This window comes from Acidovorax sp. GW823-FHT01C06 (genome assembly GCF_058798375.1).
Genome location: NZ_JBXAKN010000003.1, coordinates 225956 through 281966, shown reverse-complemented (window position 1 = coordinate 281966; position 56011 = coordinate 225956). Strand labels below are relative to the sequence as shown.

At 68.1% G+C, this 56011-nt stretch carries 49 protein-coding genes and 1 pseudogene (2 of these 50 cut by a window edge); 24 read left to right on the top strand and 26 right to left on the bottom strand.

Features of this window, described 5'->3' with window-relative positions; genetic code table 11:
* Together AC1RCS_RS09435 and AC1RCS_RS09430 are read left to right on the top strand one after the other, a co-directional pair.
* Positions 1-108: pseudogene (locus tag AC1RCS_RS09435) on the top strand (family 2A encapsulin nanocompartment cargo protein cysteine desulfurase); it begins 1950 nt to the left of the window's first position.
* A gap of 196 nt (positions 109-304) precedes the next feature.
* On the top strand, positions 305-856 hold the full coding sequence (locus AC1RCS_RS09430; protein WP_218294693.1) for an NADPH-dependent FMN reductase: 552 nt from the start codon (positions 305-307) through the stop codon (positions 854-856).
* A gap of 168 nt (positions 857-1024) precedes the next feature.
* Here AC1RCS_RS09430 and AC1RCS_RS09425 read toward each other — a convergent pair whose 3' ends face one another.
* Entirely contained in the window at positions 1025-1669 is a 645-nt protein-coding gene (locus AC1RCS_RS09425) for an FMN-dependent NADH-azoreductase (RefSeq protein WP_218294694.1), read from the bottom strand.
* Positions 1670-1930: 261 nt separating this feature from the next.
* Between AC1RCS_RS09425 and AC1RCS_RS09420 the strand changes: the two genes are divergently transcribed.
* Together AC1RCS_RS09420 and AC1RCS_RS09415 are read left to right on the top strand one after the other, a co-directional pair.
* Positions 1931-2878: a LysR family transcriptional regulator gene (locus AC1RCS_RS09420; RefSeq protein WP_492244868.1), complete on the top strand. Its 948-nt coding sequence runs from the start codon at positions 1931-1933 to the stop codon at positions 2876-2878.
* A gap of 170 nt (positions 2879-3048) precedes the next feature.
* Positions 3049-3918 (top strand): HDOD domain-containing protein, encoded by an 870-nt coding sequence (locus tag AC1RCS_RS09415; RefSeq protein ID WP_218294696.1) that lies wholly within the window; start codon positions 3049-3051, stop codon positions 3916-3918.
* Positions 3919-3951: 33 nt separating this feature from the next.
* On the opposite strand, the gene AC1RCS_RS09410 is transcribed toward AC1RCS_RS09415, so the two are convergent.
* The 3 genes from AC1RCS_RS09410 to AC1RCS_RS09400 are packed head-to-tail and all read right to left on the bottom strand — an operon-like array spanning position 3952 to position 6664.
* Positions 3952-5094, bottom strand: coding sequence for an ankyrin repeat domain-containing protein (locus AC1RCS_RS09410; RefSeq protein ID WP_492244867.1), 1143 nt, complete (start codon positions 5092-5094; stop codon positions 3952-3954).
* Positions 5091-5711 (bottom strand): sigma-70 family RNA polymerase sigma factor, encoded by a 621-nt coding sequence (locus tag AC1RCS_RS09405; protein ID WP_492266989.1) that lies wholly within the window; start codon positions 5709-5711, stop codon positions 5091-5093. Before AC1RCS_RS09405 ends, AC1RCS_RS09410 begins: the two co-directional genes overlap by 4 nt.
* Positions 5712-5749: 38 nt before the next feature.
* Positions 5750-6664 carry a hypothetical protein gene (locus AC1RCS_RS09400; protein ID WP_492244866.1) on the bottom strand — a complete coding sequence of 305 codons (915 nt, stop codon included), beginning with the start codon at positions 6662-6664 and terminating at the stop codon, positions 5750-5752.
* Between the two features lie 216 nt (positions 6665-6880).
* Here AC1RCS_RS09400 and AC1RCS_RS09395 point away from each other — a divergent pair, with 216 nt between their 5' ends.
* The 7 genes from AC1RCS_RS09395 (at position 6881) to AC1RCS_RS09365 (ending at position 13129) form a co-directional block, all read left to right on the top strand.
* The gene (locus AC1RCS_RS09395; protein ID WP_218294700.1) at positions 6881-7522 is read left to right on the top strand and encodes a peroxiredoxin; all 642 of its coding nucleotides are present in this window, start codon (positions 6881-6883) and stop codon (positions 7520-7522) included.
* A 66-nt stretch (positions 7523-7588) separates the two neighbouring features.
* Positions 7589-8173 carry an RBBP9/YdeN family alpha/beta hydrolase gene (locus AC1RCS_RS09390; RefSeq protein ID WP_218294701.1) on the top strand — a complete coding sequence of 195 codons (585 nt, stop codon included), beginning with the start codon at positions 7589-7591 and terminating at the stop codon, positions 8171-8173.
* 229 nt (positions 8174-8402) lie between these two features.
* A complete protein-coding gene (locus tag AC1RCS_RS09385) occupies positions 8403-9407 on the top strand; it encodes a sulfate ABC transporter substrate-binding protein (RefSeq protein ID WP_218294702.1) in 1005 nt (334 codons plus the stop codon).
* 157 nt (positions 9408-9564) lie between these two features.
* On the top strand, positions 9565-10416 hold the full coding sequence (gene cysT / locus AC1RCS_RS09380; protein WP_218294703.1) for a sulfate ABC transporter permease subunit CysT: 852 nt from the start codon (positions 9565-9567) through the stop codon (positions 10414-10416).
* A complete protein-coding gene (gene cysW / locus AC1RCS_RS09375) occupies positions 10413-11321 on the top strand; it encodes a sulfate ABC transporter permease subunit CysW (RefSeq protein ID WP_492244999.1) in 909 nt (302 codons plus the stop codon). The genes cysT and cysW overlap by 4 nt, the downstream gene beginning before the upstream one ends.
* A gap of 12 nt (positions 11322-11333) precedes the next feature.
* Positions 11334-12458: a sulfate/molybdate ABC transporter ATP-binding protein gene (locus tag AC1RCS_RS09370; protein ID WP_218341063.1), complete on the top strand. Its 1125-nt coding sequence runs from the start codon at positions 11334-11336 to the stop codon at positions 12456-12458.
* A gap of 143 nt (positions 12459-12601) precedes the next feature.
* On the top strand, positions 12602-13129 hold the full coding sequence (locus tag AC1RCS_RS09365; protein WP_218294705.1) for a disulfide bond formation protein B: 528 nt from the start codon (positions 12602-12604) through the stop codon (positions 13127-13129).
* Between the two features lie 80 nt (positions 13130-13209).
* Here AC1RCS_RS09365 and AC1RCS_RS09360 read toward each other — a convergent pair whose 3' ends face one another.
* Together AC1RCS_RS09360 and trhO are read right to left on the bottom strand one after the other, a co-directional pair.
* The gene (locus AC1RCS_RS09360) at positions 13210-13830 is read right to left on the bottom strand and encodes a glutathione S-transferase (protein ID WP_492244998.1); all 621 of its coding nucleotides are present in this window, start codon (positions 13828-13830) and stop codon (positions 13210-13212) included.
* 53 nt (positions 13831-13883) lie between these two features.
* Positions 13884-14888: an oxygen-dependent tRNA uridine(34) hydroxylase TrhO gene (gene trhO / locus AC1RCS_RS09355; protein ID WP_492244865.1), complete on the bottom strand. Its 1005-nt coding sequence runs from the start codon at positions 14886-14888 to the stop codon at positions 13884-13886.
* A gap of 92 nt (positions 14889-14980) precedes the next feature.
* Here trhO and AC1RCS_RS09350 point away from each other — a divergent pair, with 92 nt between their 5' ends.
* Complete coding sequence (locus AC1RCS_RS09350) at positions 14981-16612, top strand: HD domain-containing phosphohydrolase (protein ID WP_492244864.1); 1632 nt, start codon at positions 14981-14983, stop codon at positions 16610-16612.
* A gap of 175 nt (positions 16613-16787) precedes the next feature.
* On the opposite strand, the gene AC1RCS_RS09345 is transcribed toward AC1RCS_RS09350, so the two are convergent.
* A complete protein-coding gene (locus AC1RCS_RS09345; RefSeq protein ID WP_492244863.1) occupies positions 16788-17519 on the bottom strand; it encodes a Crp/Fnr family transcriptional regulator in 732 nt (243 codons plus the stop codon).
* Between the two features lie 261 nt (positions 17520-17780).
* Here AC1RCS_RS09345 and AC1RCS_RS09340 point away from each other — a divergent pair, with 261 nt between their 5' ends.
* Genes AC1RCS_RS09340 through AC1RCS_RS09325 form a run of 4 tightly spaced genes read left to right on the top strand, consistent with a single transcriptional unit; the run spans position 17781 to position 21603 of the window.
* Positions 17781-18344, top strand: a complete 564-nt coding sequence (locus AC1RCS_RS09340; RefSeq protein ID WP_492244862.1) for an ester cyclase — start codon at positions 17781-17783, stop codon at positions 18342-18344.
* Complete coding sequence (locus tag AC1RCS_RS09335) at positions 18341-19126, top strand: SDR family NAD(P)-dependent oxidoreductase (protein ID WP_492244861.1); 786 nt, start codon at positions 18341-18343, stop codon at positions 19124-19126. The genes AC1RCS_RS09340 and AC1RCS_RS09335 overlap by 4 nt, the downstream gene beginning before the upstream one ends.
* A gap of 26 nt (positions 19127-19152) precedes the next feature.
* Positions 19153-20226, top strand: coding sequence for an MBL fold metallo-hydrolase (locus tag AC1RCS_RS09330; protein ID WP_492244860.1), 1074 nt, complete (start codon positions 19153-19155; stop codon positions 20224-20226).
* Between the two features lie 54 nt (positions 20227-20280).
* Positions 20281-21603 (top strand): MFS transporter, encoded by a 1323-nt coding sequence (locus AC1RCS_RS09325; RefSeq protein ID WP_492244859.1) that lies wholly within the window; start codon positions 20281-20283, stop codon positions 21601-21603.
* Between the two features lie 69 nt (positions 21604-21672).
* Here AC1RCS_RS09325 and AC1RCS_RS09320 read toward each other — a convergent pair whose 3' ends face one another.
* Positions 21673-22548: a LysR family transcriptional regulator gene (locus AC1RCS_RS09320; protein WP_492244858.1), complete on the bottom strand. Its 876-nt coding sequence runs from the start codon at positions 22546-22548 to the stop codon at positions 21673-21675.
* Positions 22549-22646: 98 nt separating this feature from the next.
* Between AC1RCS_RS09320 and blaACA the strand changes: the two genes are divergently transcribed.
* On the top strand, positions 22647-23561 hold the full coding sequence (blaACA, locus tag AC1RCS_RS09315; protein ID WP_370628465.1) for an ACA family class A beta-lactamase: 915 nt from the start codon (positions 22647-22649) through the stop codon (positions 23559-23561).
* Here the strand turns inward: blaACA and argA are convergent.
* The 4 genes from argA to AC1RCS_RS09295 all read right to left on the bottom strand — a co-directional run bounded on the left by argA (position 23548) and on the right by AC1RCS_RS09295 (position 29513).
* Positions 23548-24894, bottom strand: coding sequence for an amino-acid N-acetyltransferase (gene argA / locus AC1RCS_RS09310; protein WP_218294715.1), 1347 nt, complete (start codon positions 24892-24894; stop codon positions 23548-23550). The genes blaACA and argA overlap by 14 nt on opposite strands.
* 85 nt (positions 24895-24979) lie before the next feature.
* Entirely contained in the window at positions 24980-27010 is a 2031-nt protein-coding gene (locus AC1RCS_RS09305) for an AAA family ATPase (protein WP_492244857.1), read from the bottom strand.
* 22 nt (positions 27011-27032) lie between these two features.
* Positions 27033-27284, bottom strand: a complete 252-nt coding sequence (locus tag AC1RCS_RS09300; RefSeq protein WP_218294716.1) for a hypothetical protein — start codon at positions 27282-27284, stop codon at positions 27033-27035.
* A gap of 360 nt (positions 27285-27644) precedes the next feature.
* The gene (locus AC1RCS_RS09295) at positions 27645-29513 is read right to left on the bottom strand and encodes a serine hydrolase domain-containing protein (protein ID WP_492244856.1); all 1869 of its coding nucleotides are present in this window, start codon (positions 29511-29513) and stop codon (positions 27645-27647) included.
* Between the two features lie 198 nt (positions 29514-29711).
* On the opposite strand from AC1RCS_RS09295, the gene hrpA reads away from it, so the two are divergent.
* Positions 29712-33788 (top strand): ATP-dependent RNA helicase HrpA, encoded by a 4077-nt coding sequence (gene hrpA, locus AC1RCS_RS09290; protein WP_492244855.1) that lies wholly within the window; start codon positions 29712-29714, stop codon positions 33786-33788.
* A gap of 47 nt (positions 33789-33835) precedes the next feature.
* On the opposite strand, the gene AC1RCS_RS09285 is transcribed toward hrpA, so the two are convergent.
* Together AC1RCS_RS09285 and AC1RCS_RS09280 are read right to left on the bottom strand one after the other, a co-directional pair.
* On the bottom strand, positions 33836-34192 hold the full coding sequence (locus tag AC1RCS_RS09285) for a hypothetical protein (protein WP_492255562.1): 357 nt from the start codon (positions 34190-34192) through the stop codon (positions 33836-33838).
* The gene (locus AC1RCS_RS09280; RefSeq protein WP_492244853.1) at positions 34098-35222 is read right to left on the bottom strand and encodes a DEAD/DEAH box helicase family protein; all 1125 of its coding nucleotides are present in this window, start codon (positions 35220-35222) and stop codon (positions 34098-34100) included. The genes AC1RCS_RS09285 and AC1RCS_RS09280 overlap by 95 nt, the downstream gene beginning before the upstream one ends.
* Before the next feature lie 300 nt (positions 35223-35522).
* Here AC1RCS_RS09280 and AC1RCS_RS09275 point away from each other — a divergent pair, with 300 nt between their 5' ends.
* Positions 35523-37208: a long-chain fatty acid--CoA ligase gene (locus AC1RCS_RS09275; protein WP_492244852.1), complete on the top strand. Its 1686-nt coding sequence runs from the start codon at positions 35523-35525 to the stop codon at positions 37206-37208.
* A 61-nt stretch (positions 37209-37269) separates the two neighbouring features.
* Here the strand turns inward: AC1RCS_RS09275 and AC1RCS_RS09270 are convergent, their stop codons facing one another.
* Positions 37270-37644, bottom strand: coding sequence for a PilZ domain-containing protein (locus AC1RCS_RS09270; RefSeq protein WP_218295247.1), 375 nt, complete (start codon positions 37642-37644; stop codon positions 37270-37272).
* Between the two features lie 266 nt (positions 37645-37910).
* Between AC1RCS_RS09270 and AC1RCS_RS09265 the strand changes: the two genes are divergently transcribed.
* The 3 genes from AC1RCS_RS09265 to AC1RCS_RS09255 all read left to right on the top strand — a co-directional run bounded on the left by AC1RCS_RS09265 (position 37911) and on the right by AC1RCS_RS09255 (position 39860).
* The gene (locus AC1RCS_RS09265; protein ID WP_492244851.1) at positions 37911-38414 is read left to right on the top strand and encodes a hypothetical protein; all 504 of its coding nucleotides are present in this window, start codon (positions 37911-37913) and stop codon (positions 38412-38414) included.
* 105 nt (positions 38415-38519) lie between these two features.
* Entirely contained in the window at positions 38520-39299 is a 780-nt protein-coding gene (locus AC1RCS_RS09260; RefSeq protein WP_492244850.1) for a 2OG-Fe dioxygenase family protein, read from the top strand.
* 123 nt (positions 39300-39422) lie between these two features.
* Entirely contained in the window at positions 39423-39860 is a 438-nt protein-coding gene (locus AC1RCS_RS09255; protein WP_218295244.1) for a universal stress protein, read from the top strand.
* Positions 39861-40058: 198 nt separating this feature from the next.
* On the opposite strand, the gene AC1RCS_RS09250 is transcribed toward AC1RCS_RS09255, so the two are convergent.
* The 4 genes from AC1RCS_RS09250 to AC1RCS_RS09235 form a co-directional block, all read right to left on the bottom strand.
* Entirely contained in the window at positions 40059-41042 is a 984-nt protein-coding gene (locus AC1RCS_RS09250; protein WP_218295243.1) for a tripartite tricarboxylate transporter substrate binding protein, read from the bottom strand.
* A 173-nt stretch (positions 41043-41215) separates the two neighbouring features.
* On the bottom strand, positions 41216-42400 hold the full coding sequence (gene bktB, locus AC1RCS_RS09245; protein WP_492244849.1) for a beta-ketothiolase BktB: 1185 nt from the start codon (positions 42398-42400) through the stop codon (positions 41216-41218).
* Between the two features lie 93 nt (positions 42401-42493).
* Positions 42494-43255 (bottom strand): SDR family NAD(P)-dependent oxidoreductase, encoded by a 762-nt coding sequence (locus AC1RCS_RS09240; RefSeq protein ID WP_218295241.1) that lies wholly within the window; start codon positions 43253-43255, stop codon positions 42494-42496.
* Between the two features lie 28 nt (positions 43256-43283).
* Entirely contained in the window at positions 43284-43799 is a 516-nt protein-coding gene (locus AC1RCS_RS09235) for a MarR family winged helix-turn-helix transcriptional regulator (RefSeq protein ID WP_218295240.1), read from the bottom strand.
* Between the two features lie 76 nt (positions 43800-43875).
* On the opposite strand from AC1RCS_RS09235, the gene AC1RCS_RS09230 reads away from it, so the two are divergent.
* Complete coding sequence (locus AC1RCS_RS09230) at positions 43876-44769, top strand: EamA family transporter (protein WP_492244848.1); 894 nt, start codon at positions 43876-43878, stop codon at positions 44767-44769.
* Between the two features lie 24 nt (positions 44770-44793).
* Here the strand turns inward: AC1RCS_RS09230 and AC1RCS_RS09225 are convergent, their stop codons facing one another.
* Together AC1RCS_RS09225 and AC1RCS_RS09220 are read right to left on the bottom strand one after the other, a co-directional pair.
* A complete protein-coding gene (locus AC1RCS_RS09225; RefSeq protein ID WP_492244847.1) occupies positions 44794-45507 on the bottom strand; it encodes an RluA family pseudouridine synthase in 714 nt (237 codons plus the stop codon).
* Positions 45494-47710, bottom strand: a complete 2217-nt coding sequence (locus AC1RCS_RS09220) for a hybrid sensor histidine kinase/response regulator (protein WP_218295237.1) — start codon at positions 47708-47710, stop codon at positions 45494-45496. The genes AC1RCS_RS09225 and AC1RCS_RS09220 overlap by 14 nt, the downstream gene beginning before the upstream one ends.
* Positions 47711-48066: 356 nt before the next feature.
* Here AC1RCS_RS09220 and AC1RCS_RS09215 point away from each other — a divergent pair, with 356 nt between their 5' ends.
* The gene (locus AC1RCS_RS09215; protein ID WP_218295236.1) at positions 48067-48729 is read left to right on the top strand and encodes an NAD(P)H-dependent oxidoreductase; all 663 of its coding nucleotides are present in this window, start codon (positions 48067-48069) and stop codon (positions 48727-48729) included.
* A 108-nt stretch (positions 48730-48837) separates the two neighbouring features.
* Here AC1RCS_RS09215 and AC1RCS_RS09210 read toward each other — a convergent pair whose 3' ends face one another.
* The 5 genes from AC1RCS_RS09210 to gcvP all read right to left on the bottom strand — a co-directional run.
* The gene (locus tag AC1RCS_RS09210) at positions 48838-50208 is read right to left on the bottom strand and encodes an MFS transporter (RefSeq protein WP_492244846.1); all 1371 of its coding nucleotides are present in this window, start codon (positions 50206-50208) and stop codon (positions 48838-48840) included.
* On the bottom strand, positions 50198-51487 hold the full coding sequence (locus tag AC1RCS_RS09205; RefSeq protein WP_492244845.1) for an acyltransferase family protein: 1290 nt from the start codon (positions 51485-51487) through the stop codon (positions 50198-50200). The genes AC1RCS_RS09210 and AC1RCS_RS09205 overlap by 11 nt, the downstream gene beginning before the upstream one ends.
* A 60-nt stretch (positions 51488-51547) precedes the next feature.
* Positions 51548-52597 carry a MerR family transcriptional regulator gene (locus AC1RCS_RS09200; protein WP_492244844.1) on the bottom strand — a complete coding sequence of 350 codons (1050 nt, stop codon included), beginning with the start codon at positions 52595-52597 and terminating at the stop codon, positions 51548-51550.
* A gap of 8 nt (positions 52598-52605) precedes the next feature.
* Entirely contained in the window at positions 52606-53010 is a 405-nt protein-coding gene (locus AC1RCS_RS09195) for an FKBP-type peptidyl-prolyl cis-trans isomerase (protein WP_218338724.1), read from the bottom strand.
* A 174-nt stretch (positions 53011-53184) separates the two neighbouring features.
* On the bottom strand, positions 53185-56011 hold the 3' portion of the coding sequence (gene gcvP, locus AC1RCS_RS09190; RefSeq protein WP_492244843.1) for an aminomethyl-transferring glycine dehydrogenase. The gene runs 83 nt beyond the window's last position; 2827 of the gene's 2910 nt are visible here — the last part of the coding sequence; its start codon lies off the right edge, out of view; its stop codon occupies positions 53185-53187.

Genomic DNA, 56011 nt, shown 5'->3' with positions numbered 1-56011 from the left:
GTGGAGACCACGGTGCGGCCTTCGCTGGCGTTCTACAACACCTTCGAAGAGATCGACCGCCTGGTGGCCGTGGTGCAGCGCCTGGCCGGGCAGCGGCGCGCGGGCTAGCGGCCGACCGGGCGGGCCTTCATGGCGGCGCAATACGCTATACAAAATGCAGCAATTGCGCCGGGCCCGCCGCCCTGCGTTTTCACGGGGCTGTGGCTATCATGGCAAGCGCTGTGTACAGCATGGCCCGGTACGTTCCGGTCGATGCCATGCGGTGCTTTTTTTCTCCGTTGTCGTCCATTCACAAGGAGTTTTCATGAGCAATGTCCAGATCGCCGTCATCGTCGGCAGCCTCCGCAAGGATTCCTTCAATCGCCAGCTGGCCACCGCCATCGCGCGGCTGGCACCGGCGGATTTCCAGTTCACGCAGTTGCGCATTGACGACCTGCCTTTGTACAACCAGGACGACGATGGCCAGCAGGCCGCGCCAGTGTTGCGCCTCAAGCGCGAGATCCAGGCCGCGCAGGGCGTGCTTTTCGTGACGGCGGAGTACAACCGGTCCATCCCCGGCGTGCTCAAGAACGCCATCGACCATGCGTCGCGGCCCTATGGCCAAAGTGCATGGGCGGGCAAGCCCGCGGGCGTGATCGGCGCGTCGGTGGGGGCCATCGGCACGGCCCTGTCGCAGCAGCACCTGCGCAACGTGCTGGCCTACCTTGACATGCCCACCCTGGGCCAGCCCGAAGCATTCATCCATGCCAAGGATGGTCTTTTCGATGCCGATGGCAACGTGGGCGAAGGCAGCAGGAAGTTCCTGCAAGGCTGGGTGGACAAATACGTGGCCTGGGTGAAGGCGCACGCGGCCTGAACGGCCGCGCCATCTGCACCTTTGGCGTCAGCGCGCGCAGGGGCGCAGATGCCGCTCGAAGAAGCTCAGAGGGTCTGCGATCACGGCTGCCCTGATGCGGGGGGCCGCCGGCGGCAGCAGTTGCGGTGCAGCCGGCTGGCGGCGGTCCAGCCCGGCTGCGGATGCCGCTCAGGCTGCCTGTGCCACCCGGGCCTGGTTGGCCGCGACGGTGGTGTGGGCCTGCAGGTCACGGTCGGCATTGGCCAGGGCCGCTGCCTTGGCGTCCGGGCCCATGCCCACGCCTTCGGCGCGCACGAAGCGCACGTCGGTGATGCCGAAGAAACCGAACACGACCTTCAGGTAGCTTTCCTGGTGCTCCAGTGCCTGGCCGCCTTCGCTGGTGGAATACACGCCGCCGCGGCTGGACGCCACGATCACCGTCTTGCCCCCGGCCAGGCCCACGGGGCCCTTGTCGGTGTACTTGAAGGTGCGGCCCGTCTGCGCGATGCGGTCGATCCAGGCCTTGAGCTGGCTGGGTATCGAGAAGTTGTACAGCGGAGCGCCGACCACGATCACGTCGGCGGCCAGGAACTGGCTCACCAGCGCTTCGGACACGGCGTTTTCCTGGCGCTGGAGTTCCGTCGCCGCGGCCTGGCCGGTGCGAAAGCCCAGGGAGTCGGATGACAGGTGCGAAGGCGCCTGGGCGGCGAGGTCGAGGTACTGCACGCTGGTGCCGGGGTGGCTGGCCTGCCATGCGCCCACGATGCGGGCGGTGAGTTCGCGGGAGACGGATTGTTCGCCGGTGATGGCGGAATCGATGTGAAGCAGTTGCATGAGAGAACTCCTTGGGGGTGTGTCAGTGGTGGGACCACGGCGTGTGGCCATGGGATGAATTGTGGGGACGCATCAAAATGTTGATAAGGTAGTGAACTTGCGATAGATTGTTCTATCCATAGAACGATCAGGGCGTGTGATGCGCCTTGCCCTACCGTGGGACCTCCATGCCGGTGATCACTGGGCGCGGGCACAGGCCTTGTGGTCCCGGCTTTCGCGGGCACGTCAACGTGCACAACACGCTCACAACACGCTCTCACCATGCAAGACCTCAACGACATGCTGTATTTCGCCGAAGTGGTGGAGCGGGGCGGCTTCGCCGCCGCCGGGCGGGCGCTGGGGATCCCCAAGTCGCGCCTCTCTCGGCGCGTGTCGGATCTGGAAACGCAGCTGGGCGTGCGGCTGTTGCAGCGCACCACGCGCAAGCTCTCGCTCACCGAGGTGGGAGAAGCCTATCTGCGCCATTGCCAGGCCATGCGGGAATCCGCCCAGGCGGCTGCCGACACCGTGGCCCAGGTGCAGACGGCACCGCGGGGCACCATCCGCGTGAGCTGTCCGGTGACGCTGGCGCAGACCGTGCTGGCCGAGTTGATGCCGCAGTTTCTTGCCACCTACCCCGAGGTGCGGGTGGAGATGCTGGTGAGCAACCGCGCCGTGAACCTGGTGGAGGAAGGCATCGACGTGGCCCTGCGCGTACGGCCCTCGGTGGAGGACAGCGGCAGCATGGTCGTCAAGCGCCTTGACCATGCAACCCAGATCCTGGTGGCCAGCCCGGACCTGCTGATCCGCCAGGGCACCCCCGAGACGCTGGAGGACCTGGGGCGGCTCGACAGCATCGCCATGTCGGCGCCCGATGGCCGGTCCACCTGGAACCTCATCGGGCCCGGCGGTGTGCACCAGGTGGTGCACCACGCCCCCCGCTACGTGGCCGATGACCTCCTGACCCTCAAGATCGCGGCGATGGCGGGCACCGGCATCTGCTGGATGCCGGACTACATGTGCTCCGAGGAAATACGGGCGCGCCGGCTGGTGCGGGTGCTGCCGGACTGGGCTCCCCTGCCCGCCATCGTGCATGCGGTGTTTCCATCGCGCCGAGGCCTGTCCCCGGCGGTGCGGCGTTTTCTGGACTACCTGGGCGAGGCCATGCCCGGACGCAGCAGCCTGAGCACCCGCCAGGCCCTGATGGGGGTGGACGGGGCGGATATCTGAGCCGTGGCTGCGGCGCGGCGCGCCCGGCGTGCGGCGTCGCCGGTCGTGGAAAAGACGGTGCCCCACCCGTGCCACGCCTGCGCCCCGCCTTTTGGCGCCACAATGCAACGAATTGCAACTGTGCGGGCAACCCCTGTGTGTACCGTACCGGGGCGGCCCGGTGATTCTTCGTGACCGCTCCACACCCCATCGATCAAGATATTCGGCAAGCCCGCGTGCACCCTGCGGTGCGGGCCATCGTGGTCCCGCCGTGCCCCGAGTCGCTGCTGCGCCTGCAGCAGATCGTGGCCGCGCCCGAGCTGGACTCTGCCGCCCTGGAGCAACTGGCCTCCTCGGACGTGGCCCTGGCCGCCGCCGTGATGCGGCTGGCCAACAGCCCGCTGTATGGCCTGGCCCAGCCGGTGCAGACCGTGGGCATGGCGCTCACGGTGCTGGGCCTGCAGCCGGCGGTGGAGCTGCTGTCGGCCTTCATCACGCGCAATGCCCTGCAGGTGCGGTCTCCGCTGCTGGAGCATTTCTGGGAAAGCTCGCAGCGCCGCGCCATCGCGTGCGAGCACATCGGCCACCAGCTCTACAGCTTTGACCCGGGCCTGGGCTACAGCTTCGGGCTGTTCTGCCATGTGGGCATGCCCGTGCTGGTGAAGGCCGTGCGGGGCTATGCCGGCACCGTGACCGAGGCCCTGGCCCGCAAGGACCGCACCTTCACCCAGACCGAAAACGCCAGCCACCGCACCGACCACGCGGTGATGGGCGCCATCGTGGCCCGCACCTGGCACCTGCCGGGGGATGTGGCGCAGGCCATCTGGCTGCACCACGACTTTGCGTGCCTGGGCGATGAGCGCTTCAACCCCACGGTTCGGCACCTTGTGGCGCTGGGCCTGCTGGCCGAGTACCTGGTGAACCACCACGACAGCCTGGCCCCCACGCGCGAATGGCTGCAGCATGGCCAGGCCTGCATGCAGCATCTGCATGTGACACAGGATGAGCTGGACCACTGGATCGACGCGCTGCACCCGGCTTTCGAGGCCGTGCGGTTCTGAGCCTGGACACTCCCTGCGCTGGAGGTTCCGCGGCTAGCGTTGTTCAGCCTCGATGAGGTCCGCAATGCGCGCATGTCCCCGTTGCCGGGCTTGCTGCGCCGCGTTCAGGCCTTCGCGGTCCACCAGGGTTCGGTTGGCGCCCAGGGCCAGGAGTTTCTGGACGGCGGTGGCCTGGCCGTGGATGGCCGCGAGCATCAGTGCCGTCCTGCCAGCGCTGTCGCGGGCGTCGATGGGCGCGCCCTGGCGAACGAGGCTTTCCACCTGGAGGGGGTCGCCTGTACGGGAGGCTTCCCACAAGTGCCGCGACAACAAGGCGCTGGAACCCGCATCGGCGCTGGGTGCGGTGGCAGCAAGTTTGCCGTTCGCAGCATTGCCCCCTTGTAGGCTGCGGGCCGCAGCAGCGGCGGCAGGTGCCGCAGCGGATGGCATGGCCTGGGGCTGTGGCACCACTTCCCTCGAAGCGGCACCATCTTGCGCAACGGAGCGCTCGCGCATCTCGGCGCGGGGGGCTGGCGCAGCGGAGGGCGCGGGGGGCGGTGCGGGACGGGGCGTGATGGCCTTCTCGGCCGTCATGGGCGGCGATGCGGGAAAGCCTGAAACGGCCCCGGCTGCGCTGCGGCCCGGTGAGGACTCGGCCTCGGGGGCCGCGATTGCGGGGGCCGGTGCCGGTGCGGTCTTGGCCAGTGGCCTGGCCTGGCCTGGCGCCGCAGACGCAGGTTTTTGTGCCGTGGACCTGGCCGGTGGGATCGCCGTGTCGCGGGCACGGTCTGGCAAACCCGCAGCGGCCGATGGCGCCGCTGAGTTTGTTTCTGCCGCTGGGGCCGTGGAAGGTGCAGGTGGGGGAGCTGGCAATGCGGCGGGGGCTGGCGCTTCGGCCCGGCGCTGGCCATAGGCGACTTCTTTTTCTTCGGGCGACCCGCGCTCGAATTGCAGCATCAGCAAGCCAGTCAGCCCCACCACGGCCACGGTGGCCAGGGCCGAGATCTTCCAGCGCGACTGGTTGGCTGCGGCACGGGTGAGTGGGGCCGCCGTGGGCGATGGGGCCGTGGCGGCTGCTGCCGCCAGCATCTGCGCATGCGCGCGCACAGCATCGCGCACCTGCGCGCCGGGGCGGGCATCTTCCTGCGCGCTGGCTTCGCGGTATCGCCGGACCAGTTCGTCGTCTGGCGCGCTCATGCTGCAAACTCCTTGAGGTGCTGGCGAAGGCTGGCCCGCGCATAACGCAGGCGGCTCTTGGCGGTTTCAAAATTCACGCCCGTGGCCTGTGCAATCTCCTGCACGCTGAGGTCACCTTCGGCCTGCAGCAGAAAGGCCTCCCGCTGTTCGAGGGGCAGTTGCTCCACGGCGGCGATCAGCGCCGCCGCCTGCTCGCGGGACTGCAACTGCCGTACCGGCCCGAAGCCGGAGTCGGCCACCAGCGTGTCCGCCAGGCTGCGCGCGTCATCGTCGTCGCTCGCGTCCAGGCTGGCGTGGTTCTTGGCGGTGCGCAGATGGTCGACCAGCCGGTTGTGCGCCAGGGTGAACAGCCAGGTGCGGAATTTCGCCTTCACCTCGTAGCTGCCGGCATGGCGCGCCACGGCAAACCAGACATCCTGCAGCAGGTCGTCGGCCACGGCCTGGACCTTGACGCTGCGAAACACGAACCGCCACACCGCCAGTTCGTGCCGGCCATACAGCGCGTCGAATGCGCCCATGTCTCCCCCGGCATAACGCAGCATGAGCATCTCGTCGGTTTCGTCCGTGGGGGCGGGGGAGGGGGCGGTCGGCACCCGCGCATTATGCGAGGCCCTCATGCACCGGCGGGCCTGTGCGGGGCGGAAGCCCTCAAGGCCTACCTCGGGTCGGGCACATAGGACAGGTTGTCCGACTGCGGAAATGCGCGGGGCACATGCGGCCGGGCCAGTGGCTCGCGGATCACGCCGCTGGCGACCAGGTTTTCGCGGCTGTCATACCGGATGCTGATCACTTCATTGGGCTGGTCCTGCAGGCGCGTGAAGGTGGTGTGCGAGACGACCGAGGTCTCGCGCTGGCCATGCGCCGTTCCCAGCTTGGGAGACGGCATGGGCGCCGCCTTGGCCACACTGTCCGCAGCCATCGACCGTGCGGAAGACTCGGCTTCCGAGGAGGGGGCGGGTGCCGCAGCGGCGGGTGCTGCCGATGGCGAGGGCAGATGGGGGACAGGCTCCTCGCGCAGGCGTCCCAGGCTGTTGCCGTTGCCGCCGCTGTTGTCGCGGCGCTGGCTCTGGCTGTACGGCTCGGGGGTGACGGCGGGCGAGGGCACCGGCGGCTGTTCGCGGAACAGCGCGACACCGATCACGCCCACGTGGGCCGGGCGGCCCGTGCGGCTGGCGTAGGAGTTGGCAATGCTGGAGAACTCGAAGGCCGCGACCTGGCTGTCGCTCTTGCGCCAGCCGGTGATCTGGTAGCGCTCGTAGGGCGAAAACACATAGCCGCGCTGATCCCAGGCGGCGGTTTCACCGCTGAGCACATTGACGCCATCCACCGAGGGCACGGCCAGCACCCGTTCACCCGAGCGGTTGCGCACCGTGATGGCGTAGCGCGCGCCAGGGCGGCCAGCCACCCAGTATTCGCCCTTGGCGTAGTGCACCGGCAGCGTGGTGCCCGTGTCGCGGTCCACGATGGTGACATCGGCCAGGCGGCCAATGGCCTGGGCCGGCAGGCTGGCCACTGCCAGCAAGGCGGCCAGCGCGGTGAGTGCGGGAAGGGTGAATGAACCGGGTTTCATGGCAGCTCCATCAAAGTGTTGTTGGTGCTGGGTGAAACGAACGGGGCGGGGGAATGGGGTTAAGGCTTCCAAAAAATCGCAGCCTCGGCAGGCGCTGGAGGTGGTCCATCAGCCTGTTGTTAGACGTTTTGGCGATTAAGTAAGAGCAATATATTCGTTTGGGTTTTAAAGGACCGATCGGAGAATGCTCCCTCAGACATTGAAGGAGCGTTCCACATGGCCACCTTGCGACTCGGCGACACCGCCCCCGACTTCACCCAGGAATCCACCGCCGGCACCATCCGTTTCCACGAATGGGCCGGTGATTCGTGGGTCGTGCTGTTCTCGCACCCCGCCGATTTCACGCCCGTCTGCACCACCGAACTGGGCAAAACGGCTGCCCTGGGCGGCGAATTTGCAAAGCGCAACGTCAAGCCCATCGCCGTGAGCGTGGACCCTGTCGATTCGCACAACCGCTGGGTGGGCGACATCAACGACACGCAGAACACCACCGTCAACTTCCCCATCCTGGCCGATGCGGACAAGAAGGTGGCAGACCTCTACGACATGATCCACCCCAACGCATCGACCACGGTCACGGTGCGCAGCGTGTTCATCATCGATCCCAAGAAGGTCATCCGCACCACCTTCACCTACCCCGCCAGCACGGGGCGCAATTTCGACGAGATCCTGCGCGTCATCGACTCGCTGCAATTGACGGACAGCCACAAGGTGGCCACTCCCGCCAACTGGAGGGACGGCGACGACGTGATCATCGTGCCCAGCCTGCAGGACCCGGCCGAGATCGCGCTGCGCTTTCCCAAGGGCTTCAAGGCGGTGCGCCCCTACCTGCGCATCACGCCCCAGCCCAACAAGTAAGCAGAAGAAGCAAGACACAACAGGGCAGGGCCGCGGCGCGAGGCTGTGGCGGGCCCTCTGATTTCCGTGAGCACCTCCACCTCCATCATCATCGTTCCCGGCTGGCGCGACTCCGGTCCCGGCCACTGGCAAAGCCTGTGGGCCGAGCGCATCCCGCACGCCCGCCGCGTGGTGCAAGACGACTGGATCACGCCCACGCGGTCTGCCTGGGTGGGCCAGCTTGAAAAGACCGTGCTCGCGGCGCCCGGCCCGGTGGTGATCGTGGCGCACAGCCTGGGCTGCATCGCCACGGCCCACATCGGCCCCGAAGCGGCTGCCCGTGTGTGCGGCGCGCTGCTGGTGGCCCCGGCCGACCCCGAGCGCCGGGCCGTGCTGAGCGACTTCGCGCCGGTGCCCTATGCCGCGCTGCCGTATCGCAGCATCGTGGTGGCCAGCAGCAACGATCCGTATTGCCCCATTCGCCTGGCGGGCGCCTATGCCCGTGCCTGGGGCAGCGAGTTCGTGCGCATGCAGAACGCCGGGCACATCAACATCGAGTCCGGCCATGGAGAGTGGCCCCTGGGCTGGGCGCTGCTGCAGTCGCTGGAGGGCGAACACGGCGCCCTGCCGCCATCCGCCGCCCATCCACACGCCACGTCGGCGGCATTCTGATTGCTATATTTTTAATAGCTTCCTGCGCTTGATCATCAAGCGCTGCGGGCCATTTTTTCTTGAAATCCGTCGCCAGGGCGCTTGCCAGGCCCGCTGGCAATCACCGGCCGGCCCGCCATTGAAAATCTATATTCCAATAGCTGATTATTTAACAAGAATATATTCTTTTGAGTTTTAAGCACGGCTCCGCACAATGGAGCATCTCCAGTACTTTTCGGGCGAAGGCACCATGACCTCTTTGAAACTCAAGACCCTTCTGGCCACCGTGGCCCTGGCTGCCAGCGGCATGGCCGCTGCACAGAATTCGCTGCTCAACGTGTCGTACGACGTGGCCCGAGAGTTCTACAAGGACTACAACGCCGCCTTCGCTGCCCACTACAAGAAGACCACCGGCCAGGACGTGAAGATCGACCAGTCGCACGCCGGCTCCAGCGCCCAGGCGCGCGCCGTGAACGACGGCCTGGCGGCCGACGTGGTGACCATGAATACGACGACCGACGTGCAGTTCCTCGCCGACAGCGGCGTGGTCGCCAAGGACTGGGCCAAGAAATTCCCGCACGACGCATCGCCCACCACCTCGACCATGCTGTTCCTGGTGCGCAACGGCAACCCCAAGGGCATCAAGGACTGGGAAGACCTGATCAAGCCCGGTGTGCAGGTGATCGTGGTGAACCCCAAGACCGGCGGCAACGGCCGCTATGCCTACCTGGCCGCCTGGGGCGCCGTGCGCGAAAAGGGTGGCACCGAGGCGCAGGCCGCCGAATTCGTGGGCAAGCTCTACAAGAACGTGCCCATCCTGGCCAAGGGTGGCCGCGATGCCACCGCCACCTTCCTGCAGCGCAACCAGGGCGACGTGCTGATCACCTTCGAATCCGAAGTGGTCTCCATCGACCGCGAATTCGGCGCCGGCAAGGTCGATGCGATCTACCCGTCGGTGAGCGTGGTGGCCGAGAACCCCGTGGCAGTGGTGGAGCGCACCGTGGCCAAGAAGGGCACCGCCCAGCTGGCCAAGGCGTACCTGGACTACCTGTACTCCGAGGAAGCCCAGGAAATCGCCGCCAAACACGCGATCCGCCCACGTTCGGAGGCCGTGCTCAAGAAGTACGCTGATACCTTCAAGCCGCTCAAGCAGTTCACGGTGGCCAAGTACTTCGGTTCGCTGACCGAAGCGCAGAAGGTGCACTTCAACGACGGCGGCCAGTTCGACAAGCTCTACACGCCCGGCGCCAAGTAGTAGTGGACAACCCCCTGAGCCGCTGTGCGGCTTCCCCCTTCTCTGGGCTATCGCCGGGAAGGGGGACGACGCCAGCGCCGCGGGGCGGCCCTTGCGCGGCGTCTGCTGGCTTGGGTCGCGCCGGTTCCTACCGACGATGCGCAATGGATAACAACATATGAACGGTAAAAAAAGCGCACCAAGAAGCGCTAGGAGGGTATTGCCCGGCTTTGGGCTGACCCTGGGCTACACGCTTTTCTATCTGAGCATCATCGTGCTGATCCCGCTGTCGGCACTGATCTTCAAGACCTTCACGCTGACCTGGGAGCAGTTCTGGGCGGCCATCAGCGCGCCGCGCGTGATGGCCTCGTACCGGTTGACCTTCGGGGCCTCGTTCCTCGCGGCGCTGGTCAACCTGGTGTTCGGCCTGCTGATCGCCTGGGTGCTGGTGCGCTACAAGTTTCCGGGCAAGAAGATCGTCGATGCACTGGTGGACCTGCCGTTCGCCCTGCCCACGGCGGTGGCCGGCATCTCGTTGACCGCCTTGCTGGCCGGCAACGGCTGGGTCGGCAGCATCCTGGAACCCCTGGGCATTCAGCTCGCGTTCAAGCCCGCGGGCATCGTGATCGCGCTCATCTTCATCGGCCTGCCGTTCGTGGTGCGCACCGTGCAGCCCGTGCTGGAAGACGCCGAAAAAGAGCTGGAAGAAGCCGCCACCTGCCTGGGCGCCACGCGTCTGCAGACCTTCACCAAGGTCATCCTGCCTTCCATCACTCCCGCGCTGCTCACCGGCTTTGCCATGGCGTTCGCGCGGGCGGTGGGGGAGTACGGCTCGGTGATCTTCATCGCCGGCAACATGCCCATGGTGTCTGAAATCACGCCGCTGATCATCATCGGCAAGCTCGAGCAGTACGACTACGCCGGCGCCACCGCCGTGGCCGTGGTCATGCTGGTCATCTCGTTCATCCTGCTGCTCATCATCAACGCACTACAGGCATGGCAGCGACGCCACGCGGGGGCTCCAGCATGAGCGGCAACAACTCCCGGACTATCCGCCGCGCACAGGCGGGCACGACTGAAGCGCCCTGGGTCCGCTACACGCTGATCACCATCGCGCTGGCCTTCATGCTGCTGTTCCTGGTGCTGCCGCTGGCCGCCGTGTTCGCCGAGGCGTTGCGCAAGGGCTTCGGGGCCTACCTCGAAGGCCTGCGCGAGCCCGATGCCTGGGCGGCCATCAAGCTCACGCTGATCACCGCTGTCATTGCCGTGCCGCTGAACCTCGTGTTCGGCGTCGCGGCCGCCTGGGGCATCGCCAAGTACGAGTTCAGGGGCAAGGCGTTCCTGACCACGCTGGTGGACCTGCCGTTTTCCGTCTCTCCCGTGGTGGCGGGCCTGATCTACGTGCTGATGTTCGGCGCGCAGGGCTGGTTCGGCCCCTGGCTGCAGGCGCATGACATCAAGATCATCTTCGCCGTGCCGGGCATCGTGCTGGCAACGGTCTTTGTGACCTTCCCGTTCATCGCGCGTGAGCTGATCCCGCTGATGCAGGCGCAGGGCAACGACGAAGAGCAGGCCGCCATCGTGCTGGGCGCCACCGGCTGGCAGACCTTCTGGTACGTGACGCTGCCCAACATCAAGTGGGGCCTGCTGTACGGCGTGATCCTGTGCAATGCGCGGGCCATGGGCGAGTTCGGCGCGGTGTCCGTCGTGTCCGGCCACATCCGTGGGCAGACCAACACCATTCCGCTGCACGTCGAAATTCTCTACAACGAGTACCAGTCCGTGGCCGCGTTCGCCGCTGCATCGCTGCTGGCCTTGCTGGCCCTGGTCACGCTGGTCATCAAGACCATTGCCGAACACCGCAACGAGCAGGCCTTGAAAGCCGCCGCCGATTTGCCCCCCGAGCGGCCCGCACCCGCGCCAGCCGCCCGCTGAAGGAAGAAGACCATGAGCATTGAAATCCGTAACGTCAGCAAGCAGTTCGGCGACTTCCAGGCGCTGCGCGACGTGAGCCTGGACATCGCATCGGGCGAACTCATCGCGCTGCTCGGCCCCTCGGGCTGCGGCAAGACCACGCTCTTGCGCATCATCGCGGGGCTGGAGACGGCTGACGTCGGCACCATCCACTTCAGCGGCGAGGACACCACCGACGTGCACGTGCGCGAGCGCAACGTGGGCTTCGTGTTCCAGCACTACGCGCTGTTCCGCCACATGACCGTGTTCGAGAACGTGGCCTTCGGCCTGCGCGTGAAGCCCCGTGGCGAGCGCCCGAGCGAGGCGCAGATCAAGCAGAAGGTGACCGACCTGCTCAAGCTCGTGCAGCTCGACTGGCTGGCCGACCGCTACCCCTCGCAGCTCTCGGGCGGCCAGCGCCAGCGCATCGCGCTGGCCCGCGCCCTGGCGGTGGAGCCCAAGGTGCTGCTGCTGGACGAGCCCTTCGGCGCGCTGGACGCCAAGGTGCGCAAGGAACTGCGCCGCTGGCTGCGCCGCCTGCACGACGAGCTGCACGTGACCAGCATCTTCGTCACGCACGACCAGGAAGAGGCACTGGAGGTGGCCGACCGGGTGGTCGTGATCAACCAGGGCCGCATCGAGCAAAGCGGCTCGCCCCAGCAGGTGTGGGACCAGCCCGCGAGCCCGTTCGTCTACGGCTTCCTGGGCGACGTGAACCTGTTCCACGGCCGGGCGCACGAGGGCCTGGTGCACCTGGAGGGCATGCAGATCGATTCGCCCGAGCACCAGGGCGCGCAGAACGCCAAGGCTTTTGCCTATGTGCGCCCCCACGACCTGGATGTGGAGCGCTACTCCCCGGGCGCCGGGCTCGACGCCCAGGGCCGCCCGCGCGGCATCGTGGCGCAGCTGAGCCGTGCCATCGTGGTGGGCCCGATCGCGCGCCTGGAACTTATTCCATCCCAGGATCACAAACCAGCGGACAATGCGTCCCCGGAGCACTTGATCGAAGCGCAGATACCTGCGCAGCAGTTCAAGGAGATGGGGTTCAAGGAGGGCGAAACGCTGGTGGTGACGCCGCGCCGCGCCCGTGTTTTTCTGGACCACGCCGCCGGGATCTGATTCCCCCCGAGCCGCTGCGCGTCTTCCCCCTGGGGGGACGTACCCGGTGGACTGGCGGGGCCAGATCCACGGGTGCACTGGTGCGGGGCACGCCCGTTTTACCGGCGGCACCGTTTGCAACGGCTATTGAAGAGGGATAAGAAATGAACTGGTTGACTGCGGCCCCGCGCCGTGTGCTGGCGCTGATCAGCGTGGCGTGTGTGGCGATGCTCGCCTTCGGCATGTACCTGCAGCATGTGGTGGGCCTGGAGCCTTGCCCCATGTGCATCGTGCAGCGTTATGCTCTCATTGGTGTAGCAATCTTCGCAGGTCTGGCAAGCGCCAGGGACGCTAAAGGCTGGTGGATGGGCTGGGGCGTGCTGGCCCTGGTGGCCTCGGGCTTTGGCGCCTTCGTGGCGGCCCGCCAGAGCTGGCTGCAGTGGTACCCGCCCGAGGTCGCCACCTGCGGCCGCGACTTCTACGGAATGATCGAGAACTACCCCATCAGCCGCGCCATTCCCATGATCTTCCGGGGCTCGGGCGACTGCGCGGCGGTGGACTGGACCTTCCTGGGGGGCTCGATCGCCAACTGGTCGTTTGTCTGCTTCGTGGGTTTCGCGGTGGTGCTGCTGGCGCTGCTGGTGCGCGGCATGCGCGGTGGCCGCCGTGGCGGCGGGCTGTCCATGGCCTGAGTTTTCCAGGCTTCGTTTCAAGGCAAAGGCGCCCCTCGGGGCGCCTTTTTTGTGGCTAGACCGCGTGGGCCCGCCCGGGCTCAGGCGAAATCTGCTTCGGCAAACGGAAACGCCACACCTTCCGTGCCATCCACCCACGCCGGCAGCTTCGGCATCACGCTGGCCAGCAGTGGTGATGACTGCCAATCAGCCAGCCAGGCCTGTAAATGCGGCCAGGGCTGGGCCGCCCACCAGCCCATGTCGATGCCCGCGAACTGGCGCACGAACGGGGCGATCGCCATGTCGGCCAGCGCTGCATGTGCGCCGAACAGGTGGGGCTGGGCGGACAGGCGCGCATCCAGCGTGCCCAGCCAGGCGGTGGCCGCCGCGCGTTCGGCCCCGATGTCCGCACCCGGGTGGCGGCTGGGGTACTTGCAGCGGTCCAGGGCCTGCTTGAAGGGGCCGTCGCATTCGGCAATCAGCGCCAGCATCTCTGGCACCGTGCCCCCGGCGGGCGCGAGCCAGCCTTGGGGGTCGTGCTGCTGCAGCGCCCACAGCATGATGTCCAGGCTCTGCTCCAGCACGCGGCCATCGGGCAGGATGAGCACCGGCACGGTGCCCTTGGGCGAGGCCTGCAGCAGGCCCTGGGGCTTGTTCTTGAGCACCACCTCGCGCAGTTCGCAGTCCTGGCCGCTCACGGCCAGGGCCAGCCGGGCGCGCATCGCATAGGGACAGCGGCGGAACGAATACAGAACGGGCAGGGCGGTGGCGGTGCTCACGCGGTGTCGTCCTTTTGGGGGGCGCCTTCCGGGGCTCCGCCGTGCACGCGCACTGGCGTGCCGGGCTGGCGCGCGCCGATGTGTTCCTGGCCGCGCCGGGCGGCCAGCTGCATCTGCCGCTCGCGCTCGGCCAGGGCGCGTTCCTGCTCGGGCGTGCGGGTGCCGTGGCAATAGGGGCAGCTCACGCCCGCCACGTAGTGCGGCGACTGCAGCTCCGCCGCGCCCAGGGGCATGCGGCACGAGCGGCACAGCTGGTGGTGCCCGGGCACCAGGCCGTGGCCCACCGACACGCGCTCGTCGAACACAAAACAGTCGCCATGCCAGCGGCTGGTTTCCTCGGGCACGGTCTCCAGGTACTTGAGGATGCCGCCTTCGAGGTGGAAGACCTCCTCGAACCCCTGCGATTTGAGGAACGCGGTGGATTTTTCGCAGCGGATGCCGCCCGTGCAGAACATGGCCACGCGGGGTTTGCCCGCCAGCACGCCGCCGGGCCCCGATTGCGCGGCCACCCAGGCCGGAAACTCCGCAAAGCTCCTGGTGTGCGGGTTGACGGCGCGCTCGAACGTGCCGATGCCCACCTCGTAGTCGTTGCGTGTGTCCACCACCACCACGCCGGGGTCGTCGATGAGCGCGTTCCAGTCCTCGGGTTTCACGTACGTGCCCGCGTTGCGGGCCGGGTTCAGGCCCGGTACGCCCAGGGTGACGATCTCGCGCTTGAGCCGCACGCGCATGCGGTAGAACGGCATGCGCTGCGCGTGCGCCTCCTTGTGCTGCAGTGCTGCAAAGCGCGGATCGCTGCGCAGCCAGGCCAGCACGGCCAGCACATCGGCTGGCTCGCCCGCGATGGTGCCGTTGATGCCCTCGGGCGCCAGCAGCAGCATGCCGCGCACGCCACGCTCGTCGCACAGGGCCTGCAGCGGCGCGCGCAGCGCGGCGCAGTCGGGCAGATCGACAAACTGGTAGAGGGCGACGGTGAGAAAGCGGGGTGTGACCGAGTGCACAAGAAATGGGAAAGCGGGAAACAGAAGGTCGATGATAGCCGTCACTTTTCGTTACGATGAGCGGTCGCCAACGCTGCACCCAAGGTGGTTTTATGGGCAAGGAATCCACAGTCAACCTGTTTCGCCGGCTGGAGCAGCTCAACGGCATCGGCGCCGCGCTCTCGCGCGAGCGGGACATCGACCGGCTGCTGGAGAACATCCTGGAGGCGGCCAAGGCCATCACCGGCGCCGATGGCGGCACGCTCTACAGCGTGACCGAGGACCAGTCGGCGCTCAAGTTCGAGATCCTGCGCACGGATTCGCTGGGCATCCGCCTGGGCGGCACCACGGGCAAGCCCATCGATTTTCCGCACCTGCCGCTGCGCAACGCCGATGGCTCGCCCAATGATTCGCTCGTGGCGGCGCACGCCGCCATCCACGACCGCACCGTGAACATCGCCGATGCCTACAGTGCCCAGGGCTTCGACTTCTCGGGCACGCGCGCCTTCGATGCGCGCACGGGCTATCACTCGCAGTCGTTCCTCACCGTGCCGATGAAGAACCACGACCATGAGCTCATCGGCGTGCTGCAGCTCATCAACCCCCGCGACCAGGAGACGGGCGCGGTCACGACCTTTTCCGAGGCCGACCAGGGCCTGGCCGAGTCGCTGGCCTCGCAGGCCGCGATCGCGCTCACGAACCGGCTGCTCATCTCGCAGCTCGAACGCCTGTTCGAGTCGTTCGTGAACCTCATCAACCTGGCCATCGACGAAAAATCGCCCTACACCGGCGGCCACTGCCAGCGCGTGCCGGCCCTCACGCTGATGCTGGCCGATGCGGTCAACGCCACACGGCAGGGGCCGCTGGCGAGCTTTCGCATGAGCGAGCGCGACCGCTACGAGCTCAAGATGGCCGGCCTGCTGCACGACTGCGGCAAGATCACCACGCCCGTGCACGTGGTGGACAAGGCCACCAAGCTGCAGACGATCTACGACCGCATCGGCCTGGTAGACACGCGCTTCGAGGTGCTCAAGCGCGATGCGGAACTGGCCGCGCTGCGCCGCCAGCTGGCGCTGCGCCCCGTGGTGGATGCGCGGGCCGAGGGCCAGGAGCTGCAGGCCCTGCAGCACGAGATCCAGGCGCTGGAAGAAGACCGCGACTTCCTGCGCCGCTGCAACACCGGCACCGAGGCCATGCGGCCCGAGGACCAGCAGCGCGTGCGCGACATCGCCGCCATGCGCCACTGGCGCAACCCGCAGGGCGTGCAGACGAGCTTCTTGACGGCCGAGGAGGTGGAGAACCTCACCATCCGCGCGGGCACGCTGACCCAGGCCGAGCGCGACACCATCAACTACCACATCGTCGCCACCATCAAGATGCTGGAGACGCTGCCCTGGCCCCGCCACCTCAAGAACGTGCCCGAGTACGCGGGCGGCCACCACGAGCGCATGGACGGCAAGGGCTACCCGCGCGGCCTCACGCGCGAGCAGATGTCGCTGCAGGCCCGCATGATGGGCATCGCCGACATCTTCGAGGCCCTGACGGCGGCGGACCGGCCGTACAAGAGCGGGATGACTTTGTCAGAGGCGCTGGCCATCATGTGCCGGATGCGGGACAACGGGCACATCGACCCGGACCTGTTCGAGGTGTTCGTGCGCGAGGGGGTGTATCTGCGGTATGGACAGGAGTTTCTGGAAGCGGGGCAGGTGGATGGGGTGGATGTGGGGGCATTGGGGTTTGTGTAGCTGGGGTTGCTAGCTGCTGTTGATAGCTTGTGCTGTTGTTGTGCTGTGCTTGTGTTGGGGGCGGGGGCCGGGCGCACACCCCGGCCTCCGCCCTTCGATCAGAAGCAGTAATTACTATAAAAACAATAGCGGCTGGCGCTTTCTATATAAGCGCACACGGCCCATTTTGATCAAATCACACCCCATCCCGCACACACCCCTCCAGCCTCCCCCGATCCATCACCTCCACCACCCGGTACCCCACCCGCAGGATTCCCTCGTCTTCCCACAGCTTCAACTGCCGGTTCACGCTCTGCCGTGACACCCCCAGCATGAAGGCCAGGTCTTCCTGCGACACCGCCAGCGTGGTCGCCCCGTCCGAAGCCTCGGGCCGCGCGTCCAGCGTCAGCAGCCGGTGCGCCAGCCGCACGGGCAGCGGCTGCAGGATGGCGTCGTCGATCCACGCCAGCGCCTGGCGCAGCCGCATGCACACCAGCCTGGTAAACGCCATGTGCACCTGGGGCTGCGTGTTCACCAGGTGGTGGAAGTCGTCGGCATAGACCACCGCGATCTCGGTGGTATCGGCCGCGCAGGTGTCGTACACGCGCTCACGGCCTACGAACAGCGACACCTCGCCGAACCAGTGGCCGGGCTCCAGCACGGCGATCACGGCCTCGCGCCCGCCGGGGGCCACCACGCTCACGCGCAGCGAGCCGCTGACCACGCCGAACAGCGCATCGGGCGCCGAGCCCTTGAGGAACAGCGAATCGCCGCGCTGCAGCTGCTTGTGGTGCGCCACCTGCAGCAGTTGCAGCTGCACATCGTCCGGCAGGCGCAATCTGTTGGCCGCGTCGGGTGCGGTGAGCGCGTGGGGCGCGTCGGGGGACAAGGTGGGAGAGCGGGGCGGGGGCGTGCGCAGGGGGGGCATGGGGCGATGGCGGGCGGTAGGGCGCGTGCGTGCGTACGGGTGGAGCGCGAGCAGGAAGGAGGCGGGCGGGGCGGGTGGCACGGTGTACCGCATGCGGCGCCCGGGTGGAAGGCCTGTGCGGGTTTGTCCGGGGCCGCAATTGCCAACAACGGACAGTCTGCACAACGCCGGCTGCGGATAGTCGATGGCTGAGCAGCGCAGGGCGCAAGAAAACAAGCGCAGCGCCCTGACCCGAACCCTCCATCTGAAAGACGATCCGCGATGACCTCCACCCCCTCCACCTCCGGCATGCCCACCACCCCACGCACCGCCCTGCAGGCCCTGCGCGAGAAAACCGTGCTGGACCATTTTGCCGACGAGACCCGCCAGGACTTCGACGCGGTGCTGGACACCTTTCCGCACCCGCACTACGAACTGATTCCCACCGGTGAGGTGCACGACGGCAACGATGCGGTGCGTGCCTATTATCTGGCCTCGCGCAAGGCCTTCCCGGACCAGCGGCACGAGATCATCCAGCTGCGCCACACCGACGACGCGGTGATCGTGGAGTTCTGGCTGCTGGGCACCCACCAGGGGCCGCTGGGCAACCTGCCGCCCACGGGCAACAGCTTCCGCTGCCGCATGATCGCGCTCTTCATCTTCGAGGGCGAGCGCCTGGTCTGCGAGCGCGTGTACTTCGACTCGATGACCATGCTGCGCCAGTTGCTGGCCGGCGTGCCGCCCGCGCAGCTGCCGGCCATTGTGGGCTCGCTCCTGGCGGCGGGGCCCACCAGCGCGCCCGCAGCTTCAGGGCGCCAGCCAGAAACCACTGCGGCTGCCGCATGAGCGCCGGGCTGGCGGGGCACCATGCCGTCATCACGGGGGGTGCCCAGGGCATCGGCCTGGCCATTGCCCGGCGCTTCCTGGCGGATGGCGCCCGTGTGTCCCTGTGGGACCGCGACGCCCGTGCGCTCCAGGCCGCCCGTGCCGCGCTGGATGCCGCCGGCCGCATCCACACGGCCCGGGTGGATGTGGCCCAGGAGGCCGATGTCGAGTCGGCCGCGCAGGCCAGCGAGGCGGCGCTCGGGCCCATCACCGTGCTGGTGAACAACGCCGGGGTGCTGGGGCCGCTGGCCCCGTTGTGGGAACACACCCCGGCGCAGTGGCGCCAGGTGATGGAGGTGAATCTCACGGGCGCCTTTCTGTGCTGCCGAGCCGTGGTGCCGCGCATGCTGCGGGGCCTGGCAGGTGAGCAGCCGCCCGGCCTGGGGCGGCGCATCGTCAACATCGCCTCGGTGGCGGGCAAGGAGGGCAACGGCCTGAACGCGGCGTACTCCGCGTCCAAGGCCGGGCTCATCGCACTCACCAAGTCGCTGGGCAAGGAGCTGGCGGGGCCGGGCATCCTGGTCAATGCCATCACGCCCTCGGCGGCCGACACGGCGGTGTTCGATGCCGTACCGGCCGAACACCAGGCCGCGCTGCGCCAGAACCTGCTCGCGCGCGTGCCCATGGGCCGCTTCGTGCTGCCCGATGAAGTGGCCGCGATGGCGGCCTGGCTGGCCTCGGCCGACTGCTCGTTCAGCACCGGCGCGGTGTTCGACATCTCGGGCGGGCGTTCGCTCTACTGACTTGCCCATTTCTCCAGGAGAACTCCATGAAAAGAGACAACGCCCCTTCCGCCCTGGCGGCGGTCACGGACTTCGACGGCGCCCGCAGCGCGCCGTCGCCGCAGGACCGCCTGCGTGCGCTGCGCCGCAGCGGCGCGCAGTTCCGCGAGTGGTTCCTCGACGAGCCGGCCGTGCGCTACGCCCGCAGCTTCGACCTGCTGCGCATTCCCTATCCGGCCTGGTATGCGTTCAGCGGCGTGTATTCGCAGCAGCTGCTCAAGCCGCACATGGTGCATCTGCTGGCGCGCACGGTGCTCATCCAGTTCGAGGACTTCGGGGGGCAGCTGCGCCACCTGCTGTTCACGCCGGCAGACCACGAGACGGGGCGCGATACGCCGTACTTCCGCCGCCTGAGCGAGCAGACGCCAGCCTTCCTGCACGGCACCATCGCGCCCATCCACGGCACCGTGCTGGATGCCCTGGCCAGCGTGGGCGTGGCGCCCGAGCGGATCGACTACATCACCTACGACCACCTGCACACGCAGAACCTGCGGCGCTGGCTGGGCACGGACGGCGGGCCTGGCCTGCTGCCCAACGCGCGCCTGCTGGTGCATCGGCAGGAGCTGGCGAGCGTGGCGGGCCTCTTGCCCACCCAGGCCGACTGGTACTGCCCCGACGGCCTGCGCGGCGTGGCCGGCGACCGCATCGTGCCATTCGACGGCAGCGTGCAGCTGGGCCGGGGCCTGGCGCTGGTGCACACGCCGGGGCACACCGAGGGCAACCATTCGCTGGTCTACCGCGTGCCGGACGGCCTGCGCGTGAGCAGTGAAAACGGCGTCTCGGCCGACAGCTGGGCGCCCGAGGTCTCGCGCCACAACGCCATCCGCCGCTTCGCCAAGGCGACCGGGGCCGAGGTGGTCCTGAACGGCAACACCCAGGAAAACAGCAACGACCAGTACCTCTCGATGGTGCTGGAGAAGACCATCGCGGGCACCTCGGCGTCGCACGGCTTCAGCAACGTGGTGCCGTCGAGCGAATGTTCGCCGCACTGGCTGTTTCCGGGCGCGCCCACGGGCCACCTCTGGGGCACCACCGAATCGGGACAGCTGCAGCGCGTGTGACGCCTGCGCACTGCAGGTGCACCACGCGACAAGAACAAACCCAGGAGACAACCCATGAACACGGCCACCTATGGCGCGGCTGCGGCGGCATCCGCTGCCACCGATGACACCAGCACCCACGCGCTCTACCGCAAGATCAGCTGGCGGCTCATACCGCTGCTGTTCGTCTGCTACATCTTCAACTACCTGGACCGCACCAACATCGGCTACGCGCAGCTGCAGATGAAGGCCGACCTGGGCTTCGGCGATGCGGTCTTCGGCCTCGGGGCCGGGGTGTTCTTCATCGGCTACGCGCTGTTCGAGATCCCCAGCAATGTGATGCTGGCGCGCGTGGGCATGCGGGCCACGCTGCTGCGCATCATGGCGCTGTGGGGTCTGGCATCGGCGGCCACCTTGTTCGTCACCACGCCCACGCAGTTCTATGTGCTGCGGTTCCTGGTGGGGGTTTTCGAGGCAGGCTTTGCGCCCGGCGTGCTGTTCTACCTCACGCTGTGGTTCCCGGCGCAGCAGCGTGCGCGGGCCACGGCGCTGTTCTTCATGGCCTACGGGGCGGCACCCATCGTGGCGGGCCCGCTGGCGGGACTGACCATGACGTACCTGGATGGCGCCCTGTCCCTGCGCGGCTGGCAGTGGCTCTTCGTGGTGGAGGGCTTGCCGTGCGTGTTGCTGGGCGTGCTGGCCTATCGCTGGCTCGACAACCGCCCCGAGGAGGCTGGCTGGCTCACATCGCAAGAAAAAGCCCAGGTGCGGCGCGATCTGGCGCAGGAGCAAGCCATCGGTGGCGGCGCGCCGCAGTCCTTTGGCAGCGCATTGCGTAACCCGCAGGTGTGGCTGCTGGGGTTCATCTCGTTCCTGGTGATCCTGGGTATCTACGCCATGTCGTTCTGGCAGCCCACCCTGCTGCAGTCCATGGGGCTGTCGGTGCTGCAGATCGGGTTCTACTCGGTGGTTCCGGCGGCGCTGGGCATCGCTGCCACGCTGGTGGTGGCGCGGCATTCGGATCGCACCCAGGAGCGGCGCTGGCACTTTGCCGTGGGCGCGGTGCTCGGGGCCGTGGGGCTGTCGCTGACGACCCTGTTCATGCACAGCCCCTGGGCGGCCGTGGCCTGCCTGTCGCTGTCGGCCATGGGGGTGTCCAGCGCCTTCGCGGTGCTGTGGGCGGTGCCCGCCAGCCTGCTGGCCAAGGACGCCGCGGCGATGGGCATTGCGCTCATCACCACGCTGGGCGGCACGGCGGGCGTGGTGGCGCCGGTGATGGTGGGTGCCATCAAGTCGGCCACGGGGAGCTTCAGCCTGAGCCTGTACATCCTGAGCGGCGCGCTGGTGCTGGCGGCGGCGCTGATGGTGGCCGTGGGGCCCCGCAGGCGTGTTGCCTGACGGGATGCGTTTGCTATTGTTATGATAGCTGCTAGCGCTTTATGAACAAGCGCTGGAAGCCAATTTTCTTCATATTTCTTCCGCCGCCATGCGGGCCTGGGCCCGGAGCCAGTCGCTGAACGCGAGCAGGGCGTCCGTGGCCGGGCGCGACTGCAGCCGCGTGAGCCAGTAGGCGCCCCGGTGCAGTTCTTGGGCAAAGGGCCGCACCAGGCGGCCCTGCTGCAGTTCGCGCGTGAACATGCGCACCGGCAGCAGCGCCATGCCCGCGCCCTGTGCCGCTGCTTCCGCCAGGGTGAGGGACGAGTCGAACACCGCGCCGCGCACCACGGGGCAGGGGGTGCCCGCGGCCTCGAACCACGCCGCCCATTCATCGGTGCGGTAGCTGCGCAGCAGTGGTTGCCGTGCCAGGTCGGCCGCCGTGCGCAGGCCGTGGGCCAGCGCGGGCGAACACATCACGGACATGGGCGCGTCCATGATGCGTTCGGCATGCGTGCCATGCCAGGCGCCGTCGCCAAAGCGGATCGCGCAGTCCAGCCCTTCGCCCGCCATGTCCACCCGGTTGTTGTGCGTGAGCAGGCGCAGATCTACAAAGGGGCAGGCCTGCTGGAAGTCGCGCAGCCGGGGCAGCAGCCAGCCCACGGCAAAGGTGCCCACGGCGCCCACGGTCAGCACCTCGCGCGGGCGGGTGTCGCCCAGTTTTTCCAGCGCGCGTTCCAGGCTGGCGAACGATTCCACCACCACCGGCAGCAGCGCCTGCCCCTCGTCTGTCAACGCCAGGCCGCGCGGCAGGCGGCGGAACAGCGGCTTGCCCAGGCGGTCTTCGAGCTTGCGGATGTGCTGGCTCACGGCGGTCTGGGTGACGTGCAGTTCCTCGGCCGCCCGCGTGAGGTTCAGGTGGCGCGCCGAGGCTTCGAACGCGCGCAGGGCATTGAGCGGCAGATGCATAAGTTTTTCTGGGGGCTGGCGGCAATTATTGTCGATGGTGCTGGGGGCTGTATCACCGTATCGTTCGGTCCTTGCTTCAACTCACCCCTCCATCTCTTATGCAAAGACGACAGTTTTCCTTGGGTTTGATGGCTGCCACCGCCCTGCCTATCTGGGGCTGCGCCGCCGCCGGCACCGCGGCGGACCGCGGCACCACGGCCCGCCAGTGGAATGACACGCTGGCCGGCATCGAACGCGCCGCCCAGGGCCGCCTGGGCGTGGCCATGCTGGACACCGGCTCGGGCCTGGCGCTGGGCTGGCGCCAGGACGAGCGTTTTGCCATGGCCAGCACCTTCAAGGCGGTGCTGGCGGGCTGGATGCTGGCGCTGGTGGACCAGGGCAAGGAGCGGCTGGACCACCGCCTGCACTACGGCCGCGAGGCCGTCATCGCGCATTCGCCCGCGAGCGGCCCGCGCGCGGGCGACGGCGGGGGCCTCACGGTGGGCGAACTCTGCGCCGCCACCGTGAGCCTGAGCGACAACACCGCCGCCAACGTGCTGCTGGCGCGCCATGGCGGGCCGGCCGGGTTCACCGCCTTCGTGCGCTCGCTGGGCGACACCACCACGCGCCTGGACCGCACCGAGCCCACGCTGAACGAAGCCAAGGTGGGCGACCCGCGCGACACCACCACGCCGCTGGCCATGCTGCAAACCCTGCAGAAACTGGTGCTGGGCGATGTGCTCACACCGGCGTCGCGCGCCTGGCTGCAGCGCTGGCTGGTGGAGACGAGCACCGGCGACCAGCGCCTGCGCGCCGGCGTGCCGGGCTGGAAGGTGGGCGACAAGACGGGCACGGCCGGCGACAGCGGCACGGCCAACGACATCGGCGTGTTGTGGCCCCCGGGCGGCGGCGCGCCGGTACTGGTGACCTGCTACCTCACGCGGTCCGCCGCCGCGCCGCAGCAGCGCGACGCGGCCATTGCGCAGGTGGCGCGCGCCGTGGCGGCGGCGCGCGAAACACTCAGAGCCTCTTGACCAGCACCTGGCTGCGGCGGTCCCAGTTGTACTTGCGCTTGCGCGCGTCGGGCAGCCAGTCCGGGTCCACGGGCTGGAAGCCGCGCTTGATGAACCAGTGCATGGTGCGGGTGGTCAGCACGAAGATGCTGTCCAGCCCCTGCAGGCGCGCGCGCTGCTCGATGCGCTTGAGCAGCTTCTCGCCGTCGCCCGTGCCCTGGCTTTGCGGGGACACGGTCACCGCGGCCATCTCGGCCGTCTTGGCCTCGGGGTAGGGGTAGAGCGCCGCGCAGCCGAAGATCACGCCGTCGTGCTCGATGATGGTGTAGCTGGCGATGTCGCGCTCGATCTCGGTGCGGTCGCGCTTGACGAGGGTACCGTCCTTCTCGAACGGCTCGATCAGCTGCAGGATGCCGCCCACGTCGTCGATGGTGGCTTCGCGCAGCTCTTCGAGCTTCTCGTCGATCACCATGGTGCCGATGCCGTCGTGCACGTACACCTCCAGCAGCAGCGAGCCATCCACCGCGAATGGCAGGATGTGGCTGCGCTCCACCCCGGCCTTGCAGGCCTTCACGCAGTGCTGCAGATAGAAGCCCGTGTCGGTGGGCGTCTGCGCGGTGGGCAGCGTGGCCAGCAGGGCCTGCGCGGCGGCCAGCGGCAGCTCGGTGTCGATGGGGTTGTCCTCGCTCTCGGGTTCGCCGGGCAGCATGCGGATGCCCGGCACCTCGGTCAGGAAGATCAGCTTGTCAGCGCGCAGCTCGATGGCCACGCTGGTGGCCACTTCTTCCATGCTCAGGTTGAAGGCCTCGCCCGTGGGCGAGAAGCCGAACGGCGAGAGCAGCACCAGCGCGCCCATGTCCAGCGTGCGCTGGATGCCGGCCACGTCCACCTTGCGTACCAGGCCCGAGTGCTGGAAGTCCACGCCGTCCACGATGCCCACGGGCCGCGCCGTGAGGAAGTTGCCCGAGATCACCCGCACCGTGGCGCCCGCCATGGGCGTGTTGGGCAGGCCCTGGCTGAACGCGGCCTCGATCTCGTAGCGCAGCTGGCCTGCGGCTTCCTGCGCGCAGTCGAGCGCCACCGAATCCGTGATGCGGATGCCGTGCGAGTATTTCGCCGCATGGCCCTTGGCCGCGAGCTGCTCGTTCACTTGCGGGCGAAACCCGTGCACCAGCACGATGCGCACGCCCATGGCCTGGATCAGCGCCAGATCCTGCGCGATGTTGTGCAGCTTGCCCGCCGCGATGCCTTCGCCCGTGAGCCCGATCACGAAGGTCTGGTTGCGGAACTTGTGGATGTAGGGCGCCACCGAGCGGAACCAGGGGACGAAGGTGAAGTTGAAAACGGCGGACATGGGCGGTGGAGGGCGGTGGGGTGGCCTTGGAGCGAGGGGAAAACCGGCAACGGCGGGCGGCCGCGTGCGGCCGCCAAGTCGCGCATCATAAGCATGCAGGGCTTTCGCTGTCCGGGGCAGGTGCGGGTTGGCTCCCGGTTTGTTGCCGAAACGCGGCCAGCCGGGCCGCGAAGGGCTCCAGGATCAGGGCTTCGTCGGGCCCTGTGTGGGCTGCCACCGCAATGGCGACGCCACTTCGGGCCATCAGCGTCTGCATCTCGGGCTGGGCGATCATGCCGTGGTCCAGCAGGGCCTCCACCAGGCGGGTGAGGGCCTCCCGGTGCTGGCGCAGCAGGGCGCTGGCGCGCTGGTACTGGGACTGCAGCAGTTGCTCGATGGCCGCGTTGCTGGGTTCCACGTCGGTGTTGAGGTGGTTGTCCAGCTCCACCGTCACGTCGGTGCGGGACAGGCGCGTGCCAAAGCCGTGGTGGCGGATGAAACGCGCCGCTTCGGCCGTGACCTGCTTGTAGTCCTGCTCGGCGCCGGTCGTGCAGGCCATTTCGCCAAACACCAGCTCCTCGGCCACCCGGCCCGCCAGGCCCACGCACATCATGTCGAGCGCGTTCTGCCGCGTGGTGACCTTCAGGCCCGCGAAGCTGTTGTAGCCGCCCTCGAACGAGGCGATGTTGATCTTCACCTCCTGCGGGGCCTGGCCGAACAGCAGGCAGTACACCAGTCCGTGGCCGGCCTCGTGCACCGCCAGCAGGGCGCGGAAGTCGGCATTGGCGCGCTGCTTGAGGCGGTTGAGCTCCAGCGCCACCGCAAACTGCGCCTGCCGCGCCTCGCCCTGGCCGCCGAGGCCGCGCACCACCAGGTGGCGCTTGTCGGCCGCCAGCGTGATGGCGACGTCCTGTGCCAGGGGCAGCTGCTGCTCCAGCGCCCACAGCGCGGCGTTGACCAGGTTGGCGCTCAGGATCGCGTGCACCGACGAGAACAGCGGCCGCGTGCCCTGCGCCGGAAACACCGCGTTGGCATACAGCTCGTCCAGCACGTCCTGCCCGATGGCAAAGCGCACGCCGCACTGTGCGGCGATGTCGTCGCAGTAGCGCGCGCACAGGTTGCGGATGAGCTCCTCGTAGGTGGCCTTGTTGAACGAGGGGTAGATCACGTGCTCGTTGCCCAGCCGGGCGATCTGCTCGGGCTTGAAGCGTTCGCTCAGGGCCTTCTTCACGTCGATGAGCGAGAGCTTGCGCGTGAGGCGGTGGAAGATGTCGGCGTCGGTGTCGCAGTCTTCCACGCGCTGCGCGGTCTCGTGGTACATCTCGTCGAGGTTGCCGCAGACGAACACCAGCAGCTTGCTGTAGTCGGTCTCCCAGGACGACAGCGACTGCTGGAACCGCGTGAACAGCGCCTGCACCTGCGCGGGCGGCCACTGCATGATCTCGGCCAGGGGCTCCGAGAGCTTGAGCATGCGCTTGAGCTCCTGGGCATCCCAGGCGTCGAGCTGGAAGCGGTAGGGCTTCTTGCCGGCGCGCTCGTCCTCGTTGTCGTCGGCGCGTTCGGCTTCGTAATGCGCGTCGGCCAGCTTGCGCTCGATGTTGGTGAGGGCGCTCAGCGCGGGCGGCAGGCGCCCGTCGGACAGCAGCGTCCACACGTCCTGGTAGCGCTCCACCTTCACGTCGGCGCCTTTGGTGTCCACCGTGCGAAAGCGCTGGAACTCGTCCAGCACCAGCATGCCCGGCGCGCCCTCGTGGATGCCGGAGTCCGCGAGCATGCCCGAGATGGACGAGCTGCGGTAGCTCGCGCCGTGGCTGAAGCCGTCCATCTGCACCTCCACGAAGCGGTCGTAGAAGCCCAGCAGCTGCGCCAGGCGCCTCGTGAGCTGCGTCTTGCCCGTGCCGGTCAGGCCCCACAGGCACACGATCACGGGCCGGGTGATGAGCTGGGGCAGCACGTACCAGGCGCGGATGGCGTCGACCACGCGGTCGATCACGTCGTCGATGCCAAACAGCTCGGCCTTGAGCTGCGCTGCGGCCAGCGCCAGCGCCTGCTGGCGCTGGGCCAGCAGCTCCCGCTGCGCGATGGGCGGAGCGGGCCGCTTGTGCGGCGTGTCTTCGGAAAGGGTGGAAAGGTCCATGGTTTTCAATCGTTGTGTCGCATCAGTCGCTTTCGGTGAAGCGGGATGTCTGGATCGCCTTGCGCAGGGCGACGTTGTCCGCGCGGCGCTGGGCCCCGCGGGCTCGGATGTGCTTGCCTGCCGCGCTCGACAGGCTGCGCCGGGCCAGTGCGGTGGCCACGGGATTTCGGGGCGGGCCCGAGGACTCGAGAACTACGACCAGGGGCTGCTTCATGCGGCGCAGCTTCTTGATCTCACCCTGGGCATAGGCCCGGGACAATTTTTTGGCACTCATGTGCACTCCACAAACAAAAAACCCCGGCAATGGAGCCAGGGCTTGCGGAGCGCGTGGGGGCGCCGGGGGCCAAGGCTGGACAGTGCGTGCGCACACAGTCCAGCCGGGGCGGTGGACGGTGGTCAGGCGGGAGCGGACAAGGGAACAAACATAGCAGTGACCTCCAGTGTTTTCAGGGGCTGCCGTGGCGGCGGGCACATGCCTGAAAGAAAGAAGCGCGAATTGTGGCGAGGCCCCCGGGGCTTGGCAAGCGCAAGGGGCCGCGAACGGCTGCATTTGTCGTGTGAAAGGAACAGTGCCGGGCAGCCCGTGCCCTGCGCCTGTGTGCTGCGGTGGCTGCGGGGCGGGCAGGGCCGGCGCTCAGCCCTGCCGGCGGTAGGCCCAGCCGGCGGCGTGCATCCATTCCTCCTTGTCGCGGGTTTCCACGACCAGCTCCACCAGATCGCGGCCGTCGTTGAGCGGCACCTGCACCGCCATGCCGGCGCGGTCCGGCGACAGGGGCAGCAGGAACTGGCTGTCGTCCCAGAAGAGGTAGCCGGGAAGCTCGGGCAGCTCGCGCAGGGCGGCCGCCCCCACACCCAGGGCCAGCGGAATGGATTCGGACGCTTCGTTCGCGAGCAGCCAGGTGCTGTCCAGCCGCGATATCCACTGCGCAGGGAGCGCGGCGGCGGCGCGCGGCATCTGCTGGCCCACGGGCATGGTGACCCAGTAGTGTCCCGCCGTGGCGGGCTCGCGCGAAAGCAGGTAGCGGCGGCCGTCGGCCATCTCCCAGCGGTAGTGGGTGCGGGGCTGGGCATCCGACCACCACCACCCGTCGCTGCGCGGGCGAAGCCCCGTGCACAGCGGTGCCCAGTCCTTCGCCGGCGCGGACCAGATCCACAAGTCGATCTGCTGGCTGTCGGGCGAGAGGACTTTCAGGGGTTTCGAGGAGCGGCCATAGATGCCGAGCACCGCATCGACCGCGCTGGACGACGAGGTGGCCAGCGCGGGGGCGGCGGTGGACACCTTGGGCGGCAGCGCAGGGAGCTGGCCGGTTTCCTGCAGCGCGCGCAGCAGAATGCCCTCGGCGATGGGCCCGGGCTTGAAGCTGGAGGCGCTGCCCGTGAGCAGCAGGGCCAGGCCCGCCTGCGGCAGCACGTGGAAGTCGCTGGCGTAGAACATCGTGCTGCCGCTCTTTTGCCATGCGAGGACGCCCGCGGCGCCCAGGCCCTGATGCCGCGTGCTGTCCCATCCCAGGCCGGCGTGCCAGTCGGGCGTGAGGTGAAGGTGCGTGCCCTGGCCCTGGTCGCGGCCCATTTCCAGCACTGCGGCTTTCGAGACGATGCGCCGGCCGTCGTATTCACCGCCCTGCAGGAGCATCGCGGCGAGCTTCATCATGTCGCCCGGCGTGGTGCACAGCCCGCCGGTGGCGTAGCCCATCACGAACTCCTGGCCCTGGCGCACCTTGTGGATGTACCCATGGGCGAAGCTGCCTTCGGGCAGGGGCAGCAGCGTGTAGCCCGAGCGGGCCATGGCCAGCGGGTTGAAGAGGACCGATTGCACGAATGCCGGGTAGCCTTGCCCGGTGACCGCGAGCACGATGCGCTCGACCAGCGTGAAGCCGTCGTTGCAGTAGGTCGCCAGCGCCCCGGGCGCATGTTTGAGGTGCACGCCGGCCAGCGCCGCCTCCAGCCCCGCCGCATAGCCTGACAGCGGCGCAAAGGAAAACATGTTGTGCGCGTGGGTGCCCGGCAGCCCGGAGGCATGGCTCAGCAGGTGGCGGACGGTGATGTCGCGGTAGTCTTCTGACAGCATCGTGAACCGGGGCAGATAGCGCACCACGGGGGCGTCGAGCTGCACGAGCTGGCGGTCCACCAGCACCATGACGGCCAGCGCCGCGAGCACCTTGCTGACGGAGCCGACATTGAAGCGCGTGTCGGGCGTTGCCGGGGTGGCGGACGTGTCGTCCAGCACCCCGAACGCCTCTTGCCAGACGAGGCGGTCGCCGTGCAGCAGCGCGACGGAGGCGGCCCGCGCATCGCTGCGCAGCATGGCCTGGCGTATTTCGTTGCGGCCCCAGGCCATGGTGGCCGACATCGCGGGGCCGGGGTTGCCGGTGCCCCCGCAGGCCGGCAGCAGGGGGCCCAGGGCTGCGGTGCCGGCCCATGCGAGCCAGTCGCGGCGCGAGGGGGGCGGTGGGGTGGCGCTGTCGCGGGCGGAAAAATTCGGGGCAGATGTCTGCGGGAGCATGCGGTCATTCCGGAGGGCACCCGCCACGCAGACATCTTCGGGGCGGAACCGGGGTATTACATACTGAAATCCCCGGCACCAAAAAGTGGCGTTTGACAAAAGACCGCGCAAGTGAGGGAGCGCGGGGTGCTCCGTTTGGCCGCGCGCATGGCCTGTGTTGCACGGGGCCAACGCCCGCCTCGGATAATGCGTGGCTTCATGACCGAATCCGCGCCTCCCACTCCCCCCCGATCCGCCCCGCGAACCGCGCCGCTGCGCATCACCTTTCCCGAATCGTTGCCCGTATCTGGCAAGCGCGACGAGATCATGGAGGCCATCGAGAAGCACCAGGTCGTCATCGTCTGCGGCGAAACCGGCTCGGGCAAGACCACGCAGCTGCCCAAGATCGCGCTGGCCCTGGGCCGGGGCAAGTGCAATGCGCCCGCAGGCCAGAAGGGCCAGTTGATCGGCCATACCCAGCCGCGCCGCATCGCGGCCAGCAGCGTGGCCAAGCGCATCGCCGAAGAGCTGCAAACGCCGCTGGGCGACGTGGTGGGCTTCAAGGTGCGCTTCCAGGACCGGCTCTCGCGCGACGCCTCGGTCAAGCTCATGACGGACGGCATCCTGCTGGCCGAAACGCAGACCGATCCGCTGCTCAAGGCCTACGACACCATCATCATCGACGAGGCGCACGAGCGCAGCCTGAACATCGACTTCCTGCTGGGCTACATCCGCCAGATCCTGCCGCGCCGGCCAGACCTGAAGGTGGTGGTGACCTCGGCGACCATCGATGCAGACCGGTTTGCCAAGCACTTCGAGTCGGCAAAGGGGCCGGCGCCGATCATTTATGTCTCCGGCCGCACCTTTCCGGTGGAGCAGCGCTGGCGGCCGTTCGAGGACACGCGCGACTACGGCCTCAACGAAGCCATCGCCGATGGCGTGGACGAACTCTGGCAGGGCAATGCGGCCGGTGACATCCTGATCTTCCTGCCCGGCGAGCGCGAGATCCGCGAGGCCGCCGACCACCTGCGCAAACACCTGGCCCACCAGCCGGTGATGCGCAATGCCGAGGTGCTGCCCCTGTTCGCGCGACTGTCGCAGGCCGAGCAGGACCGCATCTTCGACGGCCACACGGGCCGCCGCCTGGTGCTGGCGACCAACGTGGCCGAGACCTCGCTCACGGTGCCGGGCATCCGCTACGTGATCGACGTAGGCACGGCGCGCGTGAAGCGCTATTCTTTCCGTAGCAAGGTGGAGCAGCTGCTGGTCGAGCCCATCAGCCAGGCGGCCGCCAACCAGCGCGCGGGCCGCTGCGGCCGGGTGGCCAACGGCATCTGCATCCGCCTGTATGACGAGGCGGACTTCAACGCCCGCCCGCGCTTCACCGACCCCGAAATCTTGCGGTCATCGCTGGCCGGCGTCATCCTGCGCATGAAGTCGCTGCACCTGGGCGACGTGGTGCAGTTCCCGTTCATCGAAGCACCCTCGGGCCGCGCCATTGCAGACGGCTACCAGCTGCTGGGCGAACTCGGCGCGGTGGACGAGGCCAACGAACTCACGCCCATGGGCGTGGAGCTGTCACGCCTGCCGCTCGACCCGCGCGTGGGCCGCATGATCCTGGAGGCGCGCGACCGCAAGGCGCTCGATGAGGTGCTGGTGATCGCCAGCGCGCTGAGCGTGCAGGACGTGCGCGACCGGCCCATGGAAGCCCAGCAGCAGGCCGACCAGGCGCACGCCAAGTTCGACGACGAGAAAAGCGAGTTCAGCGGCTACCTCAAGCTGTGGAAGTGGATCAACGAGGCACGGGGCGGGGCGCCCACGCTGCCTTCTGCCCGCGCGCAGAAGGCCATGGCCCACCAGCGCGCACCGTCGCAGGCCCACCTGCCCGTGGCCCAGCGGCTGGTGGCCGCGGCGGCACCCGCGCCCGCGGTGGCCAGTGCCACCGCACCGGCGCCCACCCACAAGCTGAGCAACCGCCAGTACGAGCAGTTGCTGCGCCAGAACTTCATCAGCATCCGCCGCCTGCGCGAGTGGCGCGACATCCATACGCAGCTGCTCACGGTGGTCGCCGAGCACAAGTGGCCCATCAACACGCAGCCCGCCAGCTACGAGCAACTGCACCTGTCCATGCTCGCCGGGCTGCTGGGCAACATCGGCGCGCGCAGCGAAGAGGAAGACTGGTACCTGGGCGCGCGCGGCATCAAGTTCTACAAGCACCCGGGCGCCCACTTGAACAAGAAGCCCGGCCGCTGGATCGTGGCGGCCGAGCTGGTGGAGACCACGCGCCTGTTCGGGCGGGGCATCGCCGCCATCGAGCCGCAGTGGATCGAGCAGGTAGGTGGTCACCTGCTGCGCAAGCAGCTGCTCGACCCGCACTGGGAGAAGAAGTCGGCCGAGGTCACGGCGCTCGAACGGGCCACGCTCTACGGCCTGGTGGTCTACAACGGCCGGCGCATCAACTTCGGCAAGATCGACCCGCACGCCGCGCGCGAGATCTTCATCCGCGAGGCCCTGGTGGGGGGCAACTGGGAGAGCAAGCTGCCCTTCCTGGCCGCCAACCAGAAGCTCATCGCCAAGGTGGAGGAGCTCGAACACAAGTCGCGCCGCCAGGATGTGCTGGTGGACGACGAGCTGATCTACGCCTTCTACGACCAGCAGCTGCCACCCGACGTGTGCAGCGGCCATGGCTTCGAGGCCTGGTACCGCGAGGCCTCCCGCCAGCAGCCCGATCTGCTCAAGCTCACGCGCGAAGAGCTCATGCGCCACGAGGCGGCCGGCATCACCAGCAACGCGTTTCCCAAGACCGTGCGCCTGGGCGGCGTGGACTGCGCCGCCAGCTACCTGCACGAGCCCGGCGATGCGCGCGACGGCATCACCGTGACCATCCCGCTCTTCGTGCTCAACCAGGTGAGCGACGAGCGCTGCGAATGGCTGGTGCCCGGCATGCTCAAGGACAAGATCCAGGCGCTGCTCAAAAGCCTGCCGCAGCGCCCACGCAGCCGCTTCGTGCCACTGCCCGAGTCCGCTACCCGCCTGGCCGAGCTGCTGGGCACGCCCGAACGTTTTGGCACCGGCAGCCTGACCGATGTGCTGCTCAAGCAGGTGCGCGACGAGACCTCGCTCGATGTGAAGCGCGCCGACTTCAAGCTCGACATGCTCAGTCCGCACCTGTTCATGAACTTCCGCGTGGTGGACGAGCATGGCCGCCAGCTCGGCCATGGCCGCAACCTGGGCGCGCTGAAAGCGGAGTGGGGCGCCAAGGCGCGCGGGGCATTCCAGGCGCTGGCGGGACTCAAGCTCAGTGGTGGGGCAGCAGAGAGTGAAAAAAATGAGTCAAAAATGCCTCCAGCGCTTAATGGTAAAGCGCAAGCAGCTACTAAATCAGGAGTAAAGGGGGCAGCGCCCGCCACAGCGAAACCTACGAGCGTCACCCCCTCAGCCCCCGCAGGCCAGCGCTACACCACCTGGACGTTTGGCGAGTTGCCCGAGCTGATGGAGATCAAAAAGGCCGGGCAGACGCTGATCGGCTTTCCGGCGCTCATCGACGGCGGCGACGCTGTGACCATCGAGGTCTTTGACGAGCCCGAAGTCGCCGCCGCCAAACACCGCGCGGGCCTGCGCCGCCTGTTTGCGCTGCAGATCAAGGACGCCCTCAAGTACCTCGAAAAAAACATCCCCGACCTGCAGAAGATGGCCGTGGCCTACATGCCCCTGGGTACACAAGAAGAGCTGCGCACCCAGATCATCGACGTGGCGCTGGACCGGGCCTTTTTGCTCGACCCGCTGCCCACCGACGAAGTTGCCTTCAAACGTCGCGTGGAAGAGGGCAGGGGGCGCCTCACGTTGATCGCCAATGAGGTGGCGCGCCTGGCCGCCACCATCCTCATCGAATACACAGCCGCCGCCCGCAAGATCAAGGACACCAAAAACGCCCCCGAAGCCACTGCGGACGCACTGCAGCAGCTGCAGCGCCTGGTGCCCAAGAACTTCATTGCCGTGGCCCCGTGGATGCAACTGGCCCACTACGCCCGCTACCTCAAGGCCATCACGCTGCGGCTTGATAAATACCGCGCCGACCCCGCCCGTGACGCTGCCAAGCTGGCCGAGCTGCGCCCGCAAGAGCAGCGCTACTGGCGCCTGGTGGCCGAGCGCAAGGGCGCCGTGGACGCGCGCATGCAGGAGCTGCGCTGGCTGCTGGAGGAGCTGCGCGTGAGCTTCTTTGCGCAGGAGCTGCGCACGCCCCAGCCGGTGAGCGTGAAGCGGCTGGACAAGCTGTGGGCGCAGGTCAATAGCTGAGCCGTGGCCTGTGGGTTGCGCGAGGTCAGGCCTGCGGTCCGGGCGCGTTAGGGTCTGGTCCAGATCCTGACGGTTACATACATGGCATAGCCCAGCGCCAGCACCAGCCACACCAAGAAGAAGAGGTTGGCCCAGTACGGGCCAGCGTGCTCCGCGAGTGCGTAGATCTGACCCGCGCAGCCCTTGCCGACGCACGGAATCTCGCGCAGAACCAATGCGCGCAGGGCTGCGAACAACAGGTAGCACGCCACAGCAGCAACGAGCAGAAAGCCGATAGGCCCGACCGGAGGTTTGGTGAGCTCATCTTTCTCATCCCGCAGACCCTGGTTCAGCAGCTTTTGCCCATACCGGTACCACACGTAGCCGACAAGGAGCATGAGCGCGTAGTAAAGGAAGGTCAGCATGGCGTGAAATGAGGGGCCTGTGTGTGTAGGCGTCAAAGTATTCGAGCACCTGGCGCCACAGGTTGTAGATGCTGCGGTGGGCCTCGTCGGTGACGACGATGTCAATGCTCTCGATGGGGATGGATGGGTTGTAGCCAACGGGCTCGGGGTCTTTGAACAGGCCTTCGATGCGTTCGGTGCTTTCTTCGTCGGCCTCGTCGGCCAGCTCGCGCCCCTTGAGCATGCTGAACATGCGCTGGATGGTGCAGATGACCACGCGGGCGGATGTGTCGACGTGGCCGCCCTGCAGGTGCTGGACGATGTATTCCTCGCCAAACTTGTAGTTGTTGTAGGGGCTGGCGTAGGCGTCAAACTCTTTTTTGGTCTGGCGGGCCAGGTTGCCCCGGTCTACCAAGAAGAGCACGCGGCGCGCGCCGCCAAACTTGATGAGGCGGTAGATGAAGCCGATGCTGGTAAAGGTCTTGCCGCTGCCGGTGGCCATCTGGATGAGGGCCTTGGGCGTGTTGGCGGCTAGGGATTTTTCCAGGTTGGTAATGGCGCCGATTTGGGCAGGCCACAGCTGGTAGTGCGCGCCGCCGCTGCCCCATTCGGTCACCAGCTTGGGCATGTTGCGCATGCGGGCCAGGAAGGTGTTGGGTGGTTCGCTGACGCCGTTGCCGTTCATCATTGGTGGCAGCAGCGCCAGCCATTGCACCAGCAGCTCGGGGCGGAAGAAGGCGAACACGCTGCGTGCGCGCGGCTCGGGGTCCAGACCGTTGGTGAAGTGGGTTTCTACGCCCGTGCTTTCCCACACAAAGGGCAGGGGGCGGCCCCAGGCGGGCAGTGTGGAGGGCAGGCCTTTGGCGTAGCGGCTGCTTTGCAGCTCTACGCCGGTCAGGGTGGCGCCTTCTTTTTTGGCTTCGATCACGCCGCAGGCTTTGCCGTTGACGTAGAGCAGGTAGTCGGCATAGCCGTAGCCAGGGTTCAGTGGGAATTCGCGAATCGCCACGCCCACGGCTGCGTGGATGTTGGCGTCTGCAACGTTGCACACGTGCCAGCCTGCTGCTGTCAGCAGTGCATCAATGGTTAGCCTGGCCTTGGCCTCTGGCCTCTGGCGTCATGCGTGGTCCTCCCTGCGGGGCATTCTAGGTGCGACCGATACATTTGGTTAATGGTTTGTGGCAGGGCGATGGATTGCGAGCACACGGCCATGTGCTTGCGTGAACAAGGCGAGTAAGCCCGACCTTCGGCGGGGAGCCATGCGTCACATGGGTGACGATCATGGGGGCATTCCCCTTGCTTGGTACAGGTGGGCCATCTAGGCTGCGGGAAACAAGGAGACTGTTTGCCCATGCGCCCTCACTACCAGTTCTGGCCCCGTCGTTTGCCCAAGTCCATCACGCTGCCTGCCACCTCACTGTGGGACAACCTGGCGACCAATTCACGCCGCTACCCCGATAAGGCGGCTCTGGTGTTTTTTGGAAGCACGACGAGCTACCGCCAGTTGATGGAGAGCGCTGAGCGCCTGGCCGCCAGGCTGGCGCAACTGGGGGTGCAGCGGGGCGACCGCGTGGTGCTGTGCATGCAGAACTGCCCGCAGCTGGTGATGGCGCATTTCGCCATCCTGCGGGCCAATGCGGTGGTGGTGCCGGTCAATCCGATGAATCGGGCCGAAGAGCTCAAGCACTACATCACCGATCCCGACACCAAGGTGGCGATCACTACCGGTGATCTGGCCTCAGAGATGGCTAAGGCCAGCAATGCGTTGGCCCCTGGCGAGCGCCTGGCGCATCTGGTGGTCACGCAGTTTTCGGATGCGTTCGACGTGAACGTGACCGGCATCGATGCGCCGCCTGAAGCATGGATGGACTGGCTGGGCACGCGCCACCCGCTGCCTGCACTGGAGGGCGGGCTGGCCCACGCCTGGACGGACGCCCTGGCCTGTGCGGAAGCGCCACCCGCCCTGTCGGTAGGCCCAGCCGACCTGGCGCTGCTGCCCTACACCAGTGGCACCACCGGTCTGCCCAAGGGCTGTATGCACCTGCACAAAAGCATCATGCACAACACGGTGGCCGCCAGCCTGTGGGGCAATGGGTCAGCCGACAATGTGACGCTGGCGGTGGTGCCCATGTTCCACATCACCGGCATGGTGAGCGTGATGCACACGTCGATCTACTGCGGCGCCACGCTGGTCATCATGCCCCGGTGGGACCGCGACCTGGCCGGGCGCCTCATATCGCGCTACCAGGTCACCACCTGGACCAACATTCCCACCATGGTCATCGACCTGCTGGGCAGCCCGAACTTTGCCAGCTATGACCTGTCCAGCCTGGCCTATATCGGTGGTGGTGGAGCCGCCATGCCGCAGGCAGTGGCGCAGCGCCTGCTGGAGCAGTATGGCCTGCGGTATGCCGAGGGCTATGGCCTGACCGAGACAGCCGCTCCGTCGCACGCCAACCCGCCCGACCACCCCAAGCAGCAGTGCCTGGGCATCCCGTTCATGAGCACTGATGCGCGGGTGGTCGATCCCGACACGCTGCAGGAAGTGCCCGTCGGCGAACAGGGCGAGATCATCATCCATGGTCCCGAGGTGTTCGAGGGCTACTGGAAGCGCCCGGATGCCACCGCCTCGGCCTTCATCGAGTTCGAGGGCAAGCGCTTCTTCCGCTCGGGCGACCTGGGCCGCATGGACGAGGACGGCTACTTCTTCCTGACCGACCGCTTGAAGCGCATGATCAACGCGAGCGGCTTCAAGGTCTGGCCGGCGGAGGTCGAGGCGCTGATGTTCCGCCACCCCGCCATCCAGGAGGCCTGCATCATCTCCGCCAAGGACAGCTACCGGGGCGAGACCGTGAAGGCCGTGGTGGTGCTGCGCGCATCGCACAAGGACACCACCGAACAGCAGATCATCGACTGGTGCCGCGAGAACATGGCGGTGTACAAGGTGCCGCGCATCGTGCAGTTCGTGAACGCACTGCCCAAGAGCGGCAGCGGCAAGGTGATGTGGAGGCAGCTGCAGGAGCTGGAAACGCAGTAGTCCGGGGTTGGCGGACGAACGGCACGTTCCACCGGCTTCGGCGCCGGGGGCCGTCGCTTGTTCAGGAAAGGGAGGAGGCCGCGGTCAGCTCGCCCAGGTCGCGTTCGAGCAGTGCGGGGTCGCCCAGCTGCAGCTCGATCAGGCGGCGCAGGTGGGTCACGCTGTCCAGGTCGATCCCGCGGCACAGCAGACCGGTGTGCAGCCCCTCCACGTGCGCGACCTCGGTGGACATGGCGATGTGGTTGCCGGTTTCGGCCAAGGGAATGGTCAGCTGGCACAGCATGCCGGTCTGCAGGTTCGCCTGCGCCGGTGCCACCAGCAGCGCGCCCTTGAGCGAAAGGTCCTGCACGTGGACGCTGAAGGCGTCGGTGGACGTGGTCAGCAAGGCCGGCGCGTCAAAGCCGACGCGGACAAAGTGGCGGCGTTCGTGGGGCATCGCTGTCTCCTGGACCGAAGCGGGTGGTGGCACATGCTACTCCAAGCCCGGCGGCTGCACGCATTTGCCGGGCACGCCGGGCCGCCGGATGAACCTGCTTCAGGCGGCGTGCGGCGGCGGCGGGCAGCCCGGTTCTGTCGCCATTTGCTTACATCTTTTGCGCGGATTCGGGTTTAGGGTAGGGCGGGCTTTGTTACAAATCAGGGTCCGCGCACCGCAGCCGCACATCGTGTGCTGTTCCGGGCGGTACAAGCAAGGAGTTCCCGATGAAAACCACAACCATGACCACGATGTCCACGATGTCCACGATCCGTCTCCTCCTGTCTGGCGCGGCGGCCGCGCTGCTGCTCGCCGCGGCGGGCGGCGCGCATGCGCAGACCTACATCAATGCCACGGTGGGCGGCGAGCTGGCCCCCGGCGTGTACGGCCGCATCAACATTGGCAATGCGCCACCGCCGCCGCTGCTGTATGCCGAGCCGGTCATCATCCACCGCCCCGCGGTCGTGGTGCCGCGCTCGCCGATCTACCTCTACGTGCCGCCCGGCCATGCCAAGAACTGGGGCAAGCACTGTGCGCGCTACAACGCGTGCAGCCAGCCGGTGTACTTCGTGCAGGAGCCGCCACCACGCCGTGGCCCTCCGCACCGGGGCCCGGGCCGCGATGACCGCCGGTGGGATGACGACCATCGCCACGGCGGCAAGCAGGACCGCGACCATGACCGGGGCCGCGGCAACAATGGCAAGGGCCATGGACATGGCCACCGCGACTGACTGACGGACTGCGCGGCGCACCTCCCTGCAAGGCCGCGCCGCGCTGCACCGCGTTTGCGCCATCGCAGACGCGGTGCCGGCACCAGCGGTTAAGCTCGGGCCTCTATGGCCCAAGTCACTTTTTCTCCCCCCTTCACCGCCCCCCAGGATGTCGCCAGCCAGCTGCGGCAGAACGGCTTTGCCGTCCTGTCGCCGGTGGACGTGGCCCGCTGGACGGGCTGCGCCCTGCCGGAATTGCTGGGCCTGAACGGCGACTGGGCGGGGCTGCCCCCCGATGATTTCCTCAAGGACGGCGGGCGCTACCGCCGCCGCCGCCATGCCTGCTTTGTGGTGCAGGACGGGCAGGTGCGGCAGGTGCCGCACCGCGCGCACTGGCAGCCTGTGGAGTACAACGCGCTGCATGGCGGCATGGAGCGCTGGTTTGCCCCCATGGAGCCCGCCACCGTCGCCCGGCCGGTGTGGCAGCAGCTGCTGGCAGCGCTGGCCGGGGTGTCCGATGCCGTGTTTGCGCGCTCCGAGGCGCCTGCATCCTGGTTCGTCGAGGCCCACCAGTTCCGCATCGACACCACCGACGGCATTGGCCGGCCCACCCCCGAGGGCGCCCACCGCGACGGCGTCGACCTGGTGGCCGTGTTCCTCGTGGGGCGCGAGGGCATCAAGGGCGGCGAGACGCGGGTGTTCGAGGCGGCGGGCCCCAGCGGCCAGCGCTTCACGCTGACCGAGCCGTGGTCCCTGCTGCTGCTGGACGATGCGCGCATGATCCATGAATCCACGCCCATCCAGCCCCTGGGCGAGGGGGGGTATCGCGACACCCTCGTGGTCACCTGCCGCCGGGGTGGTTTCCAGGGGACGGATGTGGTCGGGCAGGCCCCTGCGGGCCGCTGAACGCCGGCAAGGGAGTGCGTCCGATTTGATGCGAATCAAGATGCGCGGTATGGTGGGCGTTCAAACTGATGTCCATGGCCGGGCCACAAGCCAGGTCCCACACTCAACTCAAGGAGAAGCACCATGTTCAAGCACATTCTGGTTCCAGTCGACGGTTCCAATACCTCGATGCTCGCGGTCTCCAAGGCCGCGGCCCTGGCCAAGACCTTTGGCAGCGCCGTGACGGCGGTCTACGTGGTCGATCCCTATCCCTTCACGGGCGTGGGGGCTGATTTCGCCTACGGCCAGGCCCAGTACATCAACGCAGCCACCGCCGAGGCCAACAGCGCCCTGGATGCCACCAAGAAGGCCATGGCCGAGGCTGGCGTGCCGGTGACCACCGTGGTGGGCGAAGGCCACGCAGTGCATGAAGGCATCCTGCGCGCGCTGGAAAGCACGGGCGCCGATCTCATCGTGATGGGCTCGCACGGCCGCCGCGGGCTTGAAAAGCTGGTGCTGGGCAGCGTCACGCAGCGCGTGCTGGGCGTGGTGCACATCCCGGTGCTGGTCGTGAGGGACTGAGCGCCATCCTCCATGAAGAACGGCTCCGAAAGGAGCCGTTCTTCATTTCAGTTCTCGATGGCGCCGCGCACCAGCGCATCCCACATTCCACAGCTCGTGGAACAGGCATGCCCTCCGCCGGTGCACCCGTGGATCTGGCTTTGCCAGGCCACCGGCTGCGTCCCCCTTCAGGGGGAAGGCGCGAAGCGCCTCAGGGGGTCACTCAATCTTCGCGCCCGAGGCTTCGACGATGCCCTTCCACTTGGCGTAGTCGGTCTTGAGCAGGGTGCCGAACTGCGCGGCGGACATGGCTTCCGGCTCCGCGCCCTGGGCATGGATGGCGGCCTTCATGTCGGCCGTGGCCAGGAGCTTGTTGATCTCGGCGTTGATGGCACTCACCACGGCGGCCGGCGTGCCGGCGGGGGCGAACACGCCGTACCAGGTGCTCACGTCGAAGTCCTTGAAGCCCGACTCGGCCACGGTGGGCACCTCGGGCAGGGACGAGCTGCGCTTGGCCGAGGTCACGGCCAGGGGGCGCAGCTTGCCGGACTTGATCTGGCCCATGGCCGAGGGCAGGGACGAGACCAGCAGGTCCACATTGCCCGCCAGCGCATCCATCAGCGCGGGATTGGATCCCTTGTAGGGAATGTGGCTCAGCTTCACGCCCGCGGCCTTCTCAAACAGGTCGCCCGCCAGGTGGATGGACGTGCCGTTGCCGGGCGAGCCATAGGTGATGGTGCCGGGCGCGGCCTTGGCGGCGGCCACCACGTCGGCCAGGGTCTTGTACTTGGAGTTGACGCTGGTGGCGATGACCACGGGCGTGTAGGCGACGTGGGCCACGGCGGTCAGGTCCTTGGTGGGGTCCCAGGGCAGGTTCTTGTAGAGCCAGGGGCCGATCACGAGGTTGTCCTTCTGGCCCATCACGAGGTCATAGCCCGTGGGGGCCGCCTTGACGGCCTCGCCGATGCCGATGGTGCCGCCGGCACCCGCCTTGTTGTCGGCCACCACGGTCCACTTGGCGCTTTCGGTGAGCTTGGTGGCCACCAGGCGCGAGAGGATGTCGGTGCCGCCGCCGGGCGGGAAGGGCACGATCAGGCGGATGGGCTTGGTGGGGTAGGCCGCAGCCGGTGCGGGGGCCTGGGCGTGCGCGGTGGTGCCCACGGCGAAGGCGAGGGCGGTGAAGGAAAGCAGGGTGCGAATCATGGTGAGAGATGTCTCCGTCGGTTCAATATGGACAGGCGGCCGCTCGGGCGCGCTCCGCTCTGCTGGTCTTGGCGCCAGCACCCGCGGATGATCGCCGATCCTGCGCGGGGCTGGCCTTGCCGATACAGGGTGGCAACATCGCCACTGGCGATGGCAAGGCCGGGCGGCACGGGTCAGATGCGCTCGAAGATCGCGGCGATGCCCTGGCCGCCGCCGATGCACATGGTCACCAGCGCGTAGCGGCCCTGCACGCGCTGCAGTTCGTGCAGCGCTTTCACGGTGATCAGCGCGCCGGTGGCGCCGATGGGGTGGCCCAGCGAGATGCCCGATCCGTTCGGATTGACCTTGGCCGGGTCCAGGCCCAGGTCCTTGGTGACGGCGCAGGCCTGGGCGGCAAAGGCCTCGTTGGCTTCGATCACGTCGAGGTCGTTCACCGTGAGGCCTGCCTTTTTCAGCGCCAGCTGCGTGGCGGGCACGGGGCCGATGCCCATGTACTTGGGGTCCACGCCCGCGTGGGCATAGGCCACCAGGCGTGCCAGCGGCTTGGCGCCACGGGCCTTGGCGGCGCCGGCTTCCATCAGCACCACGGCGGCGGCGGCGTCGTTGATGCCCGAGGCGTTGCCGGCCGTCACGGTCCCGTTTTCCTTGATGAAAACGGGCTTGAGCTTGGCCAGGTCGTCCATCGTGGCGCCGGGGCGGAAGTGCTCGTCGGTGGCGTACTGCACGTCGCCCTTCTTGCTCTTCAAGGTGACGGGCACGATCTGGTCCTTGAACAGGCCGTTTTGCGTGGCGCGCTCGGCACGGTTGTGGCTCTCGACCGCCAGCTTGTCCTGGTCTTCGCGGCTGATGCCCCACTTGGCGGCGATGTTTTCGGCCGTCACACCCATGTGGATGTTGTGGAAGGGGTCGTGCAGCGCGCCGATCATCATGTCCACCATCTTGGTGTCGCCCATGCGGGCGCCCCAGCGCATGTTCAGGCTGGCAAAGGGCACGCGGCTCATGTTCTCGGCGCCGGCGCCAATGGCCACGTCGGTGTCGCCCAGCAGGATGGACTGGCTGGCATTGACGATAGCCTGCAGGCCCGAGCCGCACAGGCGGTTCACGTTGTAGGCGGGCGTGCCTTCGCCGCAGCCGCCGTGGATGGCGGCCACGCGCGAGAGGTACATGTCCTTGGGCTCGGTGTTGACCACGTGGCCGAACACCACGTGGCCCACGTCCTTGCCTTCCACGTTGGCACGCGCGAGCGATTCGCGCACCACGAGCGCGCCCAGCTCGGTGGGGGGCACGTCCTTGAGGCTGCCACCAAAGGTGCCGATGGCGGTGCGCACTGCGGAAACGACGACGACTTCACGGGTCATGGGGAGGTCCTTTCAGATGAGTTTCAGATCAAATTGGCCGCTAGCGCTTGTCCATAAAGCGCTGGCAGCTATAAAAACAGGAGTATTGGGGCTCTAGGCGTCCCGGACATCGGCCACCGGGTTGGTGCCGAAGTCTGCGCGTTCCAGCCAGGCGAGCACGCGGGTGGCGGCGTCGGCAGGCGATGTGAGCTGGCCACCCGTCTTGAGGTTGGCGAAATTTTGCTGGTCCGGGAACGCCTCGGGGGCGGCGCCGCGCAGCTGCACCTGCATGTCGGTGTCGATCACGCCGGGGGCCAGCGAGCATACCTTGGCGCCCTGGGGCTTGATGGCTTCGTCCAGCGCCACGCAGCGCGTGAAATGGTCCATGCCCGCCTTGGCGGCGCAGTACGCGGCCTGCGAGGCCATGGCCCGGCGGCCCAGGCCCGAGGAGATGTTGAGCACCTTGCGCGGCACCGTCCAGGCATCCGTCGCGCCCAGGAAGGCGGCGGTGAGCTGCATGGGCGCCTCCAGGCCCACGCGCAGGGCATGGGCCAGGTCGGCGGCATCGCTGCCCGAGAGGGGGGCGATGCGCGGGATCACGCCCGCGTTGTTGATGAGCGTGGCGCTCGCGAACACCTGAGGGCCCTGCGCCGCGAGCCAGCTTTGCAGCCTGTGCGCCGCCTGCTCGCCCTGCGAGAGGTCTTGCTGCCATTGTTCGAGGGTGACACCCGCCGCCTTGGCTTCGGTGGCCAGGTCCGCATTGGCGCTGCGCGCGATGCAGATGAGGGTGTTGCCGCTGCGCAGGAGTTGCTGGGCCATGGCCAGCCCCATGCCGCGCGATGCGCCGGTGAGGATGTAGAGGTGGGTATGAGGCATCCCCCCATCGTACTGCGGGACGCCCGGCTCAGCTGTCTCCGGCAGGCTCCAGCGCCGCGAGCAGCAGCGACAGCCGCGCGTCCAGCGCCGCGAGGTCGGCGGCCTTGAGCGGCGCCAGGATGCGGTGCTCGTTGGCGACGTGGGCCTCGACAGCGCGGTCGATCAGCGCCAGCCCCTCGGCGGTGAGCTGCACCAGCGAGCTGCGCGCATCGTCGGGGTTGGGCAGGCGCGTGATCCAGCCCTGGGCCTCGAGCTTGCCCATGCGGTGCGTCATGGTGCCCGAGGTGACCATGAGGGTGGAGAACAGCGTGGTCGGCGCCAGGCAGTAGGGCGCGCCGCTGCGGCGCAGCGTGGCCAGCACGTCGAACTCCCAGAAGCTCAGTCCGAACCCGGCAAAGGTCTCGTCGAGCCTGCGCTGCAGCAGCGCGGCGCAGCGCTTGATGCGCCCGATGGGGCCCATGGGGCTCACATCCAGGTCGGGGCGCTCGCGGCTCCACTGGGCCAGGATGGCATCTACGGCGTCGGGCTGGCGTGGGGTGGCCATGGGCTTTGTGATCGATTTATCTTGATTTCAAGATTGTATGGTAGAGTATTTTATCTTGATTTGAAGATAAGTTGCCATGCAAAGCACCCGCACCTCTCCCTGGCTGGATGCGCTCGCCACGGCCGTGGGCCCGGTCATCTGGGGCTCCACCTACATCGTCACCACCGAGCTGCTGCCGCCCGACCGGCCCTTCACCGCCGCGCTGCTGCGCACCTTGCCCGCGGGCCTGCTGCTGGTGCTGTGGTGCCGCCGCTGGCCGGCGTGGGGCGACTGGGTGGGCTGGCGGCGGCTGATGGTGCTGGCGGCGCTCAACATCGGCGTTTTCCAGGCGCTGCTGTTCGTGGCCGCCTACCGGCTGCCGGGCGGCGTGGCCGCCGTGGTGGGCGCGGTGGGCCCGCTGGTGGTGATGGGCCTGGCCTGGGCACTGGATCACCGCCGCCCGCCCGCCCTGGCCCTGGGCGCAGGCGCGGCCGGCGTGCTCGGCATGGCCGCACTGCTGCTGTCGCCCGGTGCGCGGTGGGACATGGTGGGCGTCGGCGCGGCATTGGTCGGCACCGTGTGCATGGCGGCAGGCACCTTCTGGTCGCGGCGCTGGCGGTCCGACCTGCCGGTGCTGGCGTTCACGGGGTGGCAACTGCTGGCCGGCGGCATCATGCTCGCGCCCGTGGCCTGGCTGGTGGACCCGCCGCTGCCCGCGCTCACCGCCCCCCAGGTGGGCGGGTATCTTTACCTGAGCATCGCGGGCGCGTTGCTGGCCTATGCGCTGTGGTTTCGCGGCATAGCGCGCCTGCCGTCGGTGGCGGTGTCGTCGCTCGGGCTGCTCAGCCCCGTCACGGCCGTGCTGCTGGGCTGGGTGTTGCTGGGCCAGGCCATGACGGGCGTGTCGCTGGCCGGCATGCTGGTGGTGCTGGCCAGCATCCTGGCGGTGCAATGGGCGATGTCGCGGCCCGTGGCGCCGGCGCGGCTGTAGCGGCGGGCGGTACCGGCCGCGGGGTCAAAAATCCGCCGCCCATTCGAGGGCAAGGTGCGCTCCGGTGGCCGGGTGTGCAAAGGCCAGGTGGCTGGCATGCAGCAGCAGGCGCGGCGCGAGGCCCCGGGTGGCCGCGTCGGCATACAGTGCGTCTCCCAGGATGGCGTGGCCCACGGCCGCCAGGTGCACACGCAGCTGGTGGGTGCGGCCGGTGACGGGCGCAAGCTCGACCCGCGTCGTGCGGGCGGCCAGGTCGCAGCTCAGCGCGCGCCAGCGGGTCAGGCTGGGCTTGCCCTGCGTGGCGTCGATCACCCGCAGCGGGCGCCGGGCCCAGTCGGCGGCGATGGGCAGGTCGATCTCCTGCCATGCCGCGGGGTCGGCAGTGCCTTGGCCCATGCATCCCCGCACCACCGCCTGGTACCGCTTGTGCACCGTGCGCTCGGCAAAGGCACGGCTCAGGCGGCGCTGGGCCTCCAGGTGGCGCGCCATCAGCACGAGGCCCGAGGTGGCCTGGTCCAGCCGGTGAACGATCAGCGCCCCTGGCCAGTGCTGCTGGGCGCGGGTGCTCAAGGCATCCTGCTTGTCCGGGCCGCGCCCGGGCACGCACAGCAGGCCCGACGGCTTGCAGAGCACGAGCAGGTCCGCGTCCTCGTACAGCGCCCGTGGGGCGGGGCAGGCGGCGGCTCCAGGCGCGCACGCCTGGGCCGCGGGCGCGGAGGGGCCTTCACCGGGCGGCATCGTCGCCGCCCACCAGGCGCTGCACGGTGGCGCAAAGCTCTTCCACGTCGTTGGGCTTGTGGATCAGCGCCTGCGCTCCCTCGGCCAGCGCGGCCTGTTCGATCTCGGCCGTGACGTAGCCCGAGGCCAGGGCCACCGGCAGGTCGGGCCGGATGAGGCGGGCCTCCCGCACCAGGTCCACGCCGCAAAAGCCCGGCATGTTGTAGTCGGTCACGAGCAGGTCGTAGCAATCGGGCGCCGCGTTCAGAGCTGCCTTGGCCTCGTGCGGGTCGGTGAAGCCGCTGACCTCGTAGCCGCGGCGGCGCAGCAGGCGCTGCACCAGGAACACCAGGGCCTCGTCATCGTCCACGTACATCACATGGGGCTTTCTCGGGGGCGGCTCGCACCCTGGGGGCTCTGGTGTGTCCGGCGCGGCGGCGGGGGCGGTGGCCGTCGCTGCCGGCATCGGCACCGGGGGCTCGGCGGCGGCGCTTGCGGCGGCCACCGGGAAATACAGCGTGAACCGGCTGCCCTGGCCCGGCGCGCTGTGCACGTCCACGCCGCCCTCATGGGTGCGCATCACGCCATGCACCACCGCCAGGCCCAGGCCGGTGCCCTGGCCCACCGGCTTGGTGGTGAAGAACGGCTCGAAGATGCGTTCCAGCGTCGCCGCATCCATGCCCGGGCCGCTGTCGCGCACCGACAGGGCCACGTAGTCCACGGGCGCCAGGCCCAGCCGTTCGCTCAGGCGCTGGTCGGGCTGCACGGTGGCCGCCTCCACATGGATGCTGCCGCGCTCCGTGCCAATGGCGTGGACCGCGTTCGTGCACAGGTTGAGCAGCGCCTGCTCCACCTGCGTGGCATCCGCCAGAACAGGCGGCAGGCCCGCCTGCAGCTGCATGTGCAGCTCGATGGCGGGTGGAAGGGTCACGCGCAGCAGGCGCTCGGTGTCGTGCACGACCTCGGCCAGCGACACGGCCGAGCGCTGTGGCGGTTCGTTGCGGCTGAAGGTGAGGATCTGGCGCACCAGGTCGCGCGCGCGGCGGCCGGCCTTGTCGATTTCCCCCAGGCTCACCAGCACGGGAGAGCCCGGCGCGCAGTCGGCCTGGGCCAGCGCCACGTTGCCCAGGATGGCCCCCAGGATGTTGTTGAAATCGTGCGCGATGCCGCCGGCCATGGTGCCCACGGCCTGCATCTTCTGCGACTCGCGCAGCTGCGCCTCGAGTTCGTTGCGGTGCGCCTCGGCCTTCTTGCGGCCCGTGAGGTCGCGGGCGAAGACGGTGGTGGTTTCGCCTTCGGCGTGGCGCTCGAACGAGACGCTCACTTCCACGGCCAGCTCCTTGCCGCTGGCGGTGAGGGCGGTCATCTCGCCCAGCATGGCCTGCGTGGTGAGCTGCGCAAACGCCAGGGCCTGGGCGGCATCGGGCAGGAAGCGGTCGAGGGTGCTGCCCAGCGCATCGCTCGCGCTGCACTGGAACAGCGCGGCCGCTGTGGGGTTGAAGACCGTGATGCGCCGGTGCTGGTCCACGCAGATGATGGCGTCCAGCGCCGAGTTGATGACGGCTTCGAGCCGCCTTTCGCTCGCGTGCAGCTGCTCGTTGCGCTGCTGCAATGTGGCCGCGCTGTGCTGCAGCGCCTGGCGTTCCGCGAGCAGCGGGCCCTGGTCGATCACCGCGCACAGGAACTGCGGCAGCGGCGGGCCGTTGCTTTGTGGTGCCTCGATGTGCGCGATGTGCAGGTCGCCGGTGATGCGCGTGTCCGCATTGATGGAAAACACGACCTCCTTGGCCTCGCTGCGGCCCAGGTCCCGCGCCAGCGCGAAGGCCTCGCGCACGCGCCTGGCGTCCTGCGCGCGCACGAAGGGCATCAGCGCCGAGAGAGGGCGGTCGCGCTCGGTGGGCTGGAATGATCGGTGCGCCATGGAGTTCGCCTGCACCACCAGATCGTGCTCGTCCACCACCATGAGGGCCAGCGGCACGCTGGCGAACAGCGTCTCGAAGCGCTCGTAGGCACTTTCGGCCACCGTCTGGCTGTAGCGCAGGACCTTGTTCTGGCTCTCGAGTTCGGCCTGGTAGGCCCGCAGCTCCGCCACCAGGCTGTCGGCCGGCGAGCCCTCCCGCGCGGCAGGCGGCGCCGTCCGCACGACGGGTGGGCCCGCGGTGTCCGCCGCATGGGCTGGCATCCGCCGGGCAGGATCCAGAAAGGACAGGTCGGGTTCGCTCATGAAGGGGGCGTGGCGTCAACGTGAAGGAGAGGCAGGCGCGGGCGTGGTGGGGCGCCCAGCCGGGGCCGCCCGGGGCGCATGCGCGCAAGTGTACGCCCGTGAGGTCTGGCCCCTGGGGGGCCCACGGCGTAACCCTGGACGCACAAGGGAGCCGCCGCAGGGCACCCCCCGCGAAGCGGCGCACGCGAGCGGGCACGGACCGGTAACCCGCATTTCAAGGGCCGATTGTTGGCCAAATGGGAACAATGCTTTTCCCGGGGATGGCTTACCGAACCGGGGGTGTTTGCCTACAGTTCATTACACCGGGCCCTTGTCACCCATGCCCTGCAAATACCCTTTCACCACAGGATTCGACCATGACCACCCTTGATACCACTGCGGCCGCCCAGCCCCTGCTGAACAAACTGCAATGGCGCTATGCCGCCAAGAAGATGAACCCCGCCAAGGCGGTGCCGCAGGACAAGGTCGAGCGCATTCTCGAAGCCGCGCGCCTCGCCCCCACCTCCAGCGGACTGCAGCCCTTCGAGATCATCGTGGTGACCGACCCCGCCGTGCGCGCGCGCATCCAGCCCATCGCATGGAACCAGGCGCAGATCACCGACGGCTCCCACCTGCTGGTGTTCGCGGCATGGGACAACTACACGGCCGAGCGCATCAACATGATGTTCGACCTGACCAATGACCAGCGCGGCTTCAAGAACGAGGGCTGGGAAAACTACCGCCAGATGCTGCTCTCCAGCTACCCCCAGCGCGATGCGGAGGTGAACTTCCAGCACGCGGCGCGCCAGGCCTACATCGGCATGAGCGCGGCCCTGATTGCCGCCGCGTTCGAGGAGGTGGACTCCACGCCGATGGAGGGGTTCGACCCCAACGCGCTCGATGAGATCCTGGGCCTGCGTGCACGCGGCCTGCGCAGCGTCTCGATTCTCCCGCTGGGCTATCGTGCCGAGGAGGGCGACTGGCTGGTGAGCCTGAAGAAGGTGCGCCGCCCCCGCGAGCAGTTCGTGACTGAGGTCTGAGCCCGGCGGGGTTTCCCGCGTGCGCCTGCGCTAGGCAGGTTGTCCCAGGCCTCGTGCACCGACCCTCCCGGCCGCCCCCTTCCTTGGGTGCGGCCGGGTTCTGGCATTTCAGCGCACCGGCGCAGGTGCATCGCTCACGCGGCGCATGGGCGTCAGCACGAAGGCCAGCGCCGCCAGCACGACCAGCGTGCCGCCGCTGGCCGCGAACAGCTGGGCCAGCGTGATGCTCTTCATCACCCAGCCCGTGACGGCGGCGGAGATGGGTGCCAGGCCCATGAAGATGAACATGAACAGGCTCATCGCGCGGCCCAGCAGCGCGGGAGGCACGCGCTGCTGGATCCAGGTGAACACGCTCACCTGCATGAAGCCGCCCAGCAGGCCGATGGCGAGCATCAGCACCGAACCCTGCCACACGGCCGTGATCAGGCCCATGGGCATGAACAGGGCGCCGATGACCGCGTCGAACGTGAGGATGGTCATGCCCAGGCTGCCGATGCGCAGCCGGGGCACCATGCCGGACACCACCATGCCCAGCAATGTTCCCGCGCCATGGGCGCCCACCATGATGCCGAAGGCCGCCGCGCCCAGCTGCGGCGTGCTGCTGGCCAGCACCGGGATGGCGATGTGGATGGGGCCCATGATGAACAGGGCAATGGCGCTCCAGTAGAGAAAGCAGGTGCGCAGCTCGCCGTCGCGCCAGAAATGCACCAGGCCTTGCGCCACCGATGACAGCACGGCCTGCGGGGCCGCCGCGGGCTGTGGCGTGCCGCCGTGGGTGCGCACCTTGGAGAGCGTCCAGGCCGACAGCGCAAAGCTCAGTGCGTCCAGCGCGAAGGCCAGGCCAATGCCGGTGGCGTTGGCGCGGGTGCCGCCATGGCCGCCGGCGCCGGCCGTGGCGGCGTCGCCAAACAGCGCGATGAGCAGGCCCGCGAGCAGCGGGCCCAGGAACATCGTGAGCTGGCGCAGGCCCAGGTTCACGCCATTGGCGGCCTGCAGCTGGTGGCGGGCCACCACGTGCGGCATCATCGCGACCCCCGCCGGGATGCTGAACGCCGTGGCCAGGCCAATGCCCAGCGACAGCGCGTACACCATCCACAGCGTCAGGCTGCCGGCCAGCACCAGGGCGGCCAGCACGGCCAGCAGCACCAGATTGATGTACTTGGTGATCATCAGCACCTGCTTGGGCGAGTGGCGGTCCACCAGCGCGCCGCCGATCAGGATGAACAGCGCGCGCGGCACGCTGATGAGCGCCAGCACGGTGCCCAGCACCAGCGTGTCGCCGGTCATCTGCAGCACCAGCCAGGGCAGGGCGATGAGCGTGAACTGGTCGCCCAGCATCGAGAGGAATGCGCCGCCGGTCAGCCAGCGGAAGTTGCGGTCCTTGAGCAGCACGGCGCGCGGGTCCCCGTTTGCCGGGGCGGGCTGGGCATGCTCGGTGCGCGGCGGCGGATTGTCGCGGGTGGGGGTGTCAGTGGGCATGGGCAGGTTCTCCAGGGTAGGGGCGGGAATGGCGGTGGCCGTTGAGCAACTGGCCCACCGCGGTAAAGCGGACACACAAGTGATAGCTGGCCAAACACAGGGCCGTGGTCGCCAGCACGTTGAGAAAGATCTTGGCCGTCGCGGGGATCGGCACGCCGTACAGCAGCGCGCCAAAGCCCACCGTCAGCGGCAGGTGCACCAGGTACACCCAGTACGCGCTGTCTGCCAGGTAGGCCAGCCAGGCCCTGGGCCGCGCCATATGCCGCAGAAACAGGCCGATGAGCGCAAAGCTCCACAGCCAGGACGCGGCGTTGTAGGCCAGCGCCATCCAGAACTGGAGGTGCCGGGTGGCCGACACGGGCGCGGCCAGCACGTCGGTGAAGCCACCGGTCAGCAGCACCAGCGCAAAGGCCGATGCTTCGGGCTGGGCCAATATCTCCGACAGAAACCCGGTCACCACGAAGCACGCAAGACCCGCGGCGGCGAACACCGGCCACAGCCGTTCGTAGCGCGCCATCAGCCGTCGCCGCTGGGCGTACAGGCACAGGCCGAATGCATAGAACAGGCCGTTGTGCACCCATTCCGCAAGCGGCGGCAGGAAGGACCCACTGGGTGTGACGATGCCGTGGTCGTAGTGCGCGCCGATCCAGGCCAGCGGCAGCGTGAGCACCACCCCACCCACCGGCGATGCGCACAGCCATGCCGCGATGGCCTGCAGGGCGCGCTGCGCGGACTGTGGCAGCGCCCGGGCCATGGCCCACACCGGTGGGGTGAGCAAGGTCAGCCACAGCAGCATCCACAGGAACCACAGGTGCATGGTGGGCGGGCCTTGCGGCACGTTGGGGCCCCGGGGCAGCAGGCTGCGGTCCACACCCCAGGTGCCGTGCGCCATGCGGTGCAGGAACATCAGCCCGAGCAGGGTGGTGGCGATGAACAGCGGCGGCCAGAACACCGCGAACGGCAGGCCCAGGCGGCGCACGCGGTGGCGGGCCATGCCGGCCAGCCCACGCTGCTGCACCAGCAGTGCCACGAAGAACCCCGCCAGGATGAAGAACAGCGGCATGCGAAACGCGTGGATCACCGCCACCAGCAGGTCGGCCACGGGCGTGGACAGGTCGTCGTGCCAGGGCAGGGGCGAGGGGGCTGCCATGTACGCGATGGATGCGTGCAGCACGATGCCCAGCCACATCATGGTGGCGCGCAGGTGGTCCAGCGCGTGCAGGCGCCCTGCGGCGGCAGGGGACGCGGGGAGAACGGGAGAGGAAGGGTCGGCAGTCATGGGTCGGTCTGTCAGAAGACCGACTGTCAAGCCTCACGTTGCGTGAGGGTCAAGCGATTTTTACTGCTTTTTACGGATGGGTGGCGCGGCTGGCCCCGCAGCGGCGGCATGCACGTGGGCGAGGGCAGCGTGCAGGTACGCACGCACGGGCGCGCTCAGTGGCGAGCCCGCCTGCAGCAAGGGCTCCTGCATCGACGCGGTGAGCAGCTTCTGGCGCAGCGCCGCATCGTTGCGTGTCAGCTGGCCGAACAGCGCATCCCAGCGCCGTGCCGCCGCCGCAGCGTCGGCGTGCTGCGGGGCCACTCCGCGCGCCAGCAGTTGCTGCACCGAGCACTCCAGCGCCGCCCACTGGGTGTGGGGCACATGGCCCAGCGCGCGCAGGTCGTCGCGGGTCAGGTACTTGTCGAGCAGGTTCATGCGCAGCTTGATGGCGACTTCGACGTACTCGATCATTTCGCCCGGCGGCGCATGGTTGCGGCCGTGGGTGGTGGGCTCGGTGCGGAACATGTGGCCCCAGCGCTCCAGCAGGTCCATGTCGCCGCCCATCCAGTGCAGCATCAGCGCCATCCAGCGGTACGCCAGCGCCTGCACCTCCGGGGCGTCGGGCGGCAGCTGGCGGTCCATGGCGCTCTGCACCAGGTCCTTCACGACCAGCCAGTCGGCTTCGATCAGGCTCCAGTTGGTGAAGATCTGCTTGAGCTCGGCCGAGCTGAAGTACTTGCCATAGGTCGTCATGAGCGCCAGCGCTTCGAGCCAGTTGCCCATGTCGGGCTCGGCCCCTGCCATCAGGCCATCGCGCAGCATGGTCAGGCGGCCGCGCAGTTCGGTGGCTTGCGATATCTGCTGGTCGAGCGCGCGGATTTGCTGGCCGATGATGCGCTCGGGCGCCATGGTGTCGCCCACCAGCAGGTCGCCGATGTCGCTGAGCGGCAGGCCCATCTGCCGCATGGTCTGGATGCCATGCAGCCGCTGCACGTCGGCCTGGCTGTACAGCCGGTAGCCGGCGTCCGACCGGCCCGAGGGCTTGAGCAGCCCGATTTCGTCGTAGTGGTGCAGCGTGCGCACCGTGAGGCCGGTGCGCCGCGCGAGGTCCCCGACCTTCAGCAGCATGGGTCTTCTTACTTGCGCACCGAGATCAGCTCGATCTCGAAGTTGAGCGTGCTGTTGGGCGGAATCACCCCGCCAGCGCCGCGCTCGCCATAGGCAATCGCTGCCGGGCAGGTCAGCTTGGCCTTGCCGCCGGGTTTCATGCGCTGCACGCCTTCGGTCCAGCAGGGGATCACGCGGTTGAGCGGGAACTCGGTGGGCTCGCCGCGCTTGTAGGAGCTGTCGAATTCCTTGCCGTCCAGGAACGTGCCCTTGTAGTGCACCTTCACCGTGTCGGTGGCCTTGGGCGATTCGCCCGTGCCTTCCTTGAGGGACTCATAGACCAGGCCGCTGGCCGTGGTGACGGGCTTGGCCTGCGCCATGGCGGCGGGGGCGATCACAAAGCCGGCAAGCAGTGCGCAAAAAAGGTTTCGCAAAGGGGTCTCCTTGGAGGTGGGGGTATCGGACAGCCCGCGATCTTAGTCGCGTTCCGGCGGCTGCCCGTGGGCCGCCGGTGGGGGCCGGGCAATAAAAAAGCCTTCGTGCGGGCAGGCTGCACGAAGGCTTGTGGTGGGCGGGGAGGAACGGCGCCGGGCGCCTGCCCGCTGGGATCAGGCGTAGTCGGACACCGGGATGCAGCTGCACGCCAGGTTGCGGTCGCCCCACACGTTGTCCACGCGCCCCACGGGCGACCAGTACTTGCTGCTGCGCAGGGCGGCCACGGGATAGGCGGCGGTCTCGCGGGCGTAGGGGCGGGTCCACTGCGCGCCCAGCAGGCTTTGCGCCGTGTGCGGCGCGTTCTTGAGCGGGTTGTCGTCCTGCGGCAGCGCGCCATTTTCGATTTGCCGGATTTCCTCGCGGATGGCGATCATCGCGTCGATGAAGCGGTCGATCTCGAACAGCGTTTCGCTTTCGGTGGGCTCCACCATCAGCGTGTTGGGCACGGGGAAGGACAGCGTGGGCGCATGGAAGCCGTAGTCGATCAGGCGCTTGGCCACGTCCTCGGCCATCACGCCGCTGGTTTCCTTCAGGCCGCGCAGGTCCAGGATGCACTCGTGCGCCACGTGGCCGTTGGCGCTGGCGTACAGCGTGGGGTAGTGGTCCTTCAGGCGCGCGCTGATGTAGTTGGCGCTGAGGATGGCTGTCTCGGTCGCGGCCTGCAGGCCCTCGGCACCCATCATGCGGCAGTACATCCAGCTGATGGGCAGCACCGCGGCGTTGCCCAGCGGGGCGGCGCTGACGGGGCCGACCTTGCCGGCGCCCGGCTCCAGGGGCTGGTCGCCACGGCCGGGCTGGCCGGGCAGGTAGGGCACGAGGTCTTCCACCACGCACACGGGGCCCACGCCGGGGCCGCCGCCGCCATGGGGAATGCAGAAGGTCTTGTGCAGGTTCAGGTGGCTCACGTCGCCGCCGAACTCGCCGGGGGCGGCCACGCCCACCAGGGCGTTCATGTTGGCGCCGTCCACGTAGACGCGCCCGCCGTGGCTGTGCACCAGGGCACACAGCTCCTTCACCTGGGTCTCGAACACGCCGTGCGTGCTGGGGTAGGTGATCATCACGCAGGCCAAGTGCGCGCTGTGCAGCTCGCACTTGGCCTTCAGGTCCGCCAGGTCCACGTTGCCATTGGCGTCGCAGGCCGTCACCACCACCTGCATGCCCACCATCTGGGCACTGGCGGGGTTGGTGCCGTGCGCGCTGCTGGGGATCAGGCAGATGTTGCGGTGGCCCTCGCCCTGGGCCTCGTGGTAGGCCTTGATGGCCAGCAGGCCGGCATATTCGCCCTGCGAGCCGGCGTTGGGCTGCAGGCTGATGCCCGCGTAGCCGGTCGCTTCGCACAGCCAGGCACGCAGCTGTTCATCCAGTTCGCGGTAGCCCTGGAGCTGGTCGGCGGGGGCAAACGGGTGCACGCCGGCGAATTCGGGCCAGGTGATGGGGATCATCTCGCTCGTGGCGTTGAGCTTCATGGTGCAGCTGCCCAGCGGGATCATGCTGCGGTCGAGCGCGAGGTCCTTGTCGGACAGCTGGCGGATGTAGCGCAGCATGCCGGTTTCGGAGTGGTGGGTGTTGAACACCGGGTGCGTGAGGTAGCTGCTGGCGCGGCGCAGCCCGGCGGGAATCAGCGGCTCCACGCCGTGCTCGAACGCCTCGAAGGTGGGCAGGGCCTGGCCGTCCTGGGCGAAGATCTTCCACAGCAGTTCGACATCGGCGCGCGTGGTTGTCTCGTCGAGCGAGATGCAGAGGTAGTTCTCGAAGTAGATTCGCAGGTTGGCGCCCATCTGCACTGCGCGAGCAGCTATTGATTTGGTAGCGCTGTCGGTTTTGAGCGTGAGCGTGTCGAAGCAGCCCTGGGGGCGCACGGGGGCGCCCAGCTGCGTGAGTCCCCTGGCCAGGATGGCCGTGTAGCTGGCCACGCGCTGCGCGATGCGTTTCAGGCCGTCTGGGCCGTGGTACACGGCGTACATGCTGGCGATCACGGCAGGCAGCACCTGCGCAGTGCAGATATTGGACGTGGCCTTTTCGCGGCGGATGTGCTGCTCGCGCGTCTGCAGCGCCAGGCGGTAGGCGGGCTGGCCGTGCACGTCCACGCTCACGCCCACCAGGCGGCCGGGCAGGCTGCGCTTGAACTCGTCGCGGCAGGCCATGTAGGCGGCGTGCGGGCCGCCCGCGCCCATGGGCATGCCAAAGCGCTGCGTGGTGCCCACCACGATGTCGGCGCCGTATTCGCCAGGCGGCGTGATGAGCGTCAGGGCCAGCAGGTCTGCGGCCACGATGAAGGCGGCCTGCTTTTCGTGCGCCTTTTGCACCTCGGCGCGCAGGTCGTCGATGCGGCCGCTGGTGGAAGGGTACTGGGCCAGCACGGCGAAGTAGTCACCGGCCAGCAGGTCGTTCCATTCCTCGGCCGAGTTGGCCAGGCGCACTTCCAGGCCCAGGGGCTTGGCGCGGGTCTGGATCACTTCGATGGTCTGCGGGTGCGCGTCGCCCGCCACCACGAAGACATTGCTCTTGGATTTGACCGAGCGCCTGGCCAGGGTCATGGCTTCAGCCGCAGCGGTGGCTTCGTCCAGCATGGATGCGTTGGCGATCGGCATGCCCGTCAGGTCGCACACCATGGTCTGGAAGTTGACCAGGGCCTCCATGCGGCCTTGCGAGATCTCGGCCTGGTAGGGCGTGTAGGCGGTGTACCAGGCGGGGTTCTCCAGGATGTTGCGCAGGATGACGCCCGGCGTGTGCGTGCCGTAATAGCCCTGGCCGATGAAGCTGCGCAGGACCTTGTTCTTGCCAGCGATGGCCTTGAGCTCGGCCAGCGCCGCCGCTTCGGTGGCGGGCAGGGGCAGGTCCATGGGCGCGCTGCGCGCGATGGAGCGCGGCACGATGCTTTCGATAAGGGCGCTGCGCGAGGCTTCGCCGATCACTGACAGCATGTGGGTTTCATCCGCT

Excerpts from the sequence above, each read along its gene's own strand:
- AC1RCS_RS09215 (WP_218295236.1), top strand. The coding sequence starts at position 48,067 with ATGACCACCCTTGATACCACTGCGGCCGCCCAGCCCCTGCTGAACAAA.
- AC1RCS_RS09430 (WP_218294693.1), top strand. The coding sequence starts at position 305 with ATGAGCAATGTCCAGATCGCCGTCATCGTCGGCAGCCTCCGCAAGGAT.
- AC1RCS_RS09200 (WP_492244844.1), bottom strand. The coding sequence starts at position 52,597 with ATGCTGCTGAAGGTCGGGGACCTCGCGCGGCGCACCGGCCTCACGGTG.
- AC1RCS_RS09265 (WP_492244851.1), top strand. The coding sequence starts at position 37,911 with ATGAAAACCACAACCATGACCACGATGTCCACGATGTCCACGATCCGT.
- AC1RCS_RS09410 (WP_492244867.1), bottom strand. The coding sequence starts at position 5,094 with ATGAGCGCGCCAGACGACGAACTGGTCCGGCGATACCGCGAAGCCAGC.
- AC1RCS_RS09400 (WP_492244866.1), bottom strand. The coding sequence starts at position 6,664 with ATGAAACCCGGTTCATTCACCCTTCCCGCACTCACCGCGCTGGCCGCC.
- bktB (WP_492244849.1), bottom strand. The coding sequence starts at position 42,400 with ATGACCCGTGAAGTCGTCGTCGTTTCCGCAGTGCGCACCGCCATCGGC.
- AC1RCS_RS09340 (WP_492244862.1), top strand. The coding sequence starts at position 17,781 with ATGACCTCCACCCCCTCCACCTCCGGCATGCCCACCACCCCACGCACC.
- AC1RCS_RS09395 (WP_218294700.1), top strand. The coding sequence starts at position 6,881 with ATGGCCACCTTGCGACTCGGCGACACCGCCCCCGACTTCACCCAGGAA.
- AC1RCS_RS09220 (WP_218295237.1), bottom strand. The coding sequence starts at position 47,710 with ATGAGCGAACCCGACCTGTCCTTTCTGGATCCTGCCCGGCGGATGCCA.
- AC1RCS_RS09250 (WP_218295243.1), bottom strand. The coding sequence starts at position 41,042 with ATGATTCGCACCCTGCTTTCCTTCACCGCCCTCGCCTTCGCCGTGGGC.
- AC1RCS_RS09255 (WP_218295244.1), top strand. The coding sequence starts at position 39,423 with ATGTTCAAGCACATTCTGGTTCCAGTCGACGGTTCCAATACCTCGATG.
- hrpA (WP_492244855.1), top strand. The coding sequence starts at position 29,712 with ATGACCGAATCCGCGCCTCCCACTCCCCCCCGATCCGCCCCGCGAACC.
- AC1RCS_RS09225 (WP_492244847.1), bottom strand. The coding sequence starts at position 45,507 with ATGCCGCCCGGTGAAGGCCCCTCCGCGCCCGCGGCCCAGGCGTGCGCG.
- AC1RCS_RS09330 (WP_492244860.1), top strand. The coding sequence starts at position 19,153 with ATGAAAAGAGACAACGCCCCTTCCGCCCTGGCGGCGGTCACGGACTTC.
- AC1RCS_RS09260 (WP_492244850.1), top strand. The coding sequence starts at position 38,520 with ATGGCCCAAGTCACTTTTTCTCCCCCCTTCACCGCCCCCCAGGATGTC.
- AC1RCS_RS09420 (WP_492244868.1), top strand. The coding sequence starts at position 1,931 with ATGCAAGACCTCAACGACATGCTGTATTTCGCCGAAGTGGTGGAGCGG.
- AC1RCS_RS09305 (WP_492244857.1), bottom strand. The coding sequence starts at position 27,010 with ATGGACCTTTCCACCCTTTCCGAAGACACGCCGCACAAGCGGCCCGCT.
- AC1RCS_RS09325 (WP_492244859.1), top strand. The coding sequence starts at position 20,281 with ATGAACACGGCCACCTATGGCGCGGCTGCGGCGGCATCCGCTGCCACC.
- AC1RCS_RS09210 (WP_492244846.1), bottom strand. The coding sequence starts at position 50,208 with ATGCCCACTGACACCCCCACCCGCGACAATCCGCCGCCGCGCACCGAG.
- cysW (WP_492244999.1), top strand. The coding sequence starts at position 10,413 with ATGAGCGGCAACAACTCCCGGACTATCCGCCGCGCACAGGCGGGCACG.
- AC1RCS_RS09285 (WP_492255562.1), bottom strand. The coding sequence starts at position 34,192 with ATGCTGACCTTCCTTTACTACGCGCTCATGCTCCTTGTCGGCTACGTG.
- AC1RCS_RS09205 (WP_492244845.1), bottom strand. The coding sequence starts at position 51,487 with ATGACTGCCGACCCTTCCTCTCCCGTTCTCCCCGCGTCCCCTGCCGCC.
- AC1RCS_RS09275 (WP_492244852.1), top strand. The coding sequence starts at position 35,523 with ATGCGCCCTCACTACCAGTTCTGGCCCCGTCGTTTGCCCAAGTCCATC.
- AC1RCS_RS09270 (WP_218295247.1), bottom strand. The coding sequence starts at position 37,644 with ATGCCCCACGAACGCCGCCACTTTGTCCGCGTCGGCTTTGACGCGCCG.
- AC1RCS_RS09365 (WP_218294705.1), top strand. The coding sequence starts at position 12,602 with ATGAACTGGTTGACTGCGGCCCCGCGCCGTGTGCTGGCGCTGATCAGC.
- AC1RCS_RS09425 (WP_218294694.1), bottom strand. The coding sequence starts at position 1,669 with ATGCAACTGCTTCACATCGATTCCGCCATCACCGGCGAACAATCCGTC.
- argA (WP_218294715.1), bottom strand. The coding sequence starts at position 24,894 with ATGTCCGCCGTTTTCAACTTCACCTTCGTCCCCTGGTTCCGCTCGGTG.
- AC1RCS_RS09235 (WP_218295240.1), bottom strand. The coding sequence starts at position 43,799 with ATGGCCACCCCACGCCAGCCCGACGCCGTAGATGCCATCCTGGCCCAG.
- AC1RCS_RS09300 (WP_218294716.1), bottom strand. The coding sequence starts at position 27,284 with ATGAGTGCCAAAAAATTGTCCCGGGCCTATGCCCAGGGTGAGATCAAG.
- AC1RCS_RS09405 (WP_492266989.1), bottom strand. The coding sequence starts at position 5,711 with ATGAGGGCCTCGCATAATGCGCGGGTGCCGACCGCCCCCTCCCCCGCC.
- AC1RCS_RS09320 (WP_492244858.1), bottom strand. The coding sequence starts at position 22,548 with ATGCATCTGCCGCTCAATGCCCTGCGCGCGTTCGAAGCCTCGGCGCGC.
- AC1RCS_RS09240 (WP_218295241.1), bottom strand. The coding sequence starts at position 43,255 with ATGCCTCATACCCACCTCTACATCCTCACCGGCGCATCGCGCGGCATG.
- AC1RCS_RS09335 (WP_492244861.1), top strand. The coding sequence starts at position 18,341 with ATGAGCGCCGGGCTGGCGGGGCACCATGCCGTCATCACGGGGGGTGCC.
- AC1RCS_RS09385 (WP_218294702.1), top strand. The coding sequence starts at position 8,403 with ATGACCTCTTTGAAACTCAAGACCCTTCTGGCCACCGTGGCCCTGGCT.
- AC1RCS_RS09230 (WP_492244848.1), top strand. The coding sequence starts at position 43,876 with ATGCAAAGCACCCGCACCTCTCCCTGGCTGGATGCGCTCGCCACGGCC.
- blaACA (WP_370628465.1), top strand. The coding sequence starts at position 22,647 with ATGCAAAGACGACAGTTTTCCTTGGGTTTGATGGCTGCCACCGCCCTG.
- AC1RCS_RS09370 (WP_218341063.1), top strand. The coding sequence starts at position 11,334 with ATGAGCATTGAAATCCGTAACGTCAGCAAGCAGTTCGGCGACTTCCAG.
- AC1RCS_RS09295 (WP_492244856.1), bottom strand. The coding sequence starts at position 29,513 with ATGCTCCCGCAGACATCTGCCCCGAATTTTTCCGCCCGCGACAGCGCC.
- cysT (WP_218294703.1), top strand. The coding sequence starts at position 9,565 with ATGAACGGTAAAAAAAGCGCACCAAGAAGCGCTAGGAGGGTATTGCCC.
- AC1RCS_RS09350 (WP_492244864.1), top strand. The coding sequence starts at position 14,981 with ATGGGCAAGGAATCCACAGTCAACCTGTTTCGCCGGCTGGAGCAGCTC.
- AC1RCS_RS09360 (WP_492244998.1), bottom strand. The coding sequence starts at position 13,830 with ATGCGCGCCCGGCTGGCCCTGGCCGTGAGCGGCCAGGACTGCGAACTG.
- AC1RCS_RS09345 (WP_492244863.1), bottom strand. The coding sequence starts at position 17,519 with ATGCCCCCCCTGCGCACGCCCCCGCCCCGCTCTCCCACCTTGTCCCCC.